Raw genomic sequence first — 57,671 nt, forward strand, 5'->3', positions numbered from 1 at the left:
TCTGGTGTTCGGTGAATCGGGCTTTGCGCATGGTGATCTCCTCCGGGGACATAGTCAGTATGTCGGAAGATCTCTAAATGTGAATGGTCCGCTATATAGGGATGCTTACAAGAGGATCGGGCTTAGCTCGTGACTTCTGAAGTGTTCAAATACCGTCAAACAGTTTATTGGCAAATATGACACAGCATACATAGCTATTGGCCCGGCTTCGTGGGAAGCCACAGGTGAGACGAATTATAAGAAGCTATTACTGAGAACCAATCTTATGTGCCTGAAGCGCCCACATTACATTCTCAACGCATAACTTTCCCTCCTTTCCAACATGTTCCTGGTTACAAGAACGCTTACCTTTACACATCCAGGCTGGAAGTCAGAAATTTTAGCAACTCTAATAGCGGTCCATTACCTATAATTTTGTTAAAGTACCGTAAACTTAGAGATTTTATTGGCTTCCTGTTTATCATTTATTTAGTGGGGAGCCAAAAAATTAAATTTATGTCAAACGAACCAATTAATTTTTTTACTAAAAATCCGTAATTAATTTTTATTAATAATGATTTGGCCGTTTAATTTTTATCATCTATTGGGAATGGTGTTTTTTTAACGTATTGTTTTTACTATTGTTGGCTTTTTTTATTTTGTATCTTCGATTGAAATTAGCGATCATTTATTAAATTCTGAAAGGCATTGCCTTTCATTATGTCTTTATTGATCGCTATTGCCGATCAAAATTAAAGGTTTACAATCTCTCTCGTCGGAACAGACAGTGATACTGAAAATGAAATCAATAAAATATCAAGTTGATGAAAAAGATTTGCATTTGCTGACTCGGGAAGTCGCTATCAATAAAATTCGAGGATACGGTTTTGTCGAAATAAGGGATGCGCTGAAATTCCTTCAAGGTATGTGTGATCTTGTTTTGGATCGCGGTGACTTAACTTATCTTCGAGGAAAGATTGATGTCTGCCTGAGGCATCATGATAACGGTAGTAACTATTTTATTTCACTAAGAGAGTTTGCCTCTGAGCTTGACTGTTTTATTTATCTTAAGCCTTGAGCGGGGCGATAAAAGACAAAAATTTATCCAAATAAGAAACAGACCATATTTATCAACATGTATGTATGTTGATAAATATGGCCATGCTTCGGTGTGATCAGAAACGCATTCCTCAATGCGGTTACATTAAAATTAAGGGAGTCTTTGACGTGAAATTGAATAAAATTGCAGTGGCAATGGGACTGATTATTGTAATGGGAGCTGCCAATGCTGCTGACCCGGTAAACCCAACAGTGACCGTCAACGGTGGTACTGTACATTTTAAAGGTAAGCTGATTGCTGCTCCCTGTTCCGTTAGCACGGATACCAGTGATCAGGAAGTCAAACTCGGTGAATACACAACTCACCACTTTAAGGCGGCGGGTACACTGGGTTCAATAGTTCCTTTCCAAATCAAACTGGAAGACTGTGATAGCTCTGTTGCACAAACTGCAGCGGTGGCGTTTTCAGGTCGTTCAGACAGCACAAGTACAGATGGATCCTTGCTGGCCGTCGATCAGGGTTTATCGTCTGGTAACGCTGGTACAGCGACCCACATCGCCATCCAGGTTCTTGATAACAAGTCTAAACCTGTGAAGTTTGACGGCACGACTTTTATTAATAAAACCACGCTGATTGACGGTGAAAACATCCTGAAATTTGCTGCCCAATACAAGTCTACTGGCACAGCTACTGCCGGTGATGCAAACGCAGACGCCAACTTCATCATGCAGTACAACTAAGTCTCTGCAACTGCGGGACGGTGAATGCCGTCCTGCAAACTTTGCCGGATTATCTTTATGAAACATCAACTCTCAATGATGTCTGTCCTGTTCATGCTGCTAATTCATTCCGGGTGTGCAATGGCTCGAAATGTTCGCGTCATCATTCCTGGAGGCGAGGTACACATGCGCGGGCAGCTTACAAATGGGGCATGTGTCGTCAGCGCTGATAGCCAGGATTTGCATATTGATATGGGGCAATACACTACGCATGCGTTTAGACAAATCGGTGACGTTTCAGCACCCGGTATTCCGTTCACCATCAGGCTAAAAGATTGCCATCCCGGTATTAAAGGCGGAGTGGGTATCACGTTTTCTGGTGTAACAGTGCCTAAGGAGCCAGATCTTTTTCTGGTCAGCGCTTCTGAGCCTCTTCCAGCAGGCGTTTCCGGACAGAAGGGTTTAGTTGGCCTCGGTTTATTAATTACCGATCAATCCGGACATCAGATCAAACCAGGTGGTATTCCACATCAATTTTTCCGGCCGAATGGAGACGATATCTCGCTTCACTATGTTGCCCGTTATCAGACAACTTCCCAAGGGCTTTGGCCAGGTGAACTGCGTACTGAAGTGCGTTTTGACATCGCCTATCCATAACGTTAACTGACTTCAATAGCAGGCTTCATTATGCAAAAAACATCCTTTCTATTACCCACTACTGGCCTATTGCTGGTGCTATGCCAGCCTGCCATGGCCGGAGGGATTGCGCCCGGTGCCACACGTGTGATCTATTCGGAAAGCGACAGTCAGAGCGCGCTTGCTGTTACCAACAGTGACAGTCATGAGCGCTATCTTATTCAGGCTTGGGTAGAAAACGATCAGGGAAAGCGTGACCACGATTTTATTGTTACGCCACCGCTGTTTGCGGCTGCACCCAGGAGTGAAAACACGTTGCGTATTGTGTACACCGGACAGGCCCTCCCTCCCGACCGGGAGGTGGTTTACTGGATGAACGTTAAGGCCATACCTGCTATGGACCGCGAAGCGTCTAAAGGAGCGAACACCCTTCAGCTGGCTGTTCTGTCCAGAATGAAGCTATTTATGCGTCCGGATGGACTGAAGATCAGTGAGCCTGAGTCTGCGGAAAAACTGCGTTTCCAGCAATCAACCAGTGAGGTCATCGTCAAAAATCCGACCCCCTATTATCAGTCACTGGTCAACCTCAGCGTAGGAAACCGCAAACTTGAAAATACCATGGTTGAGCCGTTTGGGCAGCGCACATTGAAACTGCCAGCAGGCACTGTTGGTGCCGTGCATTACCAGACGGTTAATGACTATGGCGCGATTACCCCACAGAAAACGGGTAAAGCCTCTTAGCATTTGCAGGTTGAATTTTATCGAAACACTGGTTTGCTGCCCGGAATGTCAGCCCGCGCAGCCATGGGATCTAGGTCATGTATCCGCTAAACTATAAGCATAAGCAATTGTGCAATATGTACCGGACTTTCCGACTACGGTACTCCGTTCTTGCCGTATTAGTTGCATTGACGGGTCCTGTGCGCGCACAAGACTGGTTTAATCCTGCCTTTTTATCCCGAGAGGGCGGTGAAGTGGCGGACCTCTCCCGTTTTGAAAATGGCGCCGGGCAGTTACCGGGCGAATACCGTGTGGATATATGGGTAAACGATGAGTTTACGGCAACCAGCCCCTTTCGCTTTACTGCCCTTAAGACGACGCCTGGTGCCGATACTGTCGGGTCTGACGCAGTGCACACTAAGAATGATGGCACAGGGCTGACCCCTTGCCTGACATTAAAATGGTTGAAACGGCTGGGTGTTAACATCAATTCGGTTGAAGAACTAAAAAATCTGAAAGCCGATAGTCAGTGCATTGACTTTAGGCGCCTTTTCCCAGGCGCATCCTCATGGTATGACTTTTCTGCTCAGCGTCTGACGCTGACTTTCCCGCAGGCTGCCCTTCTGAATAGTGTCAGGGGATATATACCGCCTGAAGAATGGGACGAGGGCATCAACGCCGGCCTGCTGGACTACACGCTGACAGGCAGTAAAGGCAATGACAGTAGCAATTACTATCTCAATCTGACCAGCGGCCTGAACGTGGGCGCCTGGCGCCTGCGCAATAACGGGGCCTGGATCTCTTCCGATTATACCGGCGGTGACCGTCAGCAGAAGTGGCAAAACATGTCCACTTATGCCGAGCGCACTATTATTCCGCTTAAAAGTGAACTGGTGGTGGGCGACAGCAATAGTGCGGGAGAGATCTACGACAGCCTGGGATTTCGCGGCCTAAGGCTGTCCACTTCAGATCCCATGTATCCTGATAGCCAACAGGGTTTTGCACCAACGATCCATGGCATTGCGCCGGGTCGTTCACAGGTAACCGTCCGGCAAAACGGTTATGTGATCTACCAGAATACAGTGCAGTCCGGCGCCTTTGAGATTACTGACCTCAGCGCTACGTCATCAAGCGGCGATCTGGACGTCATCGTTAAAAGCGAGTCGGGTGCAGTTCAGACATTTGTGGTGCCTTATTCAACCGTTCCACTGCTGCAGCGCGAGGGACGACTGAAGTATGACGTGGTCGCCGGTCGCTATCGCAGCGGCCTATCGGGAAAGGGTGCTCCGTTATTCATTCAGAGCACGATCGCTGAGGGTTTTGCTGGAGGCATTACACTATATGGCGGTAGCCAGGTGGCCAGGCAGTACACGTCAGCCGTGGCTGGAACAGGCATGAATCTCGGTACCTGGGGCGCCGTCTCAGCAGATGTTACAGCTGCCAGGAGTGAGTTGGTCGACGGCAGCACACATAATGGTCAGTCGGTTCGCTTCCTGTATTCCAAATCTCTTAACAACTACGGAACCACTTTTCAGCTTCTTGGCTACCGCTATTCAACCCAGGGATTTTATACGCTGGATGAAGCGGCCTGGAATGTGATGAACGGTTACCAGTATGAGTGGAAAGACGACGGAGATGGCCGAGGACGTCACCAGGAACCTGTCAGCTATCACGATCTGCGCAATAGCAAAAAAGGGCGGCTTCAGATAAACGTTTCTCAGCAGATATCAGACTTCGGTTCGCTCAATCTTACCGCCACTCGACAGGACTACTGGAACAGTAGCAGCAGCGACACCTGGTACCAGGCAGGCTTCTCCAGCGGCTGGAACGGCATTAACTATAACCTCTCATACTCTCTTAGCCGGAGCCACGGCATGCCGGGCTCTGATCGTCTGGTATCGTTTAATGTGTCAATACCGTTTGGTCGCTGGCTGGGTCACAACATGGCTGAGCATGACAGGCTCAACAATATGTATGCCACAGCTCAGATGAGCCAAGACCAAGACGGCGTAACCCAGATGCAAACCGGCGTCAGTGGAACGCTGCTTAAAGGCGGTAACATGAATTATAGCGTGATGCAGGGCCATAGCAGCCGCAGCGGTGGCAGCGGCAGTCTTAACGGCAGTTGGCAGGGAGAAGCGGGCCGGGCCAGTGGTGGCTATAACTACAGCCAGAATGAGCATACCTGGAACTGGGACTTCTCTGGTGGCGTGGTTGCCCATGCGAACGGTGTCACTTTCAGTCAGTCCCTTGGAGATACCAATGTACTGATAAAAGCACCAGGTGCGGAAGGTGTTTATGTCGAGAATGAAACCGGAGTCAGCACAGACTGGCGGGGGTATGCAGTGATGCCTTACGCCACTGTTTATCGCCGTAATCGCGTCGCATTGGATGTGAAAAGTCTGGACATGCACACCGACCTGGAAGATAGCGTACAAAACGTGGTTCCGACGCAGGGGGCTATCGTGCGGGCCGAATACCAGACACATGTGGGATTGCGAGCCCTATTCAGCCTGACTCACCAGGGACATTCTGTTCCTTTCGGGACAACCGTTGTCGAGAATAATTCGGGTACGACAGGAATTGTTGATGATTCCGGGGAAGTTTACATGACCGGCGTGCCTCTGAAAGGGGAGCTGGAGATGGTGTGGGGGAACAGAGAGCAGGATAAATGTCAGGTCCCTTACACCTTGCCAGATGAAAGCGTTAAATTGCCAGTGGCCAGACTCATTTTAAAATGTGCTAAATGACAGCAGGAAGAAATAATGATCAAATTACGCTATAAACTGGGTGTGGTTTTTTTATTTCACCTGCCCATATTTTTCGCTCAGGCTTATACGGGACAGTGCCTCATGCCTGGGGGCACAACAAATAGTATGACCGCAGACTTGAAGCAATTTGATGTGACTAACCCATCTCATGACAGACAGGGATATGTGGTTGTGAAGGATTTTCAGTTTGTAGCGTCCGGTTTACCCTATCGCGCCCGATGCGATAACGATAAAAAGGCATCAACACCTATATTTCTGACAACAAATGTTCCGTTGCCAGGTTCAGGTTCGGGATGGTACCAGTTAAATGATTATCTCTCTGTTAAGAGCCAGACGTGGATAGACGGCGGGCGACAAATTTATATAGAAAACCCAATGAAAAGTGAAAGCAATCAATTGGATCAAGAAAACGGACAGGAAACGGACTGGCGTACAGGCGGTAAAGGTAAGATATCTATCAGAATAGATCATCCATTCGTTGGTTTCTCAGCTTTTAACAAAGATGTTCTTGAAGTCTATGCCAATACATTTAAAGACGGCGTAAGTCAACAACCGCTGACCGTTCTTTTTATTAGCGGATCAGTAGTTGTTCCTCAAAGCTGCGAAGTTAATGCCGGGCAGATTATTACAATGGATTTTGGCAACATTGCTGCATCTGCCTTCTCACAAGCAGGTGCAGGCAATAAGCCTGCGGGTACTAACCCCCAGACTCGAAATATTGGCATTAAGTGTAACAACATTGACGCACAAGCCTTATTATCCCTTCGCATTGAGGCTAATAAGGTCACCGGCAATGCTCTTGTTTCTGATAAATCAGATCTGGGCTTTGTGATTGCGGACGGTAATTATAATCCACTGACGCCAAATAATATCGGTAGCAATATTCCCTTCAGGCTTGATGAAAACGCTTCTGCTAACGTTGCTATAAGCGCCTGGCCTGTCAGCGTGACAGGTAACAAACCGGCTGAAGGTCGATTTACATCGGAGGGCTATCTGCGTGTCGATTTTGACTAAAACTGTTATTAACGGTTTAACACTCGTTAAACGAACCGCATATGTTTTTACCATCGGCCTGATTAGCCTGTTTTTGAGCGAAATTATAGCGTTAACGCCAGCGCATGCGGATGGTTCCCTCGGCGAACTCAACATCAGACTGTCAGGTACGGTGGTCGCGCTGGGCTGCACCGTTGACCCAAACGATGTCGATAAGCCTGTACAGCTTGGCGCGTGGGCTACAAAGCAGTTAAAAAAAAAGGGAGAAACCTCCTCGCCCGTATCTTTTAGCATCCGTCTTACAGGCTGTACCGCAAGCGGCGTCACTACCGCATTTACAGGGCAAAAAGATAAGTTCAATCCAGAGCTTCTCGCATTGAATTGTGACAGTGATGACTATGCAACTGGAGTCGCTGTGCAGATTATGGACAGCAGTGGTCAGCGTATCCCTATGGGCAATGATTCGCCCATGCGTGTTATCGACGATACCGGAAATATCACCCTGAATTTTAAGGCTAATTATGTTGCTACCGGAAACAATAGTGTAAGACCAGGCACAGCGGATGCCGACACTGAATTCACACTGACCTATGACTAATCAGGGGCTACAATTATGTCATATTCAGATCCAGATGCCGCTCTCACTGTGCTCGTAGGCGGCAGTGGACTGAGTGTTAATGGCAATCAGTTACGTTTTTCTCCTCTTTTTTATTTTCAACCTTTTGGTTGTAATGAATTTTCACCCATCTCAAAAGAACCAGAAAACGTAGCTAAAGGGTAAATTGCTGCGCGCGTTCTGCCAGACACTTCACTGCAGCGTCACGAATATGCAGTGTGAAGTACGGATTGTAGCCGCGAATGCCAGTACTGGCGTGAAGTAATCAGCGGACAGCCACCCTGGCATCCTGCAGACTCTGTTCATTAAGGGGCTCAGCGCCGGAAAGCGGTGCAGTGGTACTAGGTGCAGCGGTACTATGAGAAACTAAGAGGCCAGACCATACTACGTCTTTGCCAAAAACCTGCAGGCTGAGGCGATACGAATAGAGGTCAACTGACTGGAACATCTTTCCACTGACAATCGATTTCATCATTGTGCATAGAACAAGTTGGCGGTGATGCCGGATAAGCAGCAGCCCGCGCATGATCTTTTTTCGCCGCACAACCCGTAGCCATAAAAATGATTGAGATAATAAACAGATTTTTCATCTGAGCGACCAGTTAGCAAAGAAAACAGTATGCACCGCTGTCAATCAGTCATACCTAAACGCAATGCAGTTTGTGCTCAACGGATTTGACGCAAATCAAATTTAGATCTCTTCATTAAACTCAGCGCGGGACGTGAATGTTTTTAGCCCGCCGTTTATTTTTAACTGTCAGAATCTTAAAAGTGTTTTCCGTTGAATAAGTGTTGACCTTGCTGGCTTATAATAGCGGTCAGTACAGGTGCAATACATTGACTTTTTCACAAAAAAATTAACGATAAATGCTTTTGCATCTCCCTGTTGCCCCAGCACAACCTGTTATCGTGCCAGGCAGAGCATCAGGATTTAATTGTATTAAAATCATAAAGTTGCGAAAGAACTGTCCATAAGGTTTATTTTCAGGCTGGTTAACCTAAAGTGACAGGCGGTGAATTAATCGTTTTGCGCATTAAGTCAATATGGCCTGCGGATGAACACGTTAATTCTCTGGCATTAAAGATGAAAGAAATTCTGAAATAAATGTTAAGGTTTATAAGCTATTTGCATAATACACAGAATATAAAACAACAGGGCATCGGGTTTATTATTGTTCTGCTACTCTTTTTATTCTGCTATGTTGCAGTTATGTATTGCGGCGTTGTGCTGCTAATAAACCGACACGGATTACTTCATTTTCTGCTGCACTAAATTTATTATTGCTAGCTACAGGCTTTAAAAATCCAGCGGTAAGCATGATGTAAAAAATGTCTGAGTACCTCCAGGAAACTTTCAGCGCCTTCCTCCACCAGACACTGTCCGGTCTCAAGCGCATTATTCATGGAATTACGATGATCCAAAATCATCATAATGGTTACAACGACCGCAATCAGCGTAAAGATAAGCATACTCAATGCTGGCCGGCTACTTTTACGTGCGGAAGCGGACACGTTATTGTCAGGATGGTCAGAGTTTTGGCGCATTGGTCACCGGGTAAAATTATTCCGCTAATAAACAATAATGGATTATGGCATTAATTCCTGGCGGGCTCTATGTCTCAGGTCAGGCTGGACACGTTTCTGACTTTAAGAATGCATAAAAGTTATCTGAGGGGGCAGAAGGCGGTGAGTGCTGATAACCGTCTTCTGCAACGTCCTGGCGCTGACCGGCCTCTGTTCAACAAGAATGGCCTATAGAGAGAGGGACTTACATCATCTCCAGCGACTGGACGTCTTTGATTTCAATGATCTTATCATAAAAATGCGCATCGTTTGACTTGCGAGACAGCGTCACCTGAACGCTGAGTTCACACAGGCCACTCTCCTCATCCCGATTAATCACAGTCACATTGCCGTAGCGAATGCCTTCCCGCTGCATGACCAGCAGCACCAGCGGCACGCTTTTGGGCTTGAGAAAAACCAGCAGCGTATGATGTTTGCCGATTAAAAAATGGCTCAGGCGGCGGAACACCTCCAGCACCACCAGCGCCAGCACCGTGCCATAAATGCCGATCTCATACATGCCGCTGCCGATGACCAGACCAATCGCCGCAGTTACCCATAAACCCGCAGCTGTGGTTAAGCCTTTTACCACCTGCTTCTGAATCATAATGGTACCCGCGCCAAGAAAACCCATGCCACTGACCACTTGTGCGGCAACACGACTGGGATCGAGCGCTACGTGTTCGCTGTTGAGCATATCAGCGAAGCCATATTTGGATACCAGCATGAACATAGCACTGCCGATACCGACCAGAATATGGGTTCGTAGTCCCGCTTCTTTGGCCCGCATCTGGCGCTCCATGCCGATCAGGCCGCCAAGAATACCGGCCAGCGCAATACGAATTAACATATCCATTAACATGGCTTTACTCCGAATCAATAAGGGCCAAAGAGGGTGACAGTTCAGCGATAACAGGTAAACAAGATAATTCTGCTTGCAAATGACGCCGGAGAATTTTGTAAAAAGCTGTTTCACCTCTCGACCCGTTGTGCTGCCTGACATATGCTGAGCCAGCCTTTTCCCCCATTTCCCGGAGTCCGACTGATGAAAGCAGCCCCCTTTTTGCTGGCCGGTGCCGCACTATTACTCTCTGCCTGTAGCAGCCACAGTGATGATAACGAGCCACCACAACAAGCCACCGCCGCCCATATCCAGCCACGGGTAGTGATGTCTTCACTGGCGGAAAGCACCTGTTCAAATGCAGGCGGAACGCTAGCGTTTTCGCATCAACTGGATGGTTCGAGAGTGGGGATGTGTCAGTTAGTGAATGGGCGTCGGTGTGATGAACAGGCGTTAATTGGCGGGCGCTGTGCGCGCTGATGAACAGGCCGGATTGCTCCGGCCCGCACAGTCAGGCAGAGAGTCGGTTTGGGCAGTGTTCACCGCGGTCGAGCTGGCTGAGATTCTCCAGTGTCGTTTCAGAAATGGCGGTCAGCGCTTCGGCAGTTAAAAACGCCTGATGGCCGGTGAACAACACGTTATGGCACGCCGACAGACGGCGGAACAGATCGTCCTGTATTACATCATTCGACTTATCTTCAAAGAACAGGTCACGTTCATTCTCATAAACATCCATGCCGAGCGCGCCGATTTTCTGTTGTTTTAGCGCGTCAATCGCAGCTTGTGAATCAATCAGGCCACCACGACTGGTGTTAATGATCATCACCCCATCGCGCATCTGTCTAAACGCGTCGGCGTTGAGCAGATGATGATTCTGTGGCGTTAGCGGGCAGTGCAGCGTAATGACGTGGGATTCAGCAAACAGCGTCTTCAGATCGACATATTCCGCGCCCATTTCCAGAGCCTGCTCACTCGGGTAGGGATCAAACGCCAGCAGCCGCATCCCAAAACCTTTCAGAATCCGCATCGTCGCGATCCCGATTTTACCGGTACCGATAACGCCCGCGGTTTTGTTATGCATGTTGAAGCCGGTCAGACCGTCGAGCGAAAAATTTGCGTCACGGGTGCGCTGATAAGCACGATGAATACGCCGGTTCAGGGTCATCATCAGGCCAATAGTATGTTCAGCTACCGCTTCCGGTGAGTAGGCGGGCACCCGTACCACCTCCAGACCCAGCTCTGTCGCCGCAGTCAGATCAACATTATTGAAACCGGCACAGCGCAGCGCGATAGTTTTCACACCCAGCCCGGCCAGCTCTTCCAGCACCGGGCGACTGCCATCATCATTAACAAAGATGCAGACGGCATCACAACCCACAGCGGTTTTGGCCGTGCTTTCAGAGAGTAAAAAGTCAAAAAACACCAGTTCAAAGCCGAACTGCTGATTGACCTGCTCAAGGTATTTCTGATCGTAATGTTTGGTGCTGAATACCGCGATCTTCATCGTTTTGCTCCTGCAGAGTGATAGACCAAGGATAACGTTTTCTGACTGACTTTGCTGAAACAGCTGACTTGCTCCTGCCGCAGACCTTCACCTCTGGCAGATTACATGCCATCATCATTGTCAGGATACTGTAAGGAAAAGGATTATGGCTTTTATGCCACGGATTTTCCGGCGACGTCTGGCGGCCAGTCTGGCGCTGATTCTGTTGCTGCTCGGCCTGATGTTGACTGTGACGCAATGGCTGCCACGGCTGGTCGGCCTCTGGCTGCCTGCTGAGACCCGCATTGAACTTGCTGGCGCACCGCGCTGGCGTGAGGGTGGCCTATGGTTGCCACAAATTCGCTATCTCGCAGGAGATTGCTCACTGGCAACGGTAAAAGCGGTGTCACTGGCCTGGCATCAGTCGCGCTGGAAACTGAACGCATCTGAGCTGACGCTGGATAGCACCTGCCTGCAAAAATTATCTGCCAGTAATGACAGCACGGCAGCACCAAAAACACTGGCCGAATGGCAGGCAATCCTCCCTGGCGCCGACGTTCATCTGAGCCAATTAATCGTTACGCCGTGGCAGACTTATGCCGGCGCGCTGGATCTGACGCTGGAAAAAGATCGCCAGCAGCTTAATTACCAGGGAGATAATCTCCAGCTGGCGGCAACGCTGACCGGTCAGCAGCTTGCTATCCGTCGCCTGACGCTCACGCATCCTGCACTTGCTGAACCCGTAACCCTCAGTGGTCATCTGGCATTACCCACCTTCGCCACGGATCTGCCGGTGACGGGCGAGGTGGCCGGACAGTTGGCGCTGAACGCGCTGCCGCATCCGCTGCAGCTGACGCTTAACTGGCAGCAACAGCAGGGTGAGCTAAGCGTGGCGATGGACGAAGTGACCAGGCCGCTTCTCAGACTGCCCTGGCAGATCAGCCGCGACCAGATTCGGATTGAAAAGGGCGAATACTTCTGGCCGCTGGAAGCCCAGCCGCTATCAGGGTTTGTTAACCTGACGCTGGATAAGTGGCAGTCGGGCCTTGAAAGTAGCCTGATTAGCGGTCGGGTTAACCTGCTAACCCAGGGGCGCGGCGGTAAGGGCAACGTGGTGCTCGGCGTCGGTCCCGGCAATCTCAGTCTGACCAACAGCAACCTGCCTTTTCAGCTCACTGGCGAAAGCAAGCTGGCCGATCTTCAACTGTATGGCTCCATTCCGGGCGTGTTCAGCGGCTCGCTGCTCGATCCTCAGCTGGTGCTGCAACCTAAATCGCTGCTACGCCTGCGGGGCCGGCTGCTGTCAACGCTGGAAGTGGACGAAGCGCGCTGGCCGCTGGCGGGCGTGCGACTCTCCTCGCAGGGTATTGATGGCCGCCTGCAGGCCATTCTCAACGCGCACGATGCCAGTTTTGGTCGCTTTCGGTTGCATCTTGATGGCCGCGCCACTGATTTCTGGCCCGATAAAGGGGAATGGAACTGGCGCTACTGGGGAGGGGGCGAGATGCTGCCGCTACAGGCGCGCTGGGATGTCAACGGCACCGGCGGATGGCGCGACACGCTGATCCATCTGGATACCTTGTCCACCGGTTTTAACCAGCTGGCCTACGGCAGCGTTAACGTCGCCAAACCACGCCTGACACTGACTGAACCGGTAAAATGGCAGCGTGATGCGGCGCAACCCTCCTTTGATGGCCATTTTCGTCTGCAGGCGGGAGAGACCCGCTTCAGTTATGGTGGCCGTCTGGCTGACGCCACGCTCGACGTTGAGGCGAAAGGCCGCGATCCCGGCTACTTTCTCTGGCGAGGCGCGTTGAAAGCGGGCAAGGTTGGCCCACTGCGGGTGAATGGCCGCTGGGATGGCGAACGATTGCGGGGCCAGGCATGGTGGCCGACACAGTCACTGGCGGTATTTCAGCCGCTGCTCAGCCCTGACATGAAAATGCAGATTCAGGGCGGCAGTTTGCGGGCACAGGTCGCTTTTTCCGCCGCTCGCGACCAGGGGTTCGAAGCGGGAGGCCACTGGACGGTAAAACAGGGCAGCGTCTGGACGCCCGACAGCCAGGTTAACGGTATCGACTTCTCGCTGCCGTTTCGCTTCCATGAGCAGCAATGGCAGTTCGGTCAGCATGGGCCGGTTTCACTGCGCATTGCCGAGGTAAAGAACCAGTTTGCGATGCAGAATATTCGCGCTGACCTGCAGGGTAACTGGCCATGGTCTGAACAGGCGCCGCTGACGTTGCAGGATGTCAGTCTTGATCTGCTGGGCGGACAGATTACGCTGCCGTCATTGCGTATGCCGCAGCATGAGCCAGCACGAGTGTCGCTACGTAATATCAGCCTCAGTGAGCTGGTGACGGCGCTGAACCCTAAACAGTTCGCCATGTCGGGCAGAGTCAACGGCGAGTTGCCGCTATGGCTCAATAATCCGCGCTGGCTGGTGGAGAAAGGGTGGATTGCCAACAGTGGTCCGCTGACGTTCCGGCTGGACAAAGATATGGCGGATGCGATTACCCGCAATAACGTCGCTACCGGCGCAGCACTGGACTGGTTACGCTATATGGAAGTATCCCGCAGTGGGGCCACGATCAATCTGGATAATCTCGGCGACCTCACGATGGAGGCGCATGTGCAGGGCGTCAGCCAATTCAGTAACCGTCGTCAGACGGTCAACCTCAACTATCATCATCAGGAAAACCTGTTTCAGCTCTGGCGCAGCCTGCGCTTTGGCGATAATTTGCAATCCTGGCTAGAGCAACACGCGACTTTGCCATCCAACAAGGACACTTCACCATGAGCCTGAGGGCACTACTGGTTCTGGCAGCCGGACTGCTGTGCATCGGCTGCGTGCCGCGCATCGAAGTCACGGCACCCAAAGATCCCATTACTATCAATATGAACGTGAGAATCGAGCATGAAATCCACATCAAAGTCGACAAAGATGTGGAAGCGTTACTGAAAAACCAGAGCGGTCTGTTCTGAGGAGAGCAACGATGAAACGCATAAGTGCGGCGCTGTTATTCGCCCTGGCGATGGCCCAGCCTGCCTGGGCACTGACGCTGGATCAGGCGCGGCAATCGGGTCTGGCTGGCGAAACGCTCTCTGGCTATCTGGCGGCTCGTGCGCAGGACAGAGAAACCCTGGCGCTGGTGCAGCAGATAAACGCTGGACGTCAGCAGGAGTATCAGCGACTGGCAGAACAGCATAATCTCTCCACGGCCGATGTCGCCAGTATTGCCGGACAAAAGTTGGTGAGCCGTGCGGCAGCGGGTGAATATGTGCGCGGCATCAACGGTCAGTGGCTGAGAAAAGATGCAGCCAGTAGTCAGTAACCAGCAAAAACAAACCGGGCGCATGGCCCGGTTTGTTTACCGCATCATCCTGAGATGACCCGCACTTATGCGGTCACGATCTGCTTGATTGCGTCTTTCGCTTCAGCGGTCGCTTTGCTGGCTACTTCGGGACCGTAAGCAATGCCTTCAGCAAACACGAATTCAACGTCAGTGATGCCGATGAAGCCCAGGAACAGCTTAACGTAAGGAGTCAGCAGGTCCGTTGGGGTATCTTTATGAATGCCACCACGACTCGAGATCACCACTGCGGTTTTGCCTTTAACCAGACCTTCCGGGCCTGCTTCGGTGTAGCGGAACGTTACGCCAGCACGGGCAATCAGATCGAAATAGTTTTTTAGCTGTGTTGGGATGTTGAAGTTGTACATTGGCGCGGCAATCACCACTTCATCATGAGCCTGCAGTTCTGCAATCAGTTCATCGGACAGGGCCAGCGCTGCCTGCTGACGCGGTGACAGCGGGGCATCGGATGGACGCATAGCACCCACTAACTCCCCATCCAGAACCGGAATCGGGTTAGCAGCCAGATCACGTAAGGTGACGTTTTTACCCTGGGCCTTTGCCTGTTCAACGTAGAAGTCAGCGAGCTGGCTTGATTGTGAGTAGCCTGCAAGGATGCTTGATTTCAGAACTAAAACATTGCTCATGGTGGTTTCCTGTCTGTTACGCGGAAGACTTTCCGCTCAATGGTTTACACTCTACGGTTATCAATGGCGCGGTGAAAGCGCAATATTTCGAGAGCGATGTTCGAATTTATTGAATAAGCGCAACCGTGACCAGCCGACGGAACAGTTCAGAATATGCTATGATGCGCACAATTATTTTTATTTAATCAGCTGGTTATCCCGGCTTGCAGGGCACTGCTTCGCGCAGCGACACCGTCTGAGTAAGGTACGTCACTATTATGTCATCTCCCGATACTTCCCCATTGGCAGCACTCTGGTCACGGCTCGACGGTTTAATGCTGCGCGATCGTCAGCGGCTGCAGCGCCGCTTACAGGGTGCCAGAAAAACCAAAAATCCCCAGGCACAACAGGGCATCGCCCGCGAGCTGGAGCAGCACGTCATCGCCGCCGAGCAGCGCGTGGCCCAACGCCGTGTGGCCACGCCAGCCATTACCTTTCCGGACAATCTGCCGGTCAGTCAGAAGCAACAGGATATTGCTGAGGCGATTCGCGATCATCAGGTAGTGATTGTCGCCGGTGAAACCGGTTCGGGTAAAACTACGCAGCTGCCGAAAATTTGTCTGGCGCTGGGACGCGGTGTCACCGGCCTGATTGGTCATACGCAACCGCGCCGTCTGGCCGCACGTACCGTGGCGAACCGCATTGCCGATGAGCTCAGTACCTCACTGGGTGGCTGTGTCGGCTATAAGGTGCGGTTTAACGACCAGGTCAGCGACCTGACGCAGATTAAACTGATGACCGACGGGATCCTGCTGGCGGAGATCCAGCAGGATCGCCTGCTGATGCAATATGACACCCTCATTATTGATGAGGCGCACGAGCGCAGCCTGAATATCGATTTCCTGCTCGGTTATCTGCGTGAGCTGCTGCCGCGTCGCTCCGATCTGAAAGTGATTATCACCTCCGCCACCATCGATCCGCAGCGCTTCTCGCGTCATTTCAACAACGCACCGGTGATCGAAGTTTCTGGGCGGACTTATCCGGTCGAAGTGCGCTATCGTCCCGTGGCCGAAGAGGCGGATGATGGCGATCGTGACCAGCTACAGGCGATTTTTGATGCGGTGGATGAACTGGGCCGGGAAAGCCGTGGCGACATTCTGATCTTCATGAGCGGAGAGCGTGAAATACGCGATACCGCCGATGCGCTGAACAAACGCGACCTGCCACACACTGAAGTACTCCCGCTTTATGCGCGGCTGTCGAACGCCGAACAGAACCGGGTATTTCAGTCTCACAGCGGCCGTCGCATCGTACTGGCTACCAACGTCGCGGAAACCTCGCTGACGGTGCCCGGCATTAAATATGTGATAGACCCCGGTACAGCGCGTATCAGTCGTTACAGTTCCCGCACAAAAGTTCAGCGCCTGCCCATTGAACCGATATCGCAGGCCTCCGCCAACCAGCGTAAAGGGCGTTGCGGACGTGTTTCAGACGGTATCTGTATCCGCCTCTATGCTGAAGATGACTTTCTCAGTCGTCCGGCCTTTACCGATCCTGAAATCCTGCGCACCAACCTGGCGTCGGTAATCCTGCAGATGACTTCGCTGGGGCTGGGTGATATCGCTGCCTTCCCGTTTGTTGAGGCGCCCGATAAGCGCAATATTCAGGATGGTGTCCGCCTGCTGGAAGAGCTGGGCGCGCTAACCCTGAACGAAGAAAACGGACATTACAGACTCACCGGATCCGGGCGCCAGCTGGCACAGTTGCCGGTGGATCCTCGCCTGGCGCGGATGGTGCTGGAAGCGCAGAAATATGGCTGCGTTCGCGAAGTGATGATCATCACCGCAGGCCTGTCGATTCAGGACCCACGCGAGCGTCCGGCGGAGAAGAAGCAGGCGTCCGATGAGAAGCACCGACGTTTTGCCGACAAAGACTCCGACTTCCTCGCTTATGTGAATCTATGGAACTATCTGGCGGAGCAGCAGAAAGCGCTGTCCGGCAACTTGTTCCGCCGCCAGTGCAAAAGTGACTTCCTCAACTATCTGCGGGTGAGGGAATGGCAGGATATTTACACCCAACTGCGGCAGGTGGTGCGCGAACTGGGGATCCCGGTTAATAGTGAACCCGCTGAGCTGCAGCCGATTCACTGCGCCCTGCTAAGCGGTCTGCTGTCGCATATCGGCCAGAAAGATACTGATAAGCAGGAGTATACCGGCGCACGTAATACGCGCTTCGCCATCTTCCCTGGCTCCGGGCTGTTTAAAAAGCCGCCGAAGTGGACCATGGTGGCGGAACTGGTTGAGACCAGCCGTCTGTGGGGCCGCACGGCGGGACGTATAGAACCAGAGTGGATTGAACCGCTGGCGCAGCATCTGATCAAGCGCAGCTACAGTGAACCACACTGGGAGAAATCACAGGGCGCGGTGATGGCCGCTGAAAAGGTCACGCTCTATGGCCTGCCGATTGTGGCCGCCCGCAAGGTTAACTATGGCAGCATCGATCCTGCCCTAAGCCGTGAGCTGTTTATCCGTCACGCGCTGGTGGAAGGGGACTGGCAGACCCGACACGCCTTCTTCCGTGCTAATCAGAAACTGCGCAGTGAAGTGGAAGATCTGGAACACAAATCACGCCGTCGCGACATTCTGGTGGATGATGAAACCCTGTTTGCTTTTTATGACCAGCGCATTGGCAAAGAGGTGGTGTCGGGGAAGCATTTTGACAGCTGGTGGAAACAGGCCAGCCGTGAAAATGCCGAGCTGCTGAACTTCGACAAGCAGATGCTGATCAAAGAAGGCGCTGACAAGGTTAGCCAACTCGACTACCCCAACTTCTGGCATCAGGGTAACCTCAAACTAAAGCTGAGTTACCAATTCGAGCCGGGCGCGGATGCGGATGGCGTGACGGTGCATATTCCGCTGCCGCTATTGAATCAGGTTGAAGATAGCGGCTTCGAATGGCAAATCCCTGGCGTACGCCGTGAACTGACTATCGCACTGATTAAGTCGCTGCCTAAGCCGCTGCGCCGCAATCTGGTACCGGCGCCTAACTACGCCGAAGCGTTCTTAGGAAGGGTGCAAGCGATGGAGATGCCGCTGCTCGATGCGCTGGCGCGTGAGTTTCGCCGCATGACCGGTGTCACGCTGGAGCGGGAAAACTGGCAGTGGGAACAGGTCCCCGATCATCTGAAGATGACTTTCCGTGTGGTGGACGAGCACAACCGCAAACTGCTGGAAGGCAAAGATCTCACCGGGCTGAAGTCACAGCTGAAAGACAAAGTGCAGGAAACGCTGTCGAACGTGGCAGATGACGGACTGGAGCAGAGCGGACTGCATATCTGGAGCTTTGGCGATCTGCCACGCAGCTATGAACAGAAGCGCGGCAGTTACCAGGTCAAAGCCTGGCCTGCGCTGGTCGACGAGAAAGAGAGCGTCGCCATTCGCCTGTTTGACAGCGAGCAGGAGCAGCAAAAAATGATGTGGCGCGGCCAGCGTCGTCTGCTGCTGCTGAATGTGCCGTCACCGGTTAAATATCTGCACGAGAAGCTGCCGAACAAAGCCAAGCTCGGACTCTACTTTAACCCTTATGGCAAAGTGCTGGAGCTGATCGACGACTGCATCGCCTGCGGCATCGACAAATTAATGAGAGAAGCGGACGGCCCGGCCTGGGATCAAACCTCTTTCGAGCAGTTGCGTGACAAGGTGCGCGGCGAACTCAATGAAACCGTGGTGTCCATTGCGAAGCAAGTTGAGCAAGTCCTGACGGCAGTCTTCAACATCAATAAGCGTCTGAAAGGCCGGGTCGATATGACCATGGCGCTGGCGTTATCTGACATCAAAGCGCAGTTAAGCGGTCTGGTCTATCGCGGCTTTGTTACTGGCAACGGCTGGCAGCGACTGGCCGATACACTACGTTATCTTCATGGCATTGAGCGACGGCTGGAAAAAATGCCTGCCGATCCGCACAGCGATCGGGCGCGGATGTTAAAAGTACAGGCAGTGGAACAGGCCTGGCAGGCGTGGCGCAACAAGTTGCCGCCGCAGCGTCAGGATGATGAAGAGGTCCAGAACATCCGCTGGATGATTGAAGAGTTGCGCATAAGCTATTTTGCGCAGCAGTTGGGTACACCTTATCCCATCTCAGATAAGCGTATTCTGCAGACGATGGAGCAGATGGCCGGGTAAAAACCTGCGTGCGCACCGCAACCGGTGCGCACTCTGAAGCGAGTCGTGAGACTTACTGAGCGAGTGATTCCAGCTTATCTTTAAACGAGGTGACCGCAATCGCACGGTTGTCCGCCAGATAGCGATCTTTCGCAGCCGGGGCGGAGCTTTGTACCGCGATTAATTGCCAGCCTTTGTCGCTGTTGAGCAGCAGCGGTGAACCACTGTCGCCAGGCAGGGTGTCACACTGATGCGACAGCACGGCGCGCTGCGCCCAGCCGGTAATCAGGCAATCGCTGTGGGAGTAGAGCGTATCCAGGTGATCTGCCGGATAGCCCGCCTGCGTCACTTTGCGGCCGGTCAGTTTCAGTGCCGCAGTGAGATCGCTACGTGAGCCATCGAATAGCGGAATGGGCGTAATCGCCGAAGGGGGATTGCGTAATATCACGATGCCGTAATCATAGGGTGCTGCACTGCTCGGCACGATCCAGCCTTCACCGTCCGCTTTTAATTTTGACGCCAGTGAGGGTTCAACCCGCGCATCAATATCATGAAGCTCGTAGCGCCAGCCTTTATCACTGGCCATAAATCGCAGCGCAACGGGCTTATCGAAATTACCCGGCAGGGATAGCAGACAGTGTCCGGCAGTCAGCGCCAGATGCGGGGAGATAAGCGTGGCAGTACAGAGGTTGCCGCTTTCGGTTTCCAGCTGACCAATGGCATCCCAGGGGGCAGCGGTAATATCGGTGATTGCCTGGCGATGATCCTTGCCAAAGAACAGCATCTTAATTTCCGCAGGATTAGGCGAGTCATCGTCATCATCGGCATGAACGATGGTGGCAAAGCTGAAAAGTCCAACCATTAACAGGGTAGCCAGGCGCATAGAAATCTCAATAGCGAGAAAAAAGTAACGTTTCTGTTATTTCGTAAGTACGGTAACTATAGTCGGTGAGCGTTAAAAAAGGGAGTTTTATTGGTTAATCAGTACGCTACAGCGGTCAGATAAAAAAGCTGGCTGCAACGATGCCACACAGGATCATTACAAGCAGAATAATTTCGAAGCGATAGCGACGCACCATTTCATCCACTCCAGTAAAGAAACACCCGGCAGAACCGGGTGTTTTTAATCATTATCGCGTGGCCGTGCGCTGAAGGCGACCTTAGTTTTTAGCTGCTGATTTCACAACTTTTTTGTGGTGAACTTTTTTAGCGGCCTGAGCTTTCTGAGCAGCAGGCTTAGTGACTTTTTTGTGATGAACTTTTTTAGCAGCCTGAGCTTTCTGAGCAGCAGGCTTGGTTACTTTTTTATGATGAACTTTTTTAGCAGCCTGGGCTTTCTGAGCGGCTGGCTGAGTTGCTTTCTTATGGTGAACTTTTTTAGCGGCCTGAGCTTTCTGTGCTGCCGGTTTTACCGCTTTCTTATGATGAACTTTTTTAGCTGCCTGTGCTTTCTGCGCAGCATCCTTTTTCACTGCTTTTTTGTGGTGCATTTTCTTTGCAGCCTGCGCTTTCTGAGCGGCTTTGTGGTGTTTCTTGTGCGCAGTTTTGTGAACGGTTTTAGCCGGTGCTGCAGCAGTAGTGGTTGTTGCGGCTGGCGCAGCAGCTGGAGCAGCTGTGGTATCAGCAGCGAAAGCAACAGAAGACATACCCATAGCAGCGGCGACAACCAGTGCAAATAATTTTTTCATTGCAAATCCCTCGGACTATTTTTTCATGTGTAGCCCACTGCGGGGCCGGTGAAGAGACTATAGGGAAATCAGTGAACGGTGTCCGTGGGTGTTTGGTATCGGCGTGTAACCGATTGTACAAAGGCGGGAAAGGGCGGTCAGCAGACCGCCATGAAGCTTAGCTAGTCAGATAGCGTTGTTCAAGATGCTGGCGGAAGAACGTGGGGTTCAGCGCTTCGCCCGTGGCGTTGATCAGCAGCTGGTCGCTGGAAAAACGGCTGCCGTGCTGCCAGATGTTCTGTTGCAACCAGTTGAATACCGGCTGCAGCTCACCGTGTTGAATCAGCTCACTGAGCTGAGGAATCGCGTTCTGTACCGTCCTGAACAGCTGCGCGGCGTACATCGCACCCAGCGTATAGGTCGGGAAGTAGCCAAAGGCCCCATCGGTCCAGTGGATATCCTGCATACAGCCATCGCGGTAGTTACCCCGGGTATCCAGGCCCAGTGAGTGCATCATCTTCTCATCCCACAACGCCGGGATATCCTCAACCTCAATCTCGCCTTCGATCAGCGCCTGCTCGATTTCGTAACGCAGAATGACATGAGCCGGGTAGCTGAGTTCATCGGCGTCAACCCGGATCAGGCCGGGCAAAACCCGCTGCGTCAGGCGCACGAAATTATCAGACTGCAGGGCGGGCTGATCACCAAAGGAGGCGATAACTTGCGGCAGAATACGCTGCAGGAATTCACGACTGCGGCCGAGCTGCATTTCCATAAACAGGCTTTGTGATTCATGGATAGCCGTGGAGCGCGCCAGCGCCACCGGCTGGCCCCGCCACTGCTGTGGCAGATTCTGCTCATAGCGGGCATGACCGGTTTCGTGAATCACGCCCATCATGGCGCTGAGAAACTCATTCTCGTTGTAACGGGTGGTAATGCGCACATCTTCCGGCACACCGCCGCAGAATGGATGCGCACTGATGTCCAGCCGCCCATGGTTAAAGTCGAAACCCAGTGTCTCCATAATGCTCAGGCCGAGCTGACGCTGTGCAGGCAGGGCAAACGGCCCCTGCGGCGTGATAAGGGGCTGTTGAGCCTGTTTATCCACGACCTGCTGCAATAAATCGGGCAGCCAGGTTTTCAGTTCGCCAAAGGTTTCATCCAGCCGGGCGCGGGTCATACCCGGTTCATAGAGATCCAGCAACGCATCGTAACGCGAACAGCCATTGGCGTCGGCGCGTCGCTGAGCCTCTTCGCGGCTAAGCCGCACCACCTCTTTAAGGTTGGTGGCAAAACCCTGCCAGTCATTTGCCGGACGCTGACTTCGCCACGCATGTTCGCATACCGAACCGGCGATCGATTTGGCTTCAACAAAATCATCAGGCAGGAGGCTGGCCTGCTGGTAAGCGCGCTGCATCTCGTTGAGATTAGCCCGCTCGACATCGTTTAGTGACTGCTGCTCTGCGGCCTTAAGCCATTCCCCCACCTGAGGGGCGGTCAAAATCTGGTGTTGCAACACGCTCATTTCAGCCAGCGCTTCACCTCGCGCCTGACTGCCGCCCGGTGGCATGGTGGTTTGCATGTCACAACCGGCGATGGCCGTGATGTGACTGAAACGGGAAAGGCGCTGAAAGGTCGCGGTAAGTTGTTGATACGCTGAGGTCACGTAAGACTCCTTGTGGTGTTTAACGCAGCGGAATTTCCCGCAAGATTAGATCAACCGGCCAGCAAAAGCGAACGCTGGCGCCGCCCAGCGGGCTGGACTCAATGGTCACATTGCCGCTAAGCGCCTGGGCAATAGAGTGAACAATCGCCAGGCCCAGCCCACAGCCCCCTGTGGCGCGGTCGCGGCTGGGATCAAGCCGGACAAAGGGTTCGAAAACCCGTTCACGCTCTTCAGGCGGAATACCAGGACCATCATCTTCCACCTGCAGACACCCAATCGGGCCGTCGAACCATAAACTGACGCGCAATCGTTGCTGTGCATAACGCAATGCGTTGTTCACCAGATTATCCAGCACCCGCTCCATCAGGCGGGTATCAGAGACGCCGATGTTTTCACGCTGGGGCAGGTCAAGATCGAGGCGCACCTCCGGATTAATGGTGCGGAAATCGTCCAGCCGTTCGCGCAACCAGCTAGCAAGATCCAGGGAGTTCAGATTGAGATCGACGCGTGGTCGGTCAAGACGCGCATAGGTCAGTAACTCCTCAATCAGGCTTTCAAGCTGACCGATGTCGCGATTCAGCGCCACCCGTTCACCATCCGTGAGGTTGTCGCTCATCTCAAGTCGGTAGCGCAGGCGCACCAGGGGTGTACGCAGTTCATGGGCAATGCCGTCAATCAGTTGTTTCTTGCTGGCAACCAGTGTGTGGATGTTCTCGGCCATCTGGTTAAACGCGATGCCGAGCCGGAACAGGCTGGAGGTGCTGTCGAAATGGGTGCGTACATCAAGCTCGCCACGGCCAAAGCGCTGTGCCGCTTTTTCCAGTCGCTGCATCTCCTGCCAGTGGGGACGCAGCCAGATAAATACCGGCAGCGCCAGCGACATGCCAATAAACACCAGCAGAGCAACATCCAGCAGTCGCATCTGATGCAGATAGAAGAGGTAGGGAATCGGCCCGACCGACAAAACGTAGTGGCTGCGCGGAATATGCTGCAAAAAGGTGTATTGGTCGTCAAGCGCGACAATCTCTCCGGCGCGCAACCGGCGCATATTGCCCTCATCAAGCTGGTATTTGTTTAGCGGCTCAATGTGCAGGTCGAACGACAGGCCGAGATCGAGACTCTTGATGGTTTTATTCCAGTCACGAGGCGGGATCTCGCGCAGTTCACTGCGGATCAGGTAGAGCGAGCTGGCCATCAGGTCATTCATCGACTGGCGGCCCGCGCGCTCAGCGGTGAATTTATAGACCAGACCCACCAGCAGCGCCATTACCAGAAAGCAGACAAACAGCAGCAGATAGAACTGAATAAAAAGTTTCTTCATTTTCCTTGCCTAAAAAATCAATAATTTAGCCAGCCGTCTTTACCGCAAAGGGCACTATGGGCACAGAACTAAAAATTCCAATACGATTGTTGAGCATTTCAACCTGATCCCCATCAAGGGTTTTTATCCAGGCTAAGCAAACGGTGTACATCCTCTCCGCGTTTTCATGGCCTTTCTGCTCGGCCATAAAGAGTGGTTTTGCGCTGGCAGATAGCATCCAACATGCGAACGTATGTCTTGTCTGGCAGGGGCGGCGTCGGCCAAGACCTGTCCGTGTAACAGCTTTGTCCCAGATTGATTTAATAGAGTGTACGGAGTAATGGGATGTTTGAACACTACGCTGCTTTCTCGGCATGAACACGAAATGAAACCTCTGTGTTTCCCTTACTCCGCACTCACGATGCTGGATAGACACCAAACTTTCGGAAAGTTTCCATCAAGCTTTTCTGAGGCTTGAGTGCATTCAGTACGGATTACAGCAATTTTTTGTGCAGTAAACGGCCCTGGTTTCAGGGGGCAAACGTATCCAACTGAATTAAAATGCGACTTATGTATATTTTCCCGGTTTCGATATTATTATCCGCCCAGGCGAGGACACAGAGTTAACCGGGAGGGATTCACGTATAGACCGCATAAAGTCATAAATTCTTTTGCTCATCCGATGCTGTATCCATCAATTGCTGATATTCATGCTTCAATAGCCAGTCAGGGCTGCTCTTGCCTTTGCATGGCCTTTAAATTCCATTATGGCGTATGTTTGCACTCTCTTTATTAATAATAAAACTGTTCTGGATGTGCTCTGGCTGCGCATTCCTGATAGTCCATCCAGCTCAACACTGTAAGCAGAAAACGCAGCGGCGCAGCTTAGGGAGTCTGTCGCGTGAAAAAACCTGTATTCCGTCAATATTTTCTCGTCGTAATACCGAGCGTCTGACACCACTGTACGGCGCCGACATCGCCATCAAAAAAAATTGAATTTTTCTCGAAACGCAGAGTGGTTTATGGGAGGTACACATTTTTTTAAAGTTGAAGGCAATGAACTGCGTGAATTTAAGCACAAGGTAAATGAGGGTTACTCTGTGAAAAGCGCTCGTGATGTTTGCTCTGTCATCGACTGGACAGAACGCGGCGCTGCCCGACACGCTAAGAGGCTAAAAACCGATCAGGTAGGGGGCGTCTCCGAAAAGCCAGTGGACAATTATTTTTGCAATAAGCAGAAATTGCCGGTTCGCCACAAAATATTGGGATCATTTAGGGCGACGTCTATTCACTACTGATTCACGTTGAAAAAAAGATCAACCGGGTCACTGACACTCAACGGGTAGCCTAAAACGTGGTCGTCGCAATCGTTGAGCGGATTAGCGGTGGGGTAGAAATGAAGGGTTGTCGCATGATGTCTAAGACGAAATGAAAGCTATAACTTTGACGCAGTGGCTGTCCATAAAATTATTTTTGCTTTTTTGCTCAAAAAAATAGTTAATTCACCCATGCTTTACCAGTCTGTACCGCGAGGCGAAAAAACCCGATATTAAGACCCCCCCGCGCGAGGTTTTTGCGCTTATGGCTTACAAAAAGGACTTCCTGACGCCGGAGCCAGCGAATACCCCCCGGCAGGCGTAATATAAGGGAATGTACTTCTCTGAACTGTAAATACGCTCAATGCGTTCACAAATGTTAGCTAGCACATAAAAATGAGTATGCAGTGCTTTACCAGTTATTTATTAGCTAAACGGGAAAACAGATATGATTCTGGTGCTGGACAAAGAGCGCTTCACCGGCACCTTCTTTGTAAGAATTCTCATGCAGCACCCAAAATCAGCGCCTCAAGGGTAGAGAAAATCCTGTCGCTGGCTAATGAAATATGCGAAGCATGCCCGCCTTTGTCAGAACAGACTAAACATGTACCAGATACCAGACTGAATCACGAGAAGCATACAATTTATAAACGTTGATTCTGCGTTAACCTACCGGATGGTATAAAAGCGCTGCTGCGGTGAATTCCTCTTAGCGGTGGAGCCTAAGCCAGTTTCTCATTAATCTAGATGATAGCCAGTGGCAGGCAGGTCAGGTTCTGGCTTTTCTGACCTATCGGGAGGCACCCGACACCGCAGCGCTTATTAACTGCTAAAATAATGGCTAAATGCGCCGTTATTTTAATGGACAGAGCACGGGGTGTTCCGGCCAGAGAACGGGGTAATAGTCTTAACAGAAATCTATCCGGTCAAAAATTCAGAACATTTAAAGCTCACTTCGGTGGGCTTTTTTTATTTCATTCGGCAGGAGACATGAGATGACTAAGGCGTTCATTGATTGATCGTTTAGAACGATCAATCTCGCCGAAATGATCTGTATAAACGATTGTCAGTGCGCAGGCGGCCGGTGATAGTATTTCAGAGGCAAAAAAATCCCCGCCTTCTCACTCGTCGTAGGCGACCGGTAGGTCGAGGCGGGGTAGCCAGTACGGCCAACACCAGGGAAATCTGTTCAAAACAATACTCCCTATGGGATATAAAATTAATTATTTCAGGAACTGAAATAAGGTTTTATCTGGTGATTTATTGTTCTGATTCAAGGTTTTCTCACCTTGAATGTAGTAACAGTTTTTAAAAGCTAATAATTCTCATTTTGTTACCAGTGAATATAGGTTTTTTCAGTCGAAGTAAGGTCTGCTTCGTTGGGCCTTTTTTTAACTGAAAGCCACGGCTTAACCCTCATCCCGTACTCTGCCTCCGGCTGGTTCGTGGCTTTTATTCTTTCAGGATTAATTAATGTAAGCGATCCCGGTACCAGCAGGAATGACATATTTATAATACTTCGAGCAAGCTACAGAAAAAACACAATCTTTTTTTTGCACGGCCTGTTCTTAGCATCATCAATATTGAGTATTCAATGAGAAGTGGTTTGAGTGTGCCTGGATATGGAGAAGCGGGCTATTTTTGATAAATAGACTTAAATATAAGGTGAAAAGGATGATGAAGATAAGAAAGTTAGGTTTTATGCTATTTTTAACGTGCGGTTTATCGTTAAGGGTTTATGCAGAGGCTCCTTTTAATTATAGTTATAGAATGGATGGATATATTAGTGGTTATGTGGCGGGACCATCTTCCACATGGCCTTGCTATTTTGCTGTTCATGATAAAAATGAGCCGGCCCACGGTAATTACTATCATGCATCATCAAGCCAAACCATCTGTAGTACAGCCAGGATGGCCTATTACATGGGAGAGAATGTGACAGTATGGGGTTCGGTTGATTCAGGAAACAATATTGCAAAGGGGATAGAAATTCGTGATGAAGTAAATTATTGGTGGAATGGACCAAAACATGTTTAACTCATTCATTTAAATCTAAAAAGTAGCTATGGCTAAGATGTTGTTAATTGGGGAGTGAAAATGTTAATAAGGTCTTTTGTTGTTTTTTTAATATGCTTAAGTTCTACAATTGTTCTTGCTGCACCCCCCAAATATGTCTACAGGATGGACTCAAGACCACCAGAAGACATTTTTATCAATGGGTTTTCAAGTTGGGGGGAGAATGACAATGTTTTTTCCCACATTACAGGGGCATCATGTGTCGAACAAGATCAGCAACATAGGGACTCTGGTTTTATCTCAACCAGTGCAAACAGAGAATGGGCAATGGCCATGACCTACATCAGGTCACGTCAATTTACAGATGAAAACATATATTATTATCGCATCAGAGCGGATGGTAATTTCTACAATGCAGAAAGTTCGCTTGAGCTTTATGCAAGAAACAACCCCGACACCGTAGTATCTGAATTTAATTATCTACCCGCCCGAACTGCAACGGAATATATAACTCCAAATAATATCCCTGTTGAAAGCATTGATATGGTGATAACGTTCTTTACACCTGGTGGGGGTGGTGATGCTATTACAACCTCATCGACAAATCCAAACTATCGGGATGCAAACACGCATGCATCCACCGAGCCCTATGGGGGGACGTCAGACACTACAAGACACAGGTTTACGTGGGTACGTTATCTCCCTGTTATCGGTGCGTGTATGAGTTCTCATAATGACTTTAAAAAAACGAATAAAGGCACATCAGTACATGATGCGTATAAATTAGAACCATTATTTATGTCGGGGGGCTTCTATAGATAATTTTTAATCTTTATATTCACAAGTAGCGATCATAATAGATTTGTATTGCCCTGTTTAACCTGGCCTTTAATAGCCTGTTAAGTCCACAGCCTACTTTTAGCTACGGTTTTGGAGTAATTAAAATAACCAAGCCTGTTACCGGCATCGTTGTTATCACGGCAGCAGTAACTGGCGTCACTCTCGTGAATTTATTCGGCCCGCTCGTCGGGCCTGGAGTCATTGGTGAGTTTGTCGGTCCGGCAATTTTGTGGGGTCAGCCGACGATTTTCGCATTTGGTGGCGGCGTTTTCTCAGGAAACTGTCGTTTGCAACAGGCCGGTTAGCCGCACCCTTTACTGCCAGTCTGATCGAGGCGATGACACCCGATAATACGATGGTGGATATGCCCATTGCTGCTGTCGAGGTTCCGCGGGGGGCTAATGAATTTTCTTAATGGCTTAATGAGTTTCTTCAGCGATCCCATTGGAGGGGCACTCAAGATTACAAATGGCTGATGTTGAATTTATACGCTGTTCTTTACTTCATTTGGACCAGGTGACGGCTGACATTCCGGTGCGTCAAGGTGCAACATAATCGGCTGATAAGATATGTTGTCTGGTTACTTGCCGTTGCATCAGGCGCAGTTACTATTCGGCTGCTGACCAGCGAATTGTTTTATATCGACTGGACGGAGGTACTGATTAACCTCCTGCCGCGCACGGCAATTTCGGCTCTATTCTTCGACCCAAACGATGAGGTTTAGCATGTATAAAAAGGGCATAGATGTTTCACACTGGCAGGGTGACATTGATTTTGAGAAAGTTGCCGCGACAGGGATTGAGTATGTTTTTATTAAAGCAACGGAGGGTGCAACTGGTCAGGACGCTAAATATCTTGATAACCGCAATGGATTCATGAGTGCCGGAGTTATAATCGGTGCCTATCATTATTTCCGGGCACTGAGCAGCACGCCTGAAGCACAAAGAGACAATATTGTTACAACGCTTACAGCGGCGGGTTACGACTCATCAGCAGAGTATTTTATTGTTGATGCAGAACGTTCAGGTAATGAAGCGGCGACGCCGGATGAGATGGCAGATAAGTTGTATCAGCTTATGCAGTTGCTGAATGACGAGGCCATCCTGGGGGGAAGAAAGCCTTTAATCTACTGCTCAAACAATTTCTGGAATAATTATATATCCGGCAATAAATATGCTTTCAGCGAATATCCGCTGTGGATTGCTAACTGGAACGTCGATGAGCCTGCTATACCCGCCACCTGGACGGATGCCGGAAAAAGCTGGTCAGTCTGGCAGTACAGTGATAAAGGCAGAGTTGACGGCATTAATGAGGATGTGGACCTCGACTGGGTTCGTCTGGACTGAATATTCACCTCGCTCTGGTTGGAGTTATCTCTTTGTATGAAACTGACAACGAAATTGAAAATGGGTTGTTTTACAGTCCTGGTATTAATCGTGCTTACTCTCTGCCAGTTATCCCGACATTACCACAATAAAGCCCTGGAATGGCGCAAAACTGCCCGCGAGTATCAGAAGGTAGTTAAGCAGCAGGCTGCCACCATTACCGATATAAACCAGCGCCAGCAGCAACTGGCCGCACTCGACAAAACCCACACGGAGGCGCTAAGTGCTGCCGAATCTCAGAATGATGTTCTTCGCCGCCAGCTTGCCGCTGGCTCTCGCCGCATGTACGTCCACGCAAAATGCCCCGTGTCCGGTACCGGCACAAAGACAGGCTCCCGCAGCCTGGGCGATGCAGCCGCCGTCGAACTCGCTAGAGATTCTCGACAAAACGTTCTCGACATCCGCGCCGGCATCCTCCGCGATCAGGAAAAGCTGAAATATCTACAGAACTATTTACGGACGCAGTGTTTGAAATAGCCTGAGATACAGCATTAAGAGCATGCTGATAAGAATCTTTCCGGCCTGACAGACACCGTCAAAGCAAAAAAATTCTTGCACCCGACCTTTTTGCATAACCGAAGCAGGGTGCAATTTATGCCGTGTCTCTGGGAAGAAATATGAAGGATCTAAGGGTTATATGAAATGTGTCCCAGGACTTACCCGCCACAAAAGTATTGCAAGCGTTTATGGGGACAGAATACGGTGCAATCGTAAGCGTCACATACAGACCGTCTTTTATTTTTGCCCGCGTTTCCTGCCATGGACACTTTCGTGAACATGGAGACTACCGGGGACAAAAATACGGCATACACCCTGAGGTTGTCTGTCCGGCATGCGGTGGTGAGTTCAGCCCGCTGGGCTGCGACGCGTCAGAGCAGCTGGAGCTTATCAGCAGCGCCTTTAGGGTTATCGAAACGCAGCGGCCGAAGCTTGTCTGCTTTAAGTGCGCGACCCTATCGTTCAGGCCCTGATGCCCTCAAAACCCATCGCGCGCTACGCCGGTCCCGGCCTGCTGGCGCGCATCATCACGGCGAAGTTCGCGGAGTATACGGCACACTATCGCCAGTCGGAGATATACCTTCGTCAGGGCGACGAACTGAGCCGGGTCACGCTGGGGAGAGGGTCCGGAGCGGTGAGCGAACGGCTGAGGCCGCTGTATGACCTGCTGAAACAGTACGCGCGGATGCAGTCGCTATACGACGGGATACAGGTGCAGATGAAGGTGCTGTCGCGTCACTCGGATTCGGCGAAGGCGTTCGCGAACCTACTGAAACAATGGGACGGGCTGAACGTCTACTGCAGCAATGGCTGGGCCGAAATAAATAACAACATCGCGGAGAACGTCCTGCGTGACGTCGCCCAGGGCCGCAAAAACTGGTTGTTCGCCGGTTCGGATAAAGGCGGTGACCGTGCAGCTGTTCTGTACTCGCTTATCGGGACCTGCCGACTGTATGGCGTGGATCCCGAGGCGTGGCGGCATTTTGTGCTGAGCCATATCCAGGAATGGCCTGTGAACCGGCTGCGCGACCTGCTGCCGTGGAAGTCGATCCCGCATCTGCTGTATCAGCTCAGATTTGACCTTACAACTTCTGTGGCATGGGGCAAATTCTACTCCGACTGCGGCCGGACATTGTGTTTGGTAAACCGGTTAAAACATAGATCCTGGTCAGACTTTATGGTTGTGAAATTCAGCTTAAAGTCGGCTGACAAAAGTCATAATAAAGGTACTCGATCGCGTTTCAGGACGCATCAACCGGGCGTTCGTGATCATAATGCGTCTCTGTCTACTTACCGGAGATTGTTATGATACGGCCTCTTTCTTGTTTTCTTTTTACTCTTCTCTTTAGCGTCGCATCGTATGCCAACACGGCTTTTCGCCAGCTAAATATCCACGAGGCTAACTCACGCCTTCTCGATATCGCTATCTGGTATCCTACCGCGGCGACCGGCTCGCCGGAAAAGGTGGGTGACAATATTGCCTTTTACGGCATCTCTGCGCTGCGCGATGCGGCCCCGGAAGCGGGCAAGCATCCGCTGCTTCTGCTTTCTCACGGCTATGGCGGCAACTGGCGCAACCTGAGCTGGCTGGCAACGGAAATGGCGGCTCAGGGCTATATTGTGGTGGCGGTCGATCATCCCGGCACGACAACATTTAACAAGCGGCCGCAGGATGCGAAGGAACTCTGGCGCCGCCCACAGGATCTCCAGCGCGCGATGGTGAAAATTATTACTACCCCCTCTCTTGCCGGAAAAGTTGATGCGCAGCGAATAGCCGCTGCCGGACACTCTCTCGGCGGCTGGACGGTACTTGAACTGGCGGGGGCACGCTTTGACGCCGCACGCTTTCAGAATGATTGCCGGACACATGCCAGGCTGTCAGCCTGCAAGTTAATTCAGGCGCTGGATATTGATAACGCTGACGGGCGGCTGGCAGCAGACGAAGGCGATCCGGCAATCAAAGCCGTTGTCTCACTCGATTTGGGTCTGGCCCGCGGATTCACGCCAGAATCACTTTCTGAGATTGCAGTCCCGGTGCTGATTATAACGGCCCAGGCGGACAGCGATGAGTTACCCGCCAGACTGGAGTCGGGCTACCTGGCTGAATATATTCCCGCTGCGGTGAGGCGTGTAGTGAATGTCGAAGGGGCCACGCACTTTAGTTTTATGCAGCAGTGCAAACCGGGCGCGATGGCATTAATCGCAGAAAAAGAACCGGGCGAAGAGATCGTCTGCCAGGATGGCGGCACCCGGAATCGGGCTGCTATTCATCGTCAGCTCACCCGGGATATCAGCGCCTTCCTCAATCAGTCCCTCGACTTTCAGCCGCTGTCCGGCGGTAATCCGTCGGGGTCATACCGCTGATACGAAGAAACTCGCGATGAAAGTTTGATTTGGTGGCAAAACCCGCTTCCAGCATCACTTCCGTTACAGGCAGAGCCGTGTTTCGTAGAAGCTGCTGCGCGAAGTCGATGCGAAAGCCGTTGATCCACTGTGAGACATTGCAGCCGCGCGTCAGGTTCACCGCTTTTGAAATCTGGCGCGCCGGGACCCCGGTTTTTCTCGCCAGCGCATTCAGCGTCAGGTCGGGATTCAGATACAGATTCTGCTCGCTTATCAGCGTGTTCACCCGCTGATAAGTCGAGAGAAACGTTTCATTATTGTCCTTTTTAGTCTCTTCGGGGGGCAATACAGGCTCCCTGACCACGAATGACGGATGGCTGCTAGCGACAATGGCAAAACAGACAAATGGCAGCAGAATAGCCTGCGAGATTGCGACCACCTGCGGCGCCTGCTGGCCCTGATAAAAATGGAAGTTGAGCGCGACGGCCAGATCGGTCAGCCCGGAAAAACAGAGAAAGACCCCCGCGATAAAAGCGCGTGATGAGGTTGAAGCGCTGTCGCTAAGTCGCCTGAAAATAAATGTATCACTCCCCTGTAACGCCATTCGAATCAGGGCACAACCGTAGCCGATATAGAGCAGCATTAGCACAGCATCCGTGGTTGCCGGAGCAATAAGCTTCAGCGTCAGAGCGAGTGTCGGCGGTCCCACAAAAGCGGTAACCTTTTGCTGCAAACGCTGTCCCGTAAAGCAGGCAAAGCAGTGCCAGGCCAGCGGCGGCAGGGTAATCGCCATGACAGACTGCAACTGGCGCAGCTTAATAAGATCAAACTGCCAGCGCAGAGCTGACATCATTAGCAGCAGCGAACAACTCGCAATAAAAATCGCGCTGTTGCGATAACCTGCAGGGCGCTGCCGGCAAATCTTCAACAATAAAATAAGCAAAATAGACAGGGTGTACCAGGGAAAGGGAATGGCAAGCATGTAATACCTGTACGCAAAGCATTGATATCAGAGGATATGTTGTGCCATAAACAGGCGAAAAAAACATTACGAGGCACATAAATCTTCAACGGTTCAACATGTTCACTGATTTTACGCCTCCCAGAATGATGACGTCACCATTTTTGAATAACGTAAGCATCAATGTGTTACCCCCCTCAACTGAAATTAATGTCCAAAGCAGAACGTCAGCATAAGTCTGAGCAGATACACATCTGCGTAAGCGTAGATACGGTCTGAATGTGACGCTTACTACCATTGCGGGTCTGAGGGCCAGCCTGTCGGGATTTGCCCCGGACACCCCGTGCGTGGGTCACATCTGGATGGCGGACGACTTTGAGGACATTGGCTCAGCACTCTCACCAGATGAGGTGATTGCAGCGTTCGAACTGGCGGACAGGACGCTGGATGCTGACATCAGCCTCAGCTGGGGATTTATGCGCGACTGGGCAGCATACGTGAAGGCCCGAAGGAAGAGAGAATCAACATCTGGCTGGTCAGTTATCAGGAAGAGGTTGGCAGCCCCACACACGAATACCACATGCTGCTCAGCGGGCAGGACTTTACGCTGGCCGAAGCCGCATGCGAACGGATGGGCGAAAACGGGTGGCCATCCTCATAAAAAGAAAGCGGGCACCCGACAGAGCGGCCAGAAAATAAGTTTTACAACGTCAGATATCTTCATTTTTTATTTTCTCTGGAGAACCCGGATTAAACACTCATTCACGGAAAACGCTCGGCAAGACAGGCATAACATCCCTGTTTTGCGTTGTGAATATGGATATAGCTCACTGACGTGTCGTCGAAAAAATGATGCAGAAGCACTTCTGCAGCCGCGCCTTCGCAGCTATCAGCATGTAACATCAGATGGTTTTCACCAAAGGCCCTTAATGAAAGGAGCCTGGCACCAATAGATTCCGGTATTTTATTGGTGTATACCCCTTGCTCATTACATCCTTCCCACACATAAATTGCATGAGAGCCGTGGTAGGGAGTGTCAGCTGGCTGATAGGTATGATTAATCAGAATCGCTGTTTCACCGGCAGAAATATCTCGCAGCGAAATTCTGTCGGGATAACCGGGATAGCTATCGACACTTATTCTTAGAGCCCCATGTTGCTTTAAGTAGTGTTCGCCCTGCCCAAAAAGATGAGTGAACGGTTCCGGATTAAGCCCGGAAATTCTGAATCCCATATTCGCCTCCCGTGATTGTTAGCCAGACAATACCTTTTAATTTACAGGAACCGCTCGCTGTTTTCGGACAGGGAAATGCGTTTGTTGCCTGAAGTTTTGTTACTGCCGTTGGCTACTTTTTTTGTGTAAGCCTCTCAAGAGATGACAGTTAACCTCAGATCAACGCATAAGAATTCTTTTTATTTTGTAAGCTTAGGCTTGATCGGATAAAACATCTGCTTTAGCGTTCATACGGTCTGTATGTGACACTTACGTGCAATCGCTTTATGAGAAGTACTGTTGAAGAATGTAAACCTTTATTTAGCTTCACAGCTACATAACAAGCAATAAATCCGCTTATTATGAAAAATAAATCTTGATCGAAGTAAAACGCATCCCAGGATTTTATCTGCTGGAGGATATGTCAGGGCAAGATCGCCTCTGAAACGTAAAGTAACCACCAGCATGGCAGTAAGTCTCCCGCAAAGCCTGGATAGAGTTTATTTTTCTTGATCCCTTTATTTCAATAGTCCTTTTGACTAATGCCGGCAGGGTGATGTTCAACGGTAGGAGGATGAGGAAAAGAAGGCTGCCAAACGAAGCACTACTATATATATGACAGCCACAGAGGTACAGGACGGAACCTTCAGGAATTACCTCAAAACGCTACACAACATCACAATAAAGCAGGTTAAAAAAACGCCCATACAGCGGGCGTAATCGAATAACGATTAAATATCAGGATTACATGACTTCAATCAGCGAGGTCGCACTCACGAGAAAGAGTATAGGGATTGAATAAGAAACCAAAACTCAACAGATTTAATAGTGGCTCGGATTATTTTGATTAAAATCAAATTTAATTAAAAAAACGACTTACATTTGGGGCAAAAAAGGGCATCTGATATTCAAGGGAGAGGAAAGGGGACAAGTTAATGTTTAACTGTCCCTGTTTGATCAGTGAAAAAATCATTACCGGTTGATATTTAAGGTTTTTATTAAATATCAATAAATTGCTTATGGCGCGCTTAATAAAAATGAATAAAAAGCTTTCTCATAGTACTCGGGTATCCCAGGCCTGGGGCGCAAACAGATAGCCTTTGTTACGGATGGTTTTAATGCGGAACGGCTCGGTGGCGCTGTCATGCAGTTTTTTTCGCAGCCGGGAGATGGCTACGTCGATGCTGCGGTCAAGGCCGTCATAGCTCACCCCACGTAACGTTTTAAGCAGCGCATCCCGGTTAAGTGTCTGACCCGCATGGCTGGCGAGTACCCAGAGCAGGTCGAAATCTGCGGTTGAGAGGGCGATCTGCTCGTCAAACAGCGTCACCTGCCGGTTCAGGGCATCAATGTTCAGCGAGCCAAAGCGCAGCATACGGTTGGCGGCAGGCGCGCTGGGCGCATCTTCTGGCTGCCCCTGCTGGGACTGACGCAGATGCAGACGCAGACGGGCCAGCAGCACCGCCGGTGGCGTGGTTTTCAGGATGTAATCCTGTGCACCCATCTCCAGGGCCAGAATATGGTTCATGTCGCTGTCCAGTGAGGTGAGCAATACGATCGGCCCCTGCCAGTTGGCCCGAAGGTCACGGCAGATGGTCATGCCATCTTTACCCGGCAGCATGATATCCAGCATCACCAGATCGGGCTGCTGTTCCGCTATCACCGCTTCAGCACGGTCGCCGCGGGTCTCGACAATCACTTCAATATCGTGACGACCCAGATAGGCCGCAATCAGCGAACCCACTTCGGGTTCATCTTCTACATAAACGATTTTGTTCATAGTTCACTGAGCAGAGAGAGATAGGGATAAAAGCATATCTTTTCCTGGTCCTGACCTCTACGCTATCGCACGAAATATCCGTGGCTTGCTGGTATATAACCGGCAAAATGTGCAATCATTAGCGCGGCCTTTTAGCGCCAGGTTTGGGATATTGATGATTACCATGAGGAGCGTTAGTGTGTCTGATAAAGAGCTGGCATCAGCCATATACCCTGACCGAATCTGCTTCAATTACAGTGACTTTCTTTCCTCTTCCTGCAAAAAACGTTGGAGCTTCGTCGATGCTATTTATGGTGTGATGCCGATATTTGGCATGGTGACACGAAAATCGGCAAACCGTTTACAGGGCAGTAACGATCCGTTAAAAGAATTAGCATTACAAATCATTTCCACTCAGGTCAGTGACGAAATTAACATTGCGCGCCTGATTACTCTCGCAGAACAACAGCAGATTAGTCGCTTTGATATCCAGCTCCCTTATCCGCTATCAGCGGAGCAGCTCGACGCGATTCATTATGAATATTCTAAGCCGCTGAATCTGACACAGCAGGATGACCTGCTGTGCGTTTCGATTCCGGTGACGTCACACTAAGTCGTTAACTGCCATACGGCGGGCAGCGTCGCAGCAATCAGTAATCCCATTGCAATCCGCTCCAGAGAGGTCAGTGCCACATCTGCGCGTCCGCCGCGTCTCGCATACAGAAACAACATCAGGCCCGGTGTATAGAGCACCACAGACATCATCAGGTGCAATGGTCCAGAAGCGTAGAGCAGCCAGATGCCATAAAGACTTGCACCAATACCTGTTGCCATCGCCAGCGGCTTATGTTGTCCACGAACGACTTTGATCAGATATAACCCCACCAGCAGATAGGGAATCAGGATCATTTCCGAGGCGATAGTCAGCAGATTGTTGTAGTTAGCTCCGGTCAGGGCAATTAAAATCAGGCAGACCTGAATACTGCCATTAGTTAGCCAGAGCGAGGCTGCCGGTGCGTTATGGCGGTTTTGCCGGGCGATACTGCGCGGAAACGCGCCCTGTTGCGCGGCAATCAGCGGCACTTCAGCGGCCATAATCGTCCAGCTCAGATAAGCACCGCACACTGAGATAATCAGGCCCACCGCAATCACCGCATCGCCTCCATTGCCCATCAGTCGGGTCATCAACCCAGCCATGGAGGGATTACGCATTTCTGCCAGTTCCGCACGTGGAACCACTCCCAGCGACAACAATGTCACCAGCAAATAGACCAGCAGTGCGGCCAGCACGGCGAGCAACGTAGCGCGGCCCACATCCTTTTTATGGCGCGCGCGTGCAGAGACCACTACCGCACCTTCAACCCCGATAAAGACCCACAGGGTGATCAGCATGGTCTGCTTAATCTGCTCCCAAAGCGGTTGTCCCAGTGTGATACCGGAAAAATCGAAGCAAAAGCGATCATAGTTGAATGCCATCACCGCCAGCACAATAAACAGCATCAGCGGTACCAGCTTACCTAGCGTCGCCATCAGATTAATGCTGGCAGCAGTCTGCACGCCGCGCAGTACCAGCAAGTGAACCAGCCACAACAGTACGGAGGCCCCCAGCATCGCCTGCCAGGTGTTGCCATCACCGAAGATAATCTGGTCCGGCGTATCGGTGAAGAAGCTCAGGGCAGAGAAGACAATCACCAGATAGGAGACGTTGGCAATCACTGCGCATAACCAGTAGCCCCAGGCAGAACAAAAGCCCATCAGTTCGCCGAACCCGGCGCGGGCGTAGGTAAATATGCCACCGTCCAGTTCAGGCTTAAGGCGGGTCAGTAGTAGCATCGCCAGCGACAGAAAGATAATGCCGACGCCGGTAATCAGCCAGCCCAGCAGCAGCGCGGCCGGACCGGCCACGGCGGCCATATTTTGCGGCAGACTGAACACGCCTGCACCCAGCATTGAGCTGAGCACCAGCGCCGTCAGCGCACCAAGACCTAATTTTTTCTCCAAAACAACCTTCCCGCTAGCATATATGGCTGGGTGAATCGAATTTTATCACTGAATTATCGCAGGGCAGCAGCAGAATACAGAGACAATATCCGGTCAAACAGGCGGAGGATTTTACGGAGTGTAATAGGGGATAGCAATGCGTGACTATGCAAATCAGCGCAGGAATTATGCAAACAGCAGGGCGGCTGGTGCCGCCCCGAGGGGATTACTTAAACAGGTCAGCAGTAACGGTGAGGTTACCGCCACTCTGATTCTGCCATTGGCGGGTCACGTGATAGAACTTCGCGCCTTTATCTGCCGCACGCTTAGCCACTTCTTCAGAAATAGCGGTTGGCGTACCGAAGTGACCGGTGAAGGTGACGGTATCGAACGGCTGCATCTGCGCGGCAGTAATCGCGTTGACTTCCTGTACAGATTTACCGTTTGGCAGATTCACCGTGTAGCGTTTGCCGGTTGAACTCTGGGTTTCAAAGAAACGGCCAACCTTATTGCTTGGGGTCTCAGAAGAGGCTACGCCAGGAATTTCAACTTTAGCTGCCGCTGCGCCGCCTGAGGCCAGAGCCGCTTTACCGGCATCTGAATCGGCAGGAATAGCATTCGGTGTCTGAACGATGCGCTCTTTAGCATCCACTTTGTAGATATAGGCAGTGACATACTGATTGCCGCCGCTGTTGGCGTCGATCTGGCGAATAATAAAGAACGACGCTGCACCTTTTTGTTTCGCGGCTTTTGAGATCGCATCGTTGACATCCGGCTGGCTGGCAAAGAAGCCGCTGACCGAAACGGTATCGAACGGTTCGAGTTTGTACGCTTCTGCTTTTGGCAGTTCGTTAACGCCGTTGAAGCGACGGTAAGTCGTTGACTCTGTGGCTGCCGGGGCATCGGCTTTATAGAGGTCAGCCGTCACGCGCCAGTTACCGCTGTTGCCATTACTGTCATTGATTGCCTGGATGTAATAAGAGGCAGCGCCCATCTGATCTGCACGCTTAGAGACCGCATCGGCAGCGTCGCCAATTGCGTTGAAACGGCCGGTGATATTAATACGTTCGAATGGCTTCAACGCGGCCGCTTTTTCTGGCGTTAACTCCTGCGCAGCGAATGCGTTGGCTGCCAGCAGGGACAACAAAGTGGACGCCAGAATAGTGTTCTTCAGCTTCATAAAAATAATCCTTCGCCTTACGCAAAAATGAGTACGAAAACGTGCTGGACTCTTGATGTATAACAGATTAGCCGCTGATTATTGCATGTTATAAACAGACTGTCGCAGCGATTTTTTGTGCCAGATCGCGTTATTCAACCATGATTTTTTCATTTGTTTGTCATCAAATGCAGTTATGGGCAGTTTTGGTGACGATTACCACTAAAAGCGGTAATGATTAGCGATAAAATAGTTAATTTGCTGTTAAATAAAGGTTTTTATTGATGGCTAATTCGTCCTTATGCCAATATCCCTGGTAGAATATCTGCCGGTGAGGCTGTTTTGCAGTGGGATAACGCAGGATTTTTAGCAGAACGCTGAATAATTGGGTGAATCTCGGAACTCTACGTTACCACTATAGATCGCCCATCATATTTTCAGTAGGTTATAAACACTTTGAAATATGTGCATTTCGACTATAAGCAGCTGAAACAGCGTTTCAGTTGCGCTGTCGTAGTGCAGATACGGGCCATCATCCTTTAACCGATGAAAGGAAACACTATGTTAATTGGAATACCCAAGGAAAGGTTGCCAAACGAGTCACGCGTGGCCGCCACGCCGAAGACCGTGGAACAACTTATCAAGCTGGGTTTCAGCATCACCCTTGAGCATGACGCGGGTAAATGCGCCAGCTTTGATAATGAAAGCTATATTGCAGCCGGTGCCACACTCAGCGACAGAGAGCAGGTCTGGCAGTCCGATATCGTGCTAAAGGTGAATGCACCGGATGACGAAGAGATTGCGCTGACGCGCGCGGGCAGCACGCTGGTCAGTTTTATCTGGCCCGCACAGAACTCTACATTGCTGGAAAAACTGGCCGCGCGTCAGGTCACGGTAATGGCGATGGACTCAGTACCGCGAATTTCTCGGGCGCAGTCGCTGGATGCTCTGAGTTCCATGGCGAACATCGCCGGTTATCGTGCCATTGTCGAAGCAGCCCATGAATTTGGCCGCTTCTTTACCGGTCAAATCACCGCGGCGGGTAAAGTTCCACCAGCAAAAGTGATGGTGATTGGTGCCGGTGTTGCCGGGCTGGCAGCGATTGGCGCAGCGGGCAGCCTGGGCGCTATTGTCCGGGCGTTTGATACCCGCCCCGAAGTCAAAGAACAGGTGCAGAGTATGGGCGCCGAATTCCTTGAACTCGACTTTGAAGAGGAAGCGGGCAGCGGTGATGGCTATGCCAAAGTCATGTCCGATGCTTTCATCAAAGCGGAGATGGCGCTGTTTGCCAGTCAGGCCAGAGAAGTGGACATTATTGTCACCACGGCGCTGATTCCAGGTAAACCCGCTCCGACACTCATTACCGAAGAGATGGTCGCCAGCATGAAGCCGGGCAGCGTGATTGTTGACCTGGCGGCCCAGACTGGCGGCAACTGTGCCCTGACCATCGCAGACCAGGTTACCGTGACGCCTAACGGCGTAAAAATCATCGGTTATACCGATCTGCCCAGCCGTCTGGCGACACAATCCTCCCAGCTTTACGGCACCAATCTGGTCAATCTGGTCAAGCTGCTGTGTAAAGAGAAAAATGGCGAAATCCAGATTGATTTTGAGGATGTGGTCGTGCGGGGTGTTACCGTAGTGCGTGATGGCGAAATCACCTGGCCAGCACCGCCGATTCAGGTTTCCGCCGCGCCACAGGCAGCACCTGCAGCCGCGAAGCCGTCAGAGAAGGTAGAGGCAAAACCGATCTCACCGTGGCGCAAATATCTGCTGATCGCCCTGGCTATCGTGCTGTTTGGCTGCCTGGCCAATGTGGCGCCTGCCGATTTCCTCTCCCACTTTACCGTGTTCGCGCTCGCCTGCGTGGTCGGTTATTACGTGGTCTGGAACGTCAGTCATGCGCTACATACGCCGCTGATGTCCGTAACCAATGCTATTTCCGGCATCATCGTCATCGGTGCAGTGTTGCAGATGGGCCACGGAGGCTGGGTCACCTTTATCTCCTTTATTGCCGTGCTGATTGCCAGCATCAATATCTTTGGTGGCTTTACCGTCACCCAGCGCATGCTGAAAATGTTTCGTAAGGGGTAACACATGTCTGGCGGATTAGTCACTGCAGCCTATATTGTTGCTGCGATTTTGTTCATCTGTAGCCTTGCTGGTCTCTCACGTCATGAGACCTCTAAGCGGGGTAATATTTTCGGTATCAGCGGTATGGCGATAGCGTTGATCGCCACTATCTTTGGTCCGGACAGCGGTAACGTGGTCTGGATCCTGCTGGCGATGGTAATTGGCGGCGCGTTCGGCATTCGTCTGGCGAAGAAAGTTGAAATGACGGAAATGCCGGAGCTGGTGGCGATTCTGCACAGCTTTGTCGGCCTGGCCGCGGTACTGGTGGGCTTCAACAGTTATATCGACCATGCGCCTGGCCTGCCAGCGGTGATGGAGAATATCCATCTCAGCGAAGTGTTTATCGGTATCTTTATCGGTGCCGTTACCTTCACCGGCTCACTGGTGGCGTTTGGTAAGCTGTGCGGCAAAATGTCCTCACGCCCGTTAGCGTTACCGCATCGTCACAAGCTGAATCTGCTGGCGCTGGTGGTCTCGTTCCTGCTGCTGCTGTGGTTTGTTAACACCAGCAGTAGTGCGGTGCAGGTGTTTGCACTCTTGCTGATGACGGTAATTGCGCTGGCGTTTGGCTGGCATCTGGTCGCATCGATCGGCGGTGCGGATATGCCGGTCGTGGTGTCGATGCTTAATTCCTATTCAGGTTGGGCAGCAGCTGCGGCCGGTTTTATGCTGAGCAACGATCTGCTGATTGTTACCGGTGCGCTGGTGGGATCGTCCGGTGCCATTCTCTCCTACATCATGTGCAAAGCGATGAACCGTTCGTTCATCAGCGTGATCGCGGGCGGGTTTGGTACTGAAGTCAGCAGTGGCGATGAAAGTCAGGAAGCGGGCGAACATCGTGAGATCACGGCTGAAGAGACCGCAGAGATGCTGAAAGCGTCAAGCTCGGTGATCATCACGCCAGGCTACGGCATGGCGGTGGCGCAGGCGCAGTACCCGGTAGCGGAAATTACCGCCCGACTGCGTGCGCTCGGCATTAAAGTGCGTTTCGGTATCCATCCGGTGGCGGGGCGTCTGCCGGGCCACATGAACGTGCTGCTGGCAGAAGCCAAAGTGCCTTATGACGTGGTGCTGGAGATGGATGAGATCAACGATGACTTCAGTGAAACCGATACGGTGCTGGTAATCGGCGCTAACGACACGGTCAATCCGGCGGCGCAGGATGATCCGCGCAGTCCGATTGCGGGCATGCCGGTGCTGGAAGTGTGGAAAGCGCACAACGTTGTGGTGTTCAAACGCTCAATGAATACCGGCTATGCCGGGGTGCAGAATCCGCTGTTCTTTAAAGAGAATAGCCAGATGCTATTTGGCGATGCTAAAGCCAGCGTGGAAGCGATTCTGAAAGCACTGTAATAAAAACGGGCGGCTAATCAGCCGCCCGTTTTCCTGGGGAGAATTAATCTTCCTCATCATCAAGATCAATGGGTGATTTAAAATCGTCAGGCTTAAGCGCCAGCAGATCGCAACGCAGGTGGTCAATCACCTGTTCCGCCGTATTGCCCAGGAAGGCTGCCGACAGGCCGGTTCGCCCAATGGTCCCCAGCACCACCACACCGGCACCCAGATGCGCCGCCAGATCGGGGATCACCTCTTCCGGCAGGCCCTTAGCCACGTGGGTGAACTCTTCGCCAATCGAGAACTTCTGCCGCAATGCTTTCATTGCGACCAGATGCTGACCGCGGATAGCATCGTTGTAGACGCTGGGATCAAAATCGGGCAGTTCAATAGCAATATTAATCGGGGTAATGGGGTAAGCGCCGACCAGATGTACTTCGGTCTGATTCACTTTTTCCGCCAGTTTAACCGTTTCACGAATCAGTTTCTGATTGAGTCCATCGTGATGCGGCTCTTCGCTGGCAAGATTGACCGCTACAATGGCTTTACCGCCTTCCGGCCACGGCTGATCTTTCACCATCCACACCGGACACGGGCATTTACGTAGCAGATGCCAGTCAGTCGGGGTGAAAATCACTGACTCAAGACGGTCATGCTGGTGCGCCATCTTCAGCACAAGGTCATGCTGATGGGCGAGCACTTCCTGAATAATCGCTTCATAGGGCCGGTTGTGCCAGATCACTTTGATGTCAATCACAACACCGGCATCAAGATAGGCGCGGGCCTGCTCCCGGATCCATTCGGTACGCTGGCTGATCACGCCCTGACGCATCGACGCACGCTCATCCGGCGAAAGCAGGGTGGTCATTTCATATGAGAAGTCATAGATAGGCAGGAAAGCTTTAATTCTTCCGCCAATACGTTGATTCAGATAGACCGCACGGCGCAGCGCGGGCTGATCGTCTTGCTGGGCATCAATGGCGACCAGGATATGTTGATACTGGGACATGTGGCGTTCTCCTTAAACCAGAGCGGCTGGAATAAAGATAGCCTATGTTACACAGCGGAAAAAGTGAAAAAGTTGTTGCCGGATCAACAAAATAAGATTTATTGATCCGGCTGCAAATCAAGCGGCCTGGTGGCTCTGACCGGCTAACTCTTCAAGAAGAGGATGGTTTTCAATCGTGATGTACTTGCCTTTGACGGCCAGCATACCGGACTTCTGAAAACGACCCAGCAGGCGGCTGATGGTTTCAACCGTCAGGCCCAGGTAATTACCGATGTCGCCACGCGTCATAGTAAGGCGGAATTCACGCTGTGAAAAACCGCGCTGGCCGAATCGACGGGAGAGATTCCAGATAAACGCCGCCAGGCGCTCCTCAGCATTTTTCTTCGACAGCAGCAGGATCATATCCTGATCGCCTTTGATTTCACCGCTCATCAGACGCATCATCTGCTGACGAAGGGCCGGCATTTTGCCCGACAGATCATCCAGCGTTTCGAAAGGGATCTCACAAACCATCGCCGTTTCCAGCGCCTGCGCAAAGCTGGGGTGGCTCGAACCCATAATCGCGTCAAAGCCCACTAAATCGCCCGCCAGATGGAACCCGGTGATCTGCTCATCACCCTGTTCGGTAATGGTATAGCTTTTAATGGTGCCGGAGCGAATCGCATACAGTGACCGGAGTTCGTCTCCTGCTTTGAAAAGCGTTTGCCCTTTCTGAATGGGTTTCTTACGCTCAATGATATTGTCGAGCTGATCCAGCTCATGTTCATTTAAAGTGAAGGGGATGCAGAGCTGACTGATGCTGCAATCCTGGCAGTGAATGGCACATCCGCCCGACTGAATACGACGAATACTGCGTTTTTCAGGGATCATAATGGTTTGCTCGACGATTATTGACTGGGGTCAATTTTAACATTTTTTGTGCTGAATGGAACTCATCCGAGCAGTTTACACCTACAAACATTATGGACGAAGCACATCACGTCAAACACTGTTGTGACGGGGTTCTCAGAACGCCGGAACATCTGACTGTCACGAAAAGTTTCCGCTTATGTGACCTGTCATCCGGTTCTCCTTTGCAAGTCGCGATCGAAAACAGGGGATGTTCCGGGGATTACAGCTTTTGCTACGCTAACAGATAAAGCCTGATTTGCATCTTCCATCAATTTTAACCAGGTGTAAGAAAACCATGAACCTTGATGACAATGATCTCTTTCGGGATGCTATGGGCGATGTCACGCCATTAAAAGACACCACCACCACCTTGTGGCTCAAAGCCCCTTCGACTAAAGCGCCACGAAAACCGCCGGGTGAATCGGAACAGGAGAATTTCCTGACGCGTGGCTATCTGGAGATTGTTCCGCTTAACACACCGTTAGAATATAAAGCCGACGGCATTCAGCAGGGTATTCTGGATAAACTTCGCAGAGGTGAATATCAGCTGGATGCCAGTCTGAACCTGTTGCGGCAACCGGTCGAAACCTGCCGTCAGGCACTGTTTAACTTTATGATGCAGGCGCACAAACAGGGATTGCGAAATCTGCTCATCATCCACGGCAAAGGTCGTGATGATGAATCACATGCCAACATTGTGCGCAGCTATCTGGCGCGCTGGTTAAGACAGTTTGATGACGTACAGACCTTTTGCGTGGCCCAGACCCGGCATGGCGGGGCCGGGGCGCTCTATGTCGGATTGCGTAAAACAGATAAAGCGCGCCTTGAAAACCGTGAGCGGCACGCGAAGCGCAGCCGCTAACTGTGAAACTTACGTATGGTGGACATCAACACTTCGGCACTCAGGCTCAGTTCTGCGCCGGTACGGGTAATAATGCCCACCGGTTCACCCGGCCCGGACGAGTTGATTGGCAGCGCACAGACCGCGTTGTGGCTAAGATCCTCTTTAATCGCGCCAGAAGGAACGAACCAGATATAGTCGTAGCGGAGTGCCAGCTGGCGCGCCAGTGAGGTCGATGAGGTTTCAATGCAATGAGGCGGCAGGGAGCAGCGCTGTTCATCCAGCATCTGCTGCGCGATCCGTCGCGGCGCCGTACCTTCGGGCGAAATGACCACCGGCCACTGCATGGCGCGGGATAAGGTGACATTGTCACTTAAAAGCGGGTGTTCCGGTCTGACGACCAGCTTCAGGGACTCCAGAAACAGCAATTCGTAGGTCAGCCCATTCATCATGTCACTGTCCGCCATCCGGCCAATGCCAATGTCAAACTCGCCGCCGCGCAATCCCGCCAGTAACACATTGTTATGTAGCGTTGCCACCTGAATGGTGGTGTTGGGCTGCAATTGATGAAAACGATCAAGGATGCGTGGCAGCATCCCCATCGCGGCGGTGGTCAAAGCACCCAGCCGGATAATAACCGGCGCATCTCCTTGCTGCTCATTAAAACTCTGCCCGGCATGGTTCAGCGCATCAAGCACCCGCACCGCATGGGTCAGAAACTGTTCTCCCATGGTCGTCAGCTGCGCGCCCAACCGGCCTCGTTCAAAAAGACGAACGCCTGTCAGCTCCTCCAGTTCATTAAGGGTTTTAGACAGGGCAGGCTGACTCAGGCTCAGCGTCTCTGCCGCCCGGCCCAGTGTGCCTTGCTGCGCAACCGCAACAAAGGTATGTAGATGGCGCAAACGAATGCGCTGATTGAAAAGGATATTTTTTTCCATATCCTAAACTTAATGAGAATAACCGGCTTCAGGCAACTGTTTAAAATGAATTCTGTTAACTTTGCTGCAAAATTATTTTAACAAATAGAGCTTGGCCACCGCCATAATCGTTAACCCTCTGATAAAGAAAGGCTCATCATAAAACGGCGCTATAGGGCATTACCCTAAACGAACAATATATCAACAGCTTAACGGCTGAAAATTGAATAATTATCACTATCATATAAAAATCTGCCCGCTTAAGGTTAACGATCGGCTATCATTAGCGCCGTTTTTTTTACTTAAACTGATGTCAGATTTCCCTACTCCAGAGGAGTTTTCATTGACCAGCATCGAGGCGGTAGATGTCCGCCAGCTTATCAACCAGCAGGGGCTGAGCCACTGGCAAAAGCGGCTCATTGCGCTCTGTTTTATTGTGGTGGCACTCGATGGCATGGACATTGCGATCATGGGGTTTATTGCGCCGACACTGAAAGCCGCCTGGGGCGTGACCAATCAACAACTCGGGGTCGTTATCAGCGCCGCGTTAATCGGGCTGGCACTGGGTGCTATGGTCGCGGGGCCGCTCGCTGACCGCTATGGCCGTCGCAGGATGATTATCCTCAGCGTCTTCTTTTTCGGCCTCTGGACGCTGGCAACGGCCCTGTCACAGAACATTGAGCAGATGATGCTGTTCCGTTTTCTGACCGGGCTTGGACTGGGTGCGGCGATGCCTAACGTTGGCACGCTGGTAGCGGAATATGCACCTGAGCGGCGACGCGCCTTTATCATCACGGTGGTGTTCTGCGGCTTCACCTTTGGTGCCGCCAGCGGGGGATTTGCTGCATCCTGGCTGCTTCCCCGCTATGACTGGCACTCCGTGCTGCTGATGGGCGGCATTTTGCCGCTGCTGGTGTTGCCATTACTGATTCGCGGCCTGCCGGAGTCGGTGCGATTTCTCATCAGCCGTGGCGCTCCTGCTGCTTGTATTCACGCCATCCTCGACCGGATGATGCCGGGTAAAACTGCGCCCGACTGTGCGTTTCATGCACCTGAGGCCACCGTGCCGGTAAGCGGCGCGATGGGCACAGTGCTTTCACGCCGTTATCTGTTTGGCAGTACCATGCTATGGGGCGGCTATTTTATGGGGCTATTCATGGTCTACCTGATTGGCAGCTGGTTGCCGTCATTGGTCAATACCCTGGGCATGTCGGTCACTGAAGCGGCGATTATCACCGCGATGTACCAGGCTGGCGGGACGCTGGGGTCCCTGTTTGCGGGCTGGATGATGGATCGCTTCAACGCCAACCTGGCGCTGGCAGCCATTTACGGGTGTGGCGGGCTGTTTATTGTGGCACTCGGCTTTTCGCCAGCGGAAGTGGGCATGATGAGCGCGATCGCCTTTTGTAGTGGCTTCTGTTTCAACGGCGCCAATACTGGCATGAATGCCTTGTCTGCCAGCTATTATCCTACCCACGCCCGCGCAACTGGCTCCAGCTGGATGCACGGTGTGGGCCGCATCGGCGCGATTTTAAGTGCCTTTGTTGGCGCGGAAATGATGTCACTCGGCTGGTCTTTCAGCATTATTTTTCTGCTGCTGGCGATACCCGCTGTGATCACCACCTTGATGCTGCTGTTAAAAAACCGCTACGGCTTTAAGCCGATCACAGATTCGTGATTTTTTCCACTGACTCCAGCGCGTTGCATTACATTAGCAGCAACGCTTACGGTGTCAGGTGGATAAGATGGACAACTTTCTCAGCGCGGATGACATCCGCACCCGTTTCTCTCTGGCGATGTCAGCAATGTATCAGCAGGAAGTGCCGCAATATGGCACGCTGATGCAGCTGGTGGCCACGGTTAATGACCGCGCGCTGGAAGTGGATATCGCGTTAAAAGATCGTCTCACAGCCTCGGATGAGATCGGCCGACTCAACCTTGAACGTCATGGCGCAATCCGCGTTGGCACGGCAGAAGAATTAGCCACACTGCGACAGCTGTTTGCGGTAATGGGGATGTTCCCGGTTGGCTACTATGATCTCTCTCAGGCGGGTGTGCCGGTGCACTCCACAGCGTTCCGGCCTGTCAACGATGCGGCATTGCGGCGCAATCCCTTCCGGGTCTTTACTTCGCTGTTACGCCCTGAACTGATCGACGACCACGCACTGCGTGAAAAGGCGGCGGCGATTCTTGCCAGGCGCGATATTTTCACCGCCCGCTGTCGGGAGCTGTTGCAATTGCATCAGCAGCAGGGCGGATTGACCCGCGAACAGGCCACAGAGTTTGTTGCCGAAGCATTGGAAACCTTCCGCTGGCACGCCCACAGCAGTGTTGACAGTCAGACTTATCAGGCCTTGAATCAGCAGCATCGGCTGATCGCGGATGTGGTCTGCTTCCCCGGCTGCCACATTAACCATCTTACTCCGCGCACGCTCGATATCGACCGTGTACAACAACTGATGCCGTCGCGCGGCATCAATCCTAAAACCCTGATTGAGGGGCCGCCACGTCGTCAGGTGTCAATCCTGTTACGTCAGACCAGCTTTAAAGCGCTGGAAGAGCCGATCATCTTTCAGGATGGGCATCAGGGAACCCATACTGCACGCTTCGGTGAAATTGAGCAGCGAGGCGTGGCGCTGACGCCTCAGGGCCGCGCACTCTATGATCGGCTGCTCAATGAAGCGGGCAGTGGTGAGGATAACCAGCAGCATCAGCAACATCTGGCGGCGATCTTCCGTGACTTCCCCGACGACGAGACCACGTTGCGCCAGCAGGGGCTGGCCTGGTTCCATTATCGCCTGAGTGAAAAGGGCATCGCGACACCACCGGCTCAGGGTGAGTCGCTGGAAGCGCTGATCGCCGAAGGTCGTGTGCTGGCAGACCCTATCATCTATGAAGATTTTCTGCCGGTCAGCGCGGCGGGCATTTTTCAGTCTAACCTCGGTGACCGGGTGCAGGTTCGTTCGGCGGGACAGTCAAGCCGTGAGGCGTTTGAAGCCGCGCTGGGCGCTGCCGTGCTGGATGAGATGGCGCTATATGAAGAACGCCAGCAGCGATCGCTGTCACAGTGCGGCATACGCCCGGCCTGAGTTCCTCTTCGGGCAACGCCTCTGTTGCCCGCAACGCGCGCTCTGCGCCAGCTCTGCGAAGGCCAGTGGCCCTGAAGCGGGATAACGCGGGTAGTCTGCTGAAAGTAAAGCAGAAACAGAACGCTTTACTGGCCAGCGCAGGTTTACCACCGTGAGTATCTCAATTCGTTAGCCGACAGACTGATTATCCGCGGTAAAACTGCACGCGATATTCGCCGAACGAGGCTCACTCCGCGCTGGCAGGGCATTAACCCACTGTGAAAAGATAAACAACCTTAACGGCTGGCCACAACGGAATCCCTGAACCTGTGGATGAGCCTGTCACGTCTGTCTCTCACCCTTCGGCATATTCTGCAAATCCCTTCTGTACCTGGACAATGCTGGCGGGCCTGCAAATAATGGAGGAACGGTTGAACAGGGAAACAGGAATGAAAAACGAAACAGGTCTGAGGATCATGACTGCTGAGGGTGAGTTGCGTGGATGCATGGATGATGACCTTTTCGTATTCAAAGGCATACCTTATGCGGCGGCACCCATAGGCGCATTGCGCTGGCGTCCGCCACAGCCGGTCACGCCCTGGCAGAAGGTGCGCGATGCCACCGCGTTTGGGGCTTCCGGCTGGCAAAATCGCACTTACTGTCAGGCAGTAGGCGGTGGCGATCCCGGTGAGTTCAGTGAAGATTGTCTCTACCTGAATGTCTGGACGCCCGATATCGAGCCCGTAAAACCATTGCCGGTGATGGTGTGGCTACATGGGGGAGGCTACACTATTGGCGCTGGCGGGCTGGCGCCTTACAGCGGCAAACCGCTGGCTTCACGCGGCGCAGTTGTGGTAACGCTGAACTACCGTCTTGGCCATCTCGGTTTCTTCTCTCATCCGGCTCTGGATGCTGAATACCCTGTCGCCAGCACGGTGAACAATTTTGGCCTGCTTGATCAAATTGCCGCGCTGCAGTGGGTACAGCGCAACATTCCTGCTTTTGGCGGCGACCGCCGCAATGTGACACTTTTCGGTGAATCCTCTGGCGCGCGCAGCGTACTGTCACTCTGCTGTTCGCCGCTGGCCGAAGGGCTGTTTCATAAAGGGATCGTGCAGAGCGCCTACAGTCTGCCGGACACGCCGCTGAAAAAAGCGCGTCAGCAGGGCATGGCGGTGGCTCGCCACTTTGGTTTGCCACCTGATGCCAGCGCTGATGACTTGCGCGCACTGCCCGCCGATGCCTTCTGGCCGCTGGAGGGGGAACTGGCGATCCCGCCAGTGCCGATTGCCGGAGATGCTGTCTTGCCCGAGCCGATGCTGAAAACCTTTTTAGCCGCCAGACAGCACCGTCTGCCGCTGATGGCGGGCAGCAACAGCGATGAAGCCAGCGTGCTGGAATATTTTGGCGTGGATGCCACCGCAGTATTGCATCAGCTGCGCGATAAAAAGCGTCTCACCTATCGGACACTTAAATGGATGTATGACATCCATGATGAGCAGCGGCTGGGACGTGCCGTGGCACGCGATATGGCATTCAGCCTGATACCGTGGCTGGTGATGCGGGCGCAGCACAATGCCGGCATGCCAGGCTGGCGCTACTGGTTTGATTATGTCTCGGAGCATGCGCGCGACCTCTACCCGCACGGCACCTGGCACGGCAATGAAGTGCCTTATGTTCTCAACACACTGAGTCAGATGCCGGATCCTAATGAGGCGCGGCCCTTCAGTGAGACCGATCGCGCATTTGCCGCGCGTGTCAGTGAATACTGGTTTAACTTTGCCCGTGATGCCACAGAATATAAGCATCAGCTGGCGGGCGAGGTCGCCTGGCCAGCATGGCATCCCGCTAATGACGTGACAATGTCACTCGGTGATTCAGGGCAAAGTAGATTGGTTCTTAAGCGTAACTTTATGCGGGTCCGAATGCGGCTCTTTCGGCTGCTGATGACCCGTATGGTCAGACTTTAAATGGGTTGTTAAGATTAGCCTGCTAAACATTCAATTACGTGAATGGAATTATTTTGATTTTTTAAGTTTAACGTTCTGATTGTATTAACTTTAAAGTGAAATCCTCAATCTGGACGCTGTAAAATATTAGGTGACAAAACAGTTACATCTTCACAATCGCATGCCGATAAACCTCCTATGCCCGACGCTTGCGGGTCAACGTGTATAGGATTTTGGTATGGGAATGCTCAAAAATTTTACCATTCGCGCAGTGATGCTCTCTATTCTGGGCCTGTTTTGCTTACTCTGGAGCGGCGTCGGGTTATATAGCATCTACTCCCTTGGCGCCCTCAGTAAAGGCAACGATATTGACCGTCATCTGGTTGAGCAAATGACGGTGCTGAGCAAAGGTAACGATCAATATTTCCGGGTTATCACGCGCTTATCCCGCGTTATCGAGGGTAAAGTCGCAGGTAAAACGCTGACCGGCGAGGCTTATGCACCGGTTCAGCAGGCACTGGATAACATGACTCAGCAACTGGCACGCTTTAAACAACTGGCACCCGGTCCGATGAACCCGGATGTGGTCGATAGCGTGATTCAGAGCTGGCAAAAACTGCTGGATGAGGGTGTTACACCGCAGTTGCAACTGGCCCAGCAGGCGTTGCCCGATGCTTATCGCAATCAGGCGAACAACGTCACACCGCCACTCAGTCGCGCTTTTGGCGCCAGCGCAGAGAAATTCAACCAGGGCGCAGCGGAAAAGCTGGACGCAACCCGGGTAGAAGTTGATCACCTCACCGCAATGACCAAAATGATTATCACCATCACGGTGATTATCGGACTTTTTATTCTGCTATTTACCGATCGCTATCTGGTGGCAATGCTGGTCCGTCCGCTGGGAAGTATCCGCACGCACTTCGCGGTGATTGCCACGGGTGACCTGAGTCAGCCGGTGTCAGATTTCGGTCGCAACTGTGTCGGTAAACTGGTGCCGCTGCTGAGCGCTATGCAGGACAGTCTGCGTGAGGCGGTCAGCGCCATTCGCAGCGGCACCGAGAATATCTCACGCGGTGCTGCAGAGATTTCTGCCGGTAATAATGATCTTTCTTCACGTACCGAAGAGCAGGCTGCTGCGCTGGAACAGACGGCGGCCAGCATGGAGCAGTTGACAGCCACGGTGAAATTCAACGCCGATAATGCCCGTCAGGCGAGCCTGCTGGCAGAAACCGCTACCACTACGGCACAACGTGGCGGCCAGCTGGTCAGTGAAGTGATCAACACCATGGATGGCATTTCTGGCAGCTCGAAGAAGATCGCTGAGATTACCAATGTGATTAACGGCATTGCCTTCCAGACCAACATTCTGGCGCTGAACGCCGCCGTCGAAGCGGCACGTGCCGGGGAACAGGGTCGGGGTTTTGCCGTTGTAGCGTCTGAAGTACGTAACCTGGCACAGCGCAGCGCCAACGCCGCTAAAGAGATCGCGACCCTGATTGAAGAGTCCGTTCAGCGTGTAAGTAAAGGCGCCGAGCTGGTCAGCACCACCGGCGGCACCATGAATAATATTCTGAAATCGGTACAGGATGTGGATGCGATCATGAAACAGATCGCCTCCGCTTCGGAAGAGCAGAGTAAAGGCATCTCTCAGGTAGGAACTGCGGTCACCGAAATGGACAGCGTGACGCAGCAGAACGCCTCACTGGTTGAGGAGGTTTCCGCCGCGGCGAGCGCGCTGGCGCTGCAGACTGAAGCGCTGCAAGCCTCTGTGTCTAAATTCCGTCTCTCCAGCAACGTCAATACCGCGCCGGTCATCAGCAATAAACCTGCCGCACCAAAAGCACCCGCGCTGAGCGTGGCTCAGCCTAAACCCGCTGATAATGGCGATTGGGTGACTTTCTGATCCCCGCACAGCCACGCCACCAGTTCCGCCAGGAACGGTGGCGCATCCTGCTCTGGCCGTTGTCGTAAACTGTAGACGGCACCGGTTTTTACCTCGCCAGCGAATGGCTTAATGAGTCTGCCGCTGGCAATATCACTCTCCACCAGATTGCTGTCGGCAATCGCCACACCAAACCCCTGAATTGCTGCACTGATCGCTAAGTCCATGGTGGAAAAATGCTGATTCCGCTTCATGCTCAACGTCACCTGCTGCGCTTGCAGCCAGCACTGCCAGTCACGCGTATCCGCCGTGGGATGCAAAAAGGTCATGGTGGCCAGAGCCGCTGGTGAGTCCGGGCAGGGCTGATCAGCCGCCATGACCGGCGTCAGCGACTCACGGAACAGGCAGATGCCGTCGGGGTGCGGCTTGCCATAGACAATCGCCGCATCAAAGTTCTCAAGCTGCGCTGCATGATCCAGAGTAGTGGTCAGGGCAACATGCAGTTCAGGGCACTGAAGCTCCAGCGCCATCAGTCGGGGCACCAGCCAGCGCATCGCACAGGTCGGCGCTTTCAGTCGAATGCTGACCTGACTGCGACGAACCCGCTCGCTGGCCTGAACCATCAACTCAAAACCCTGGCGTAGTTCGGGCAGCAACGCTGCGCCCTGTGGGGTCAGCCGCAGACCGCGTGCGTGGCGGTCAAACAGCGTCACACCCAGCCACTGCTCCAGCGCAGCAATCTTGCGACTGACCGCTCCCTGGGTCAGGCATAACTCGCGGGCAGCGTGGGTTAGATTGAGGTGGCGGGCAGTTACCAGAAAGGCATGAATGGCATTGAGCGGTAGCGATAAGCGTGACACGTTTAACCTCAGCTATGCGTTTTTATCATGGCTATTATGATGACATTTCGCTTGCCGACTCAAGTCTTAGCCCGTTGAATAGCGATCTACCGCATCTGACCGGATATGCACCGACGGAGAGAATATGTCCCTGAAAACGCCTGTCGCTATTCACTCAAAATTGCCGGACGTCGGCACCACTATTTTCAGCGTGATTGGCCAGCTTTCGGCGCAGCATCAGGCGATTAACCTGTCGCAGGGTGCGCCAAATTTCCCTTGCGATCCGGCACTGGTCGATGCCGTCAGCCGGGCAATGCAGGCGGGCCATAATCAGTATGCCGCCATGATGGGCTTGCCCGCCTTACGCGAAGCGCTCGCCAGCAAAGTGCAGGCGCTCTATGGAGAAAAATATGATGCTGCCAGTGAAGTGCTGATCACCGGCAGCGCCAGCCAGGGGCTTTATATGGCGATTACCGCGCTGGTTCATCCGGGCGATGAGGTGATCTTTTTTGAACCGGCGTTTGACAGCTACGCGCCAGTGGTGCGGTTGCAGGGCGGTAAGCCGATTGGCCTGAAGTTGCAGGTGCCGTCGTTTGCTATCGACTGGGATCAGCTGCAGGCCGCGATCACGCCGCGTACCCGAATGATCATTGTGAATACGCCTCACAATCCCAGCGCGCAGGTGCTGACGCCTGACGACCTGCATCAGCTGGCCGCGTTACTCCGCAACACCAACATCGTGGTGCTCTCCGATGAGGTTTACGAGCATATTCTGTTTGATGGTCGCCCGCATTGTGGGATGGCAACGCATCCGGAGCTGGCAGCACGCAGCGTCATCGTCTCCTCTTTTGGCAAAACTTTCCACGTCACCGGCTGGCGGGTAGGCTATTGTCTGGCACCGGCTGAGCTGATGACCGAACTGGTAAAAGTACATCAGTTTATGATGTACGCCGCCGATACACCGATGCAGGCAGGATTCGCACACTATCTGCAGTCGCCGGATAATTATCTGTCGCTCAGCGCCTTCTATCAGCAGAAGCGCGATCGGCTGATTACCCTGATGCAGAACGCCCCGTTCCGCCTGCTGCCGAGCGCTGGTTCATTCTTTATGCTCGCCAGCTATGGACATTTCAGTGACGAATCGGACAGTGAAATGGTAAAACGTCTTATCGTCGATCACGTTGTGGCGACCATTCCGTTGTCGGCGTTTTATATGGATGGCACAGACAACAAACTGATTCGTCTCTCTTTTGCCAAAGACGAGGCGACACTAGAGGCTGGCGCGGCTGCGCTATGTGCTTTTTCTCACTGAATCACGCGATAACGTGAGGCAGCACGGGGAACCGGTAACCAGGACTTTTCGGGGTAAATAAATAATGAAAAAACTGAACGCGCTTTTTCTCGCTCTGGGCATGATGACATCGGTACAGGCACTGGCTCAGGATTTACGTTACGGCGTGGAGTCGCAATATCCCCCTTTTGAAAGCCGCAATGCTAAAGGGGAACTGGAAGGCTTTGATATCGAGCTGGGCAAGGCCATCTGTCAGGCGGGAAACTTTAGCTGCCACTGGGTCGAGAGCAGCTTTGATGCGCTGATCCCGGCACTGCAGGCGAAGAAATTCGACGCCATCAATTCGGCGATGAACATCACCGAAGCGCGCGCCAAAAGCATCGCGTTCACACAGCCTATCTACCGTATTCCGACCATGTTAGTCGCGAAAACGGGCGAAAATCTGGCAGCCACCGCCGAGGGCCTGAAAGGTAAAAATATCGGTGTTTTACAAGGGTCGATTCAGGAAACTTACGCGAAGAAGCACTGGGAACCGCAGGGTGTGACAGTCACCGCATATCAGGATCAGAACCAGGTCTACAACGACATGGTCGCGGGCCGGCTTGATGGCACGCTGGTGATGTCTGCTGCGGGTCAGTCAGGCTTCCTTGATAAGCCACAGGGCAAAGGTTTTGGTTTTGTCGGCAAGCCGGTCGAGGATGATGCCATTCTCGGCTCCGGCATCGGCTACGGTCTGCGCCAGGATGACGCGCAGCTGAAGCAGTCGCTGGATGCGGCGATCGCCAAAGTGCAGGGTGATGGCACCCTTAAAAAGCTGGCTGAAAAATATTTCCCAGGCATTGATGTCAGCGCGAAGCCATAAAGACAATCGGGCGCGTTCTGCGCCCGATTTCCCCGTTTAATCCGCCGCGAGATAACAGAGTTTTTCCGCCACCTGATAGGACTTCACAAACGACGGTAGCGGCAGAAATTCAAAGCGCGAATGGAAGTTGTGCGCGCCGGTAAAGAAGTTCGGCGTCAGCAGGCCTTTGGCTGACAGCGCGGCGCCGTCCGTGCCCCCCCGCATCGGAATCACCTTTGGCTCAATCTCCAGCGCCGCAAAGGCACTGAAGATCAGGTCAATCGCCCGACGATCCTCGCCCAGTGCATTGCTGATGTTGCTGTAGATATCGCGGATAATGATGCTCACCTCGCCGGTCGGATAGCGTGCCGCAAGCTCTTCTGCCGCCTGTTGTAACTGCTGCTTGCGTGCGGCGAAGCTGGCCAGATCAAAATCACGGATTGAGGCCTTGAGCGTCGCCTTGCTGGCGTTGGCCTGAATCTCGTTAAACCAGATATAACCTTCACGGCCTTCGGTGTGCTCCGGGGTCTGCTGCCGATCAAACAGGCTGATGTAGTCATGGGCCATCAGCAGCGGATTGACCAGCACCCCTTTGCCCGACATTGGATGTGCCGGTACCCCGGTAAACTGAATTTCTGCAGCGGCGGCATTGAAGTTTTCAAACACTACTTCGCCCAGTTCGCAGCAGTCGATGGTCCAGGCAAAATCGACCTTAAAGCGCGTTTCCAGGTCCAGCGCTTTCGCTCCGCGCAGGCCAATCTCTTCGTCCGGCACAAATGCCACCACGATGTCGCCGTGGTCGCCAGTGAGATTCGCCATTAGCGTCATCACCACGGTGACCGCCGCTTTGTTGTCGGCACCCAGCACGCTGGCGCCGTCGCTAAAGATCACCTGCTGACCGACATAGGGTGCAATCTCCGGATGTTCATCGCGGCGCAGCCAGATAGCCTGCTGCGCATTCAGACAGAGGTCTTCGCCCCGCCAGGTCAGGATCTGCGGGTGAATATCGGGCGACAAACCAACATCAACGGTATCGATGTGCGTGATAAACCCGAT

The 57,671-nt window shown here is 52.2% G+C and carries 49 protein-coding genes and 1 pseudogene (1 of these 50 running past the window's edge); 31 read left to right on the forward strand and 19 right to left on the reverse strand.

The features are described 5' to 3' along the window. Window positions 1–778: 778 nt before the first annotated feature. The 8 genes from WFO64_RS17030 to WFO64_RS17065 all read left to right on the forward strand — a co-directional run bounded on the left by WFO64_RS17030 (window position 779) and on the right by WFO64_RS17065 (window position 7,659). Window positions 779–1,057, forward strand: coding sequence for a hypothetical protein (locus WFO64_RS17030; protein WP_337013246.1), 279 nt, complete (start codon window positions 779–781; stop codon window positions 1,055–1,057). A 149-nt stretch (window positions 1,058–1,206) separates the two neighbouring features. Then, window positions 1,207–1,779: a type 1 fimbrial major subunit FimA gene (gene fimA, locus WFO64_RS17035; RefSeq protein WP_337013247.1), complete on the forward strand. Its 573-nt coding sequence runs from the start codon at window positions 1,207–1,209 to the stop codon at window positions 1,777–1,779. Window positions 1,780–1,836: 57 nt separating this feature from the next. Continuing rightward, a complete protein-coding gene (locus WFO64_RS17040; RefSeq protein ID WP_337013248.1) occupies window positions 1,837–2,415 on the forward strand; it encodes a fimbrial protein in 579 nt (192 codons plus the stop codon). A 30-nt stretch (window positions 2,416–2,445) separates the two neighbouring features. Further along, window positions 2,446–3,135 (forward strand): fimbria/pilus periplasmic chaperone, encoded by a 690-nt coding sequence (locus WFO64_RS17045; RefSeq protein WP_337013249.1) that lies wholly within the window; start codon window positions 2,446–2,448, stop codon window positions 3,133–3,135. A 116-nt stretch (window positions 3,136–3,251) separates the two neighbouring features. Then, the gene (fimD, locus tag WFO64_RS17050; protein ID WP_337013250.1) at window positions 3,252–5,864 is read left to right on the forward strand and encodes an outer membrane usher protein FimD; all 2,613 of its coding nucleotides are present in this window, start codon (window positions 3,252–3,254) and stop codon (window positions 5,862–5,864) included. Window positions 5,865–5,879: 15 nt separating this feature from the next. Continuing rightward, complete coding sequence (locus tag WFO64_RS17055) at window positions 5,880–6,899, forward strand: fimbrial protein (RefSeq protein ID WP_337013251.1); 1,020 nt, start codon at window positions 5,880–5,882, stop codon at window positions 6,897–6,899. Continuing rightward, window positions 6,883–7,476 carry a fimbrial protein gene (locus WFO64_RS17060; RefSeq protein ID WP_337013252.1) on the forward strand — a complete coding sequence of 198 codons (594 nt, stop codon included), beginning with the start codon at window positions 6,883–6,885 and terminating at the stop codon, window positions 7,474–7,476. The genes WFO64_RS17055 and WFO64_RS17060 overlap by 17 nt, the downstream gene beginning before the upstream one ends. A 15-nt stretch (window positions 7,477–7,491) precedes the next feature. Further along, window positions 7,492–7,659, forward strand: a complete 168-nt coding sequence (locus tag WFO64_RS17065) for a hypothetical protein (RefSeq protein ID WP_337013253.1) — start codon at window positions 7,492–7,494, stop codon at window positions 7,657–7,659. 266 nt (window positions 7,660–7,925) lie between these two features. Here WFO64_RS17065 and WFO64_RS17070 read toward each other — a convergent pair whose 3' ends face one another. Next, a complete protein-coding gene (locus tag WFO64_RS17070; RefSeq protein ID WP_337013254.1) occupies window positions 7,926–8,084 on the reverse strand; it encodes a hypothetical protein in 159 nt (52 codons plus the stop codon). A 1,178-nt stretch (window positions 8,085–9,262) separates the two neighbouring features. After that, window positions 9,263–9,919: an MgtC/SapB family protein gene (locus WFO64_RS17075; protein ID WP_337013255.1), complete on the reverse strand. Its 657-nt coding sequence runs from the start codon at window positions 9,917–9,919 to the stop codon at window positions 9,263–9,265. A 183-nt stretch (window positions 9,920–10,102) separates the two neighbouring features. On the opposite strand from WFO64_RS17075, the gene WFO64_RS17080 reads away from it, so the two are divergent. Then, entirely contained in the window at window positions 10,103–10,378 is a 276-nt protein-coding gene (locus WFO64_RS17080; protein ID WP_337013256.1) for a putative hemolysin, read from the forward strand. 31 nt (window positions 10,379–10,409) lie between these two features. On the opposite strand, the gene WFO64_RS17085 is transcribed toward WFO64_RS17080, so the two are convergent. Further along, on the reverse strand, window positions 10,410–11,402 hold the full coding sequence (locus tag WFO64_RS17085) for a 2-hydroxyacid dehydrogenase (protein WP_337013257.1): 993 nt from the start codon (window positions 11,400–11,402) through the stop codon (window positions 10,410–10,412). Window positions 11,403–11,547: 145 nt separating this feature from the next. On the opposite strand from WFO64_RS17085, the gene WFO64_RS17090 reads away from it, so the two are divergent. Genes WFO64_RS17090 through WFO64_RS17100 form a run of 3 tightly spaced genes read left to right on the forward strand, consistent with a single transcriptional unit; the run spans window position 11,548 to window position 14,713 of the window. Beyond that, complete coding sequence (locus WFO64_RS17090) at window positions 11,548–14,178, forward strand: YdbH family protein (RefSeq protein ID WP_337013258.1); 2,631 nt, start codon at window positions 11,548–11,550, stop codon at window positions 14,176–14,178. Beyond that, on the forward strand, window positions 14,175–14,363 hold the full coding sequence (locus tag WFO64_RS17095) for a YnbE family lipoprotein (protein WP_337013259.1): 189 nt from the start codon (window positions 14,175–14,177) through the stop codon (window positions 14,361–14,363). Before WFO64_RS17090 ends, WFO64_RS17095 begins: the two co-directional genes overlap by 4 nt. An 11-nt stretch (window positions 14,364–14,374) precedes the next feature. Next, entirely contained in the window at window positions 14,375–14,713 is a 339-nt protein-coding gene (locus WFO64_RS17100; protein ID WP_337013260.1) for a YdbL family protein, read from the forward strand. A gap of 65 nt (window positions 14,714–14,778) precedes the next feature. Here the strand turns inward: WFO64_RS17100 and WFO64_RS17105 are convergent, their stop codons facing one another. Beyond that, on the reverse strand, window positions 14,779–15,378 hold the full coding sequence (locus WFO64_RS17105) for an FMN-dependent NADH-azoreductase (RefSeq protein WP_337013261.1): 600 nt from the start codon (window positions 15,376–15,378) through the stop codon (window positions 14,779–14,781). Between the two features lie 257 nt (window positions 15,379–15,635). Here WFO64_RS17105 and hrpA point away from each other — a divergent pair, with 257 nt between their 5' ends. After that, complete coding sequence (hrpA, locus tag WFO64_RS17110) at window positions 15,636–19,538, forward strand: ATP-dependent RNA helicase HrpA (protein WP_337013262.1); 3,903 nt, start codon at window positions 15,636–15,638, stop codon at window positions 19,536–19,538. 52 nt (window positions 19,539–19,590) lie between these two features. Here hrpA and WFO64_RS17115 read toward each other — a convergent pair whose 3' ends face one another. From WFO64_RS17115 to WFO64_RS22605, 5 genes are all read right to left on the reverse strand, one after another. Further along, on the reverse strand, window positions 19,591–20,400 hold the full coding sequence (locus WFO64_RS17115; RefSeq protein WP_337013263.1) for a trypsin-like serine peptidase: 810 nt from the start codon (window positions 20,398–20,400) through the stop codon (window positions 19,591–19,593). Between the two features lie 277 nt (window positions 20,401–20,677). Then, the gene (asr, locus tag WFO64_RS17120) at window positions 20,678–21,205 is read right to left on the reverse strand and encodes an acid resistance repetitive basic protein Asr (protein ID WP_337013264.1); all 528 of its coding nucleotides are present in this window, start codon (window positions 21,203–21,205) and stop codon (window positions 20,678–20,680) included. A gap of 157 nt (window positions 21,206–21,362) precedes the next feature. Further along, window positions 21,363–22,850 (reverse strand): carboxypeptidase M32, encoded by a 1,488-nt coding sequence (locus tag WFO64_RS17125; RefSeq protein ID WP_337013265.1) that lies wholly within the window; start codon window positions 22,848–22,850, stop codon window positions 21,363–21,365. 19 nt (window positions 22,851–22,869) lie between these two features. Beyond that, window positions 22,870–24,171 (reverse strand): two-component system sensor histidine kinase RstB, encoded by a 1,302-nt coding sequence (gene rstB, locus WFO64_RS17130; protein WP_337013266.1) that lies wholly within the window; start codon window positions 24,169–24,171, stop codon window positions 22,870–22,872. 25 nt (window positions 24,172–24,196) lie between these two features. After that, complete coding sequence (locus WFO64_RS22605) at window positions 24,197–24,586, reverse strand: hypothetical protein (protein ID WP_442956158.1); 390 nt, start codon at window positions 24,584–24,586, stop codon at window positions 24,197–24,199. Window positions 24,587–25,172: 586 nt separating this feature from the next. On the opposite strand from WFO64_RS22605, the gene WFO64_RS22610 reads away from it, so the two are divergent. From WFO64_RS22610 to WFO64_RS17165, 8 genes and pseudogenes are all read left to right on the forward strand, one after another. Next, the gene (locus tag WFO64_RS22610; protein WP_442956159.1) at window positions 25,173–25,448 is read left to right on the forward strand and encodes a hypothetical protein; all 276 of its coding nucleotides are present in this window, start codon (window positions 25,173–25,175) and stop codon (window positions 25,446–25,448) included. A gap of 1,692 nt (window positions 25,449–27,140) precedes the next feature. Next, on the forward strand, window positions 27,141–27,503 hold the full coding sequence (locus tag WFO64_RS17135) for a hypothetical protein (protein ID WP_337013267.1): 363 nt from the start codon (window positions 27,141–27,143) through the stop codon (window positions 27,501–27,503). 60 nt (window positions 27,504–27,563) lie between these two features. Continuing rightward, window positions 27,564–28,304 carry a scabin-related ADP-ribosyltransferase gene (locus WFO64_RS17140; RefSeq protein ID WP_337013268.1) on the forward strand — a complete coding sequence of 247 codons (741 nt, stop codon included), beginning with the start codon at window positions 27,564–27,566 and terminating at the stop codon, window positions 28,302–28,304. 541 nt (window positions 28,305–28,845) lie between these two features. Next, entirely contained in the window at window positions 28,846–29,046 is a 201-nt protein-coding gene (locus WFO64_RS17145; RefSeq protein ID WP_337013445.1) for a phage holin family protein, read from the forward strand. Between the two features lies 1 nt (window position 29,047). Then, on the forward strand, window positions 29,048–29,668 hold the full coding sequence (locus WFO64_RS17150) for a glycoside hydrolase family 25 protein (protein ID WP_337013269.1): 621 nt from the start codon (window positions 29,048–29,050) through the stop codon (window positions 29,666–29,668). A gap of 36 nt (window positions 29,669–29,704) precedes the next feature. Then, entirely contained in the window at window positions 29,705–30,184 is a 480-nt protein-coding gene (locus tag WFO64_RS17155) for a lysis protein (protein ID WP_337013270.1), read from the forward strand. Window positions 30,185–30,522: 338 nt separating this feature from the next. Next, window positions 30,523–31,250, forward strand: a pseudogene (locus WFO64_RS17160) (IS66 family transposase); the annotation flags it as partial. Between the two features lie 260 nt (window positions 31,251–31,510). Then, window positions 31,511–32,569: an alpha/beta hydrolase family protein gene (locus WFO64_RS17165; RefSeq protein ID WP_337013271.1), complete on the forward strand. Its 1,059-nt coding sequence runs from the start codon at window positions 31,511–31,513 to the stop codon at window positions 32,567–32,569. Here WFO64_RS17165 and WFO64_RS17170 read toward each other — a convergent pair. The 3 genes from WFO64_RS17170 to rstA all read right to left on the reverse strand — a co-directional run bounded on the left by WFO64_RS17170 (window position 32,508) and on the right by rstA (window position 36,501). Continuing rightward, window positions 32,508–33,530, reverse strand: coding sequence for a helix-turn-helix domain-containing protein (locus tag WFO64_RS17170; protein WP_337013272.1), 1,023 nt, complete (start codon window positions 33,528–33,530; stop codon window positions 32,508–32,510). The genes WFO64_RS17165 and WFO64_RS17170 overlap by 62 nt on opposite strands. A 741-nt stretch (window positions 33,531–34,271) precedes the next feature. Then, on the reverse strand, window positions 34,272–34,742 hold the full coding sequence (locus WFO64_RS17175) for a DUF1203 domain-containing protein (RefSeq protein ID WP_337013273.1): 471 nt from the start codon (window positions 34,740–34,742) through the stop codon (window positions 34,272–34,274). Window positions 34,743–35,775: 1,033 nt separating this feature from the next. Continuing rightward, entirely contained in the window at window positions 35,776–36,501 is a 726-nt protein-coding gene (gene rstA / locus WFO64_RS17180; RefSeq protein WP_337013274.1) for a two-component system response regulator RstA, read from the reverse strand. Window positions 36,502–36,679: 178 nt separating this feature from the next. Between rstA and WFO64_RS17185 the strand changes: the two genes are divergently transcribed. Further along, window positions 36,680–37,093, forward strand: a complete 414-nt coding sequence (locus tag WFO64_RS17185) for a hypothetical protein (protein WP_337013275.1) — start codon at window positions 36,680–36,682, stop codon at window positions 37,091–37,093. Here the strand turns inward: WFO64_RS17185 and WFO64_RS17190 are convergent. Next, a complete protein-coding gene (locus WFO64_RS17190) occupies window positions 37,090–38,481 on the reverse strand; it encodes a basic amino acid/polyamine antiporter (RefSeq protein ID WP_337013276.1) in 1,392 nt (463 codons plus the stop codon). The genes WFO64_RS17185 and WFO64_RS17190 overlap by 4 nt on opposite strands. 205 nt (window positions 38,482–38,686) lie before the next feature. Beyond that, window positions 38,687–39,640: a DUF1471 family protein YdgH gene (gene ydgH / locus WFO64_RS17195; RefSeq protein WP_337013277.1), complete on the reverse strand. Its 954-nt coding sequence runs from the start codon at window positions 39,638–39,640 to the stop codon at window positions 38,687–38,689. Window positions 39,641–40,180: 540 nt separating this feature from the next. Here ydgH and pntA point away from each other — a divergent pair. Both pntA and pntB read left to right on the forward strand, forming a co-directional pair. Next, entirely contained in the window at window positions 40,181–41,713 is a 1,533-nt protein-coding gene (gene pntA / locus WFO64_RS17200) for a Re/Si-specific NAD(P)(+) transhydrogenase subunit alpha (RefSeq protein WP_337013278.1), read from the forward strand. A 3-nt stretch (window positions 41,714–41,716) separates the two neighbouring features. After that, window positions 41,717–43,105: a Re/Si-specific NAD(P)(+) transhydrogenase subunit beta gene (gene pntB / locus WFO64_RS17205; protein ID WP_337013279.1), complete on the forward strand. Its 1,389-nt coding sequence runs from the start codon at window positions 41,717–41,719 to the stop codon at window positions 43,103–43,105. Between the two features lie 43 nt (window positions 43,106–43,148). Here pntB and uspE read toward each other — a convergent pair whose 3' ends face one another. Together uspE and WFO64_RS17215 are read right to left on the reverse strand one after the other, a co-directional pair. Beyond that, window positions 43,149–44,096: a universal stress protein UspE gene (uspE, locus tag WFO64_RS17210; protein WP_337013280.1), complete on the reverse strand. Its 948-nt coding sequence runs from the start codon at window positions 44,094–44,096 to the stop codon at window positions 43,149–43,151. Window positions 44,097–44,213: 117 nt separating this feature from the next. Then, complete coding sequence (locus WFO64_RS17215) at window positions 44,214–44,966, reverse strand: FNR family transcription factor (protein ID WP_337013281.1); 753 nt, start codon at window positions 44,964–44,966, stop codon at window positions 44,214–44,216. 316 nt (window positions 44,967–45,282) lie between these two features. Between WFO64_RS17215 and smrA the strand changes: the two genes are divergently transcribed. Then, on the forward strand, window positions 45,283–45,849 hold the full coding sequence (gene smrA, locus WFO64_RS17220; protein WP_337013282.1) for a DNA endonuclease SmrA: 567 nt from the start codon (window positions 45,283–45,285) through the stop codon (window positions 45,847–45,849). Here the strand turns inward: smrA and WFO64_RS17225 are convergent. After that, the gene (locus WFO64_RS17225) at window positions 45,846–46,766 is read right to left on the reverse strand and encodes a LysR substrate-binding domain-containing protein (RefSeq protein ID WP_337013283.1); all 921 of its coding nucleotides are present in this window, start codon (window positions 46,764–46,766) and stop codon (window positions 45,846–45,848) included. The genes smrA and WFO64_RS17225 overlap by 4 nt on opposite strands. Before the next feature lie 322 nt (window positions 46,767–47,088). On the opposite strand from WFO64_RS17225, the gene WFO64_RS17230 reads away from it, so the two are divergent. From WFO64_RS17230 to WFO64_RS17245, 4 genes are all read left to right on the forward strand, one after another. Continuing rightward, a complete protein-coding gene (locus WFO64_RS17230) occupies window positions 47,089–48,423 on the forward strand; it encodes an MFS transporter (protein WP_337013284.1) in 1,335 nt (444 codons plus the stop codon). A 67-nt stretch (window positions 48,424–48,490) separates the two neighbouring features. Continuing rightward, entirely contained in the window at window positions 48,491–49,834 is a 1,344-nt protein-coding gene (gene hglS / locus WFO64_RS17235) for a 2-oxoadipate dioxygenase/decarboxylase HglS (protein WP_337013285.1), read from the forward strand. 428 nt (window positions 49,835–50,262) lie between these two features. Continuing rightward, entirely contained in the window at window positions 50,263–51,783 is a 1,521-nt protein-coding gene (locus WFO64_RS17240) for a carboxylesterase/lipase family protein (RefSeq protein ID WP_337013286.1), read from the forward strand. Window positions 51,784–52,000: 217 nt separating this feature from the next. Continuing rightward, window positions 52,001–53,665: a methyl-accepting chemotaxis protein gene (locus WFO64_RS17245; protein WP_337013287.1), complete on the forward strand. Its 1,665-nt coding sequence runs from the start codon at window positions 52,001–52,003 to the stop codon at window positions 53,663–53,665. On the opposite strand, the gene WFO64_RS17250 is transcribed toward WFO64_RS17245, so the two are convergent. Continuing rightward, window positions 53,623–54,504: a LysR family transcriptional regulator gene (locus WFO64_RS17250; RefSeq protein ID WP_337013288.1), complete on the reverse strand. Its 882-nt coding sequence runs from the start codon at window positions 54,502–54,504 to the stop codon at window positions 53,623–53,625. The genes WFO64_RS17245 and WFO64_RS17250 overlap by 43 nt on opposite strands. Before the next feature lie 124 nt (window positions 54,505–54,628). Between WFO64_RS17250 and WFO64_RS17255 the strand changes: the two genes are divergently transcribed. Beyond that, window positions 54,629–55,795: a methionine aminotransferase gene (locus WFO64_RS17255; protein ID WP_337013289.1), complete on the forward strand. Its 1,167-nt coding sequence runs from the start codon at window positions 54,629–54,631 to the stop codon at window positions 55,793–55,795. 64 nt (window positions 55,796–55,859) lie between these two features. Continuing rightward, window positions 55,860–56,636 carry a transporter substrate-binding domain-containing protein gene (locus WFO64_RS17260; protein ID WP_337013290.1) on the forward strand — a complete coding sequence of 259 codons (777 nt, stop codon included), beginning with the start codon at window positions 55,860–55,862 and terminating at the stop codon, window positions 56,634–56,636. Window positions 56,637–56,672: 36 nt separating this feature from the next. Here the strand turns inward: WFO64_RS17260 and pepT are convergent, their stop codons facing one another. After that, on the reverse strand, window positions 56,673–57,671 hold the 3' portion of the coding sequence (gene pepT, locus WFO64_RS17265; RefSeq protein ID WP_337013291.1) for a peptidase T. 228 nt of this gene lie beyond the right edge of the window; 999 of the gene's 1,227 nt are visible here — the last part of the coding sequence; the start codon falls outside the window, past its right edge; its stop codon occupies window positions 56,673–56,675.

Origin of the sequence: Pantoea sp. AS142, assembly GCF_037152305.1 — a bacterium.
GTDB lineage: Bacteria > Pseudomonadota > Gammaproteobacteria > Enterobacterales > Enterobacteriaceae > Pantoea.

Coding starts and splice junctions, on each gene's coding strand:
- WFO64_RS17090 (WP_337013258.1), top strand. CDS start 11,548: ATGGCTTTTATGCCACGGATTTTCCGGCGACGTCTGGCGGCCAGTCTG.
- WFO64_RS17175 (WP_337013273.1), bottom strand. CDS start 34,742: ATGGGATTCAGAATTTCCGGGCTTAATCCGGAACCGTTCACTCATCTT.
- asr (WP_337013264.1), bottom strand. CDS start 21,205: ATGAAAAAATTATTTGCACTGGTTGTCGCCGCTGCTATGGGTATGTCT.
- WFO64_RS17055 (WP_337013251.1), top strand. CDS start 5,880: ATGATCAAATTACGCTATAAACTGGGTGTGGTTTTTTTATTTCACCTG.
- WFO64_RS17170 (WP_337013272.1), bottom strand. CDS start 33,530: ATGCTTGCCATTCCCTTTCCCTGGTACACCCTGTCTATTTTGCTTATT.
- WFO64_RS17045 (WP_337013249.1), top strand. CDS start 2,446: ATGCAAAAAACATCCTTTCTATTACCCACTACTGGCCTATTGCTGGTG.
- pntB (WP_337013279.1), top strand. CDS start 41,717: ATGTCTGGCGGATTAGTCACTGCAGCCTATATTGTTGCTGCGATTTTG.
- WFO64_RS17095 (WP_337013259.1), top strand. CDS start 14,175: ATGAGCCTGAGGGCACTACTGGTTCTGGCAGCCGGACTGCTGTGCATC.
- smrA (WP_337013282.1), top strand. CDS start 45,283: ATGAACCTTGATGACAATGATCTCTTTCGGGATGCTATGGGCGATGTC.
- WFO64_RS17240 (WP_337013286.1), top strand. CDS start 50,263: ATGAAAAACGAAACAGGTCTGAGGATCATGACTGCTGAGGGTGAGTTG.
- WFO64_RS17165 (WP_337013271.1), top strand. CDS start 31,511: ATGATACGGCCTCTTTCTTGTTTTCTTTTTACTCTTCTCTTTAGCGTC.
- WFO64_RS17075 (WP_337013255.1), bottom strand. CDS start 9,919: ATGTTAATGGATATGTTAATTCGTATTGCGCTGGCCGGTATTCTTGGC.
- WFO64_RS17150 (WP_337013269.1), top strand. CDS start 29,048: ATGTATAAAAAGGGCATAGATGTTTCACACTGGCAGGGTGACATTGAT.
- ydgH (WP_337013277.1), bottom strand. CDS start 39,640: ATGAAGCTGAAGAACACTATTCTGGCGTCCACTTTGTTGTCCCTGCTG.
- pntA (WP_337013278.1), top strand. CDS start 40,181: ATGTTAATTGGAATACCCAAGGAAAGGTTGCCAAACGAGTCACGCGTG.
- WFO64_RS17105 (WP_337013261.1), bottom strand. CDS start 15,378: ATGAGCAATGTTTTAGTTCTGAAATCAAGCATCCTTGCAGGCTACTCA.
- rstA (WP_337013274.1), bottom strand. CDS start 36,501: ATGAACAAAATCGTTTATGTAGAAGATGAACCCGAAGTGGGTTCGCTG.
- WFO64_RS17040 (WP_337013248.1), top strand. CDS start 1,837: ATGAAACATCAACTCTCAATGATGTCTGTCCTGTTCATGCTGCTAATT.
- WFO64_RS17225 (WP_337013283.1), bottom strand. CDS start 46,766: ATGGAAAAAAATATCCTTTTCAATCAGCGCATTCGTTTGCGCCATCTA.
- WFO64_RS17140 (WP_337013268.1), top strand. CDS start 27,564: ATGTTAATAAGGTCTTTTGTTGTTTTTTTAATATGCTTAAGTTCTACA.
- WFO64_RS17260 (WP_337013290.1), top strand. CDS start 55,860: ATGAAAAAACTGAACGCGCTTTTTCTCGCTCTGGGCATGATGACATCG.
- fimD (WP_337013250.1), top strand. CDS start 3,252: ATGTACCGGACTTTCCGACTACGGTACTCCGTTCTTGCCGTATTAGTT.
- hrpA (WP_337013262.1), top strand. CDS start 15,636: ATGTCATCTCCCGATACTTCCCCATTGGCAGCACTCTGGTCACGGCTC.
- WFO64_RS17255 (WP_337013289.1), top strand. CDS start 54,629: ATGTCCCTGAAAACGCCTGTCGCTATTCACTCAAAATTGCCGGACGTC.
- WFO64_RS17070 (WP_337013254.1), bottom strand. CDS start 8,084: ATGAAAAATCTGTTTATTATCTCAATCATTTTTATGGCTACGGGTTGT.
- WFO64_RS17085 (WP_337013257.1), bottom strand. CDS start 11,402: ATGAAGATCGCGGTATTCAGCACCAAACATTACGATCAGAAATACCTT.
- WFO64_RS17030 (WP_337013246.1), top strand. CDS start 779: ATGAAATCAATAAAATATCAAGTTGATGAAAAAGATTTGCATTTGCTG.
- WFO64_RS17080 (WP_337013256.1), top strand. CDS start 10,103: ATGAAAGCAGCCCCCTTTTTGCTGGCCGGTGCCGCACTATTACTCTCT.
- rstB (WP_337013266.1), bottom strand. CDS start 24,171: ATGAAGAAACTTTTTATTCAGTTCTATCTGCTGCTGTTTGTCTGCTTT.
- WFO64_RS22610 (WP_442956159.1), top strand. CDS start 25,173: ATGGGAGGTACACATTTTTTTAAAGTTGAAGGCAATGAACTGCGTGAA.
- WFO64_RS17115 (WP_337013263.1), bottom strand. CDS start 20,400: ATGCGCCTGGCTACCCTGTTAATGGTTGGACTTTTCAGCTTTGCCACC.
- hglS (WP_337013285.1), top strand. CDS start 48,491: ATGGACAACTTTCTCAGCGCGGATGACATCCGCACCCGTTTCTCTCTG.
- WFO64_RS17100 (WP_337013260.1), top strand. CDS start 14,375: ATGAAACGCATAAGTGCGGCGCTGTTATTCGCCCTGGCGATGGCCCAG.
- WFO64_RS17065 (WP_337013253.1), top strand. CDS start 7,492: ATGTCATATTCAGATCCAGATGCCGCTCTCACTGTGCTCGTAGGCGGC.
- WFO64_RS17245 (WP_337013287.1), top strand. CDS start 52,001: ATGGGAATGCTCAAAAATTTTACCATTCGCGCAGTGATGCTCTCTATT.
- WFO64_RS17215 (WP_337013281.1), bottom strand. CDS start 44,966: ATGATCCCTGAAAAACGCAGTATTCGTCGTATTCAGTCGGGCGGATGT.
- uspE (WP_337013280.1), bottom strand. CDS start 44,096: ATGTCCCAGTATCAACATATCCTGGTCGCCATTGATGCCCAGCAAGAC.
- WFO64_RS17135 (WP_337013267.1), top strand. CDS start 27,141: ATGATGAAGATAAGAAAGTTAGGTTTTATGCTATTTTTAACGTGCGGT.
- WFO64_RS17155 (WP_337013270.1), top strand. CDS start 29,705: ATGAAACTGACAACGAAATTGAAAATGGGTTGTTTTACAGTCCTGGTA.